The following is a 55815-nucleotide window of genomic DNA, read 5'->3' on the forward strand; positions in this document are numbered from 1 at the left end:
GGCAGAGGCTTTACGCTCATCAAGCTGTTTCATCTGATGGTCGTCGTTGTCATCTGGATCGAAATGCAGCGGCATCCACGATGCGGTCAGGCTGAGTTCATTTTTTGCGTCTTTCCACAGGATCCATCCGCCCGTGGTCTGGCGAACATAAAAGTTGTCGCCTTCGTAGCTAATTAACGGTACTGCGGTCGTATTTTCGTTATAGCCTTTGTAAGGAGACTCATTAAATACAGCCCCCGCTCCTAGTGAAAAGTCACCGGCCATTGCTGAGGATGTTGCAAATAACGTGGCCGCGATGAGTAAATTGTATTTAATAGTCATTACATGTAATCCATTAAAATGCCAAACAAGCGAGGCGCATAATAATGGTTACAAATTTGCCAATGCAACGCTGTGGTTTATATAATATTATATATAAAATCATATAGATGGGTGTGCAGGATGAGTAATTTACAGCTGAAGCCACGCGAATTAAAAATCATATCCGTCATCGCCGCAACTCGCAGCATTGGTGATGCCGCCGCCCTGCTGGGCATGGCGCAGGCCAACGTCAGCAAATATCTGTCTGATTTTGAAACACGGGTTGGACTCAAGGTTTTTGAACGCACCACGCGTCAACTGGCGCTTACTCAGTTCGGTGAAGCGTTACTTCCCTATGTTAACGCCACGCTGGATAAAAATACTCAACTTGTTAATTTCATTGCGGATTACAAGCATGAAAAACGCGGAAAAGTCACGATTTACGCCCCTACGGGTATCGTGACCTATCTGTCGCGGCATGTGATCCACAAAATCAATGATATCGGTGACATCCGCATCTCCCTGAAAACCTACAACCTCGACCGGAATGAATTTTCAGAAGGCGTTTCCTTTCCGGATGACTGCGACATTTTAATTACCTATGCGCAACCGAAAGACGAAAGTCTGGTTGCCAGCGTGTTAACAAAATATTCCGTTACGGCATTTGCAACCGTTGAGTATTTAAATAAGCACCCCTTAAAGGGACCTGAAGATTTAATTAATCATTCCTGTATTCTCATTGACTCCATGCTGGTCGATGATGCAAATATCTGGCGTTTTCGCGTGCACGGCAGTGATAGCGTGCATGACTACCGGGTGACCGGTAATTATATTTGCGACAATACGCAGACGGCCCTGGAGCTGGCAAGAAATAATCTCGGGATTGTTTTTGCGCCAAAAGAGAGTCTGAAAAAAGAATTAACGCAAGGGATGCTGGTCCCCTGCTTCCCGCATCAGGAAGAGTGGTGGCTCGATCTGACGGCCATCTTCCGCAAACGCGAATACCAGCCCTGGCGCGTGCAATACGTTCTGGATGGCGTTCTGAACTGCCTGCGCCAGCAAATAGCTCAGGCCGCCCATGGACGGCCTGAGCTGGGCGATTAGAATAGCCCCAGCGGTTTATCGGAGTAGCTGACCAGCAAACATTTCGTTTGCTGATAATGCTCCAGCATCATCTTATGGGTTTCACGCCCGATACCCGATTGCTTGTAACCGCCAAATGCCGCGTGTGCCGGATAGGCGTGGTAGCAGTTGGTCCAGACGCGCCCGGCCTGAATACCTCTGCCCATTTTATAGGCCAGATTACCGTTGCGGCTCCAGACGCCCGCTCCCAGCCCATACGGCGTGTCGTTGGCAATCTCCAGCGCCTCCTCCATCGTTTTGAAGGTGGTCACGGCCAGTACCGGTCCGAAAATTTCCTCCTGGAAGACGCGCATGTTGTTCTGACCGAACAGGATCGTTGGCTCCAGGTAATACCCTTCCTGCAGATCCCCACCGAGCACCTTACGGCGACCGCCGGTCAGAATATCCGCCCCCTCTTTCTTGCCGATGTCGATGTAGTTGAGGATGGTTTCCAGCTGTCCATGCGAGACCTGCGCCCCCATCTGCGTCACGTTATCGAGCGGGTTACCGCTGCGGATAGACTCGACGCGGCGAATGGCCCGCTCCATAAAGCGCTCATAGATGGACTCCTGCACCAGCGCGCGGCTTGGGCAGGTGCAGACTTCGCCCTGGTTAAACGCAAACAGCGCAAACCCTTCCAGGGCTTTATCGAAGAAGGCATCCTCTTCCTCCATCACGTCCGCGAAGAAGATGTTCGGGGATTTCCCGCCCAGCTCCAGGGTCACCGGAATGATGTTCTGCGTGGCGTACTGCATAATCTGCTGGCCCACTTCCGTCGACCCGGTAAACGCCACTTTGGCGATACGTTTTGAGGTGGCCAGATATTCCCCTATCTCACCGCCCGCACCGTTGACCACGTTAATCACGCCCGGCGGCAGAAGGTCGCCAACGATTTCCATCAGCAGCAGGACCGAGAGCGGGGTCAGACGCGCCGGTTTGAGCACAATACAGTTTCCAGCCGCCAGCGCGGGCGCCATCTTCCAGCTCGCCATCAGCAGCGGGAAGTTCCACGGAATGATTTGCCCGACGACGCCCAGCGGTTCGTGGAAATGATACGCCACGGTGTCGCTGTCTACCTCGCTTATTCCGCCCTCCTGAGCGCGAATGCAGGAGGCAAAATAGCGGAAGTGGTCGATGGCCAGCGGCACGTCTGCCGCCATCGTTTCCCGGATCGGCTTGCCGTTATCCCAGGTTTCCGCCGTCGCCAACAGCTCCAGATTCTGCTCCATCCGGTCAGCGATTTTGAACAAAATAGCTGCGCGGTCCTGAACTGAGGTATGGCCCCATTTATCTTTCGCTTTGTGCGCCGCATCCAGCGCCAGATCGATATCGCGCTTGCCGGAGCTGGCTATTTCGCACAGCGGCTGGCCGGTTACGGGGGTCAGGTTGGAATAGTATTCGCCGTCGACGGGAGCTACCCAGTCGCCGCCAATAAAGTTGTCATAACGGGGCTTCAGCTTGAGGGGAAAACCATACTCGCCGGGCTGGATACGCGATGAGGGAGGATTGATTGTCATGACCGTCTCCTTGCTGTTGGTGTACAACAAGGGTAGTTCCGGCTGGCGATTTTCTCGCCAGCCGGTAACGGTGTTTACGACGGAGGTCACGGAGTTTCAGGAAATAATAACGAATCGCGCAACAGATGATCGTTACCGCGACGGCGGGTAAAGCCGATGCGGTTGAAATACTCCAGGATCTGGATCGCCAGCTTGCGGCCCACGTTCAACCGGTCGCGGAAATCCGCTGCGCAGGTCGAGCCGCGCGCCTGATCCAGCTCGCGGATCAGGTTGGCAAACGCCACAATGCGATCGTTACGGTAGTAACGATCTTTCACGATCGCGACGATTAGCCCCTGCTGCGCCGCATGGCGCAATACCTGGCGCATCACCTGCTCGTCGGTGTTGGTTTCGCGAGCCAGATCCCGAACCCACCACGGCTCATCGCCAAACAGCGGGGCTGCTTTTTGCCATATGGCCTCCTGATCTGCGGTGAACCCGGCCTTGTGATCCGGCAGGTGCAGCCAGCCGTGGTGGCTTTTAATCACCCCGCTTTCGCGCATGTTTTCAATCAGCAGCAGCACCAGCGCATCGTCTTCCATCGGCAGCGCCATGCGTCGCAGACGCTCACGGCCCGGGCCAGGCTCATCCTGATGCTGTTCATGGTACGTTGCGAGCGTGTTCAGTATCTTACGCTGCCATTGCGCGGCAACCGGGGCGTTTAGCAGACTGTTTCCAGCCTGAATAAAGCCCGGCTGCTGGGCCAGCAGGCGTAACCCTTCCTCGCTCAGCTGGCGTGCCCATGCAAAATCACGCAGGCTCACCGCACCGCGCTCAAGATGCACCCGCAGCGCGTCGTTATCATCGCTGGCCTGCGCCAACGCTGCCAGCCACTGCAGATATTCAGGTTTACGCTTGCCGCGTCGCGGTGGATTCAGCGCGACCACCCGTGCCCCGGCAAGCGTTTCCCGCGCGGAAATATCACGCAGAACCAGACGATCGTTGTCTGCCAGCCAGAGCGGCGAATCGAATACCAGCTCGGCAAGGTCGTTTTCCAGCAGCGACACGCGCCCGGTGATATGGCTGGCCGCGTGGTGAATATGCAGCGGCTGCCATTGGGTCAACGGTATGTGTGTCTGCAGGGAGACAATCACGCGTTCAGACGGTTCCGGCGGAGCATCGGCCAGCAGCCAGTCTCCGCGGTTCAGCTGCTCTTTTTCCGCATCCCCGGCAATGTTCAGCGCGATACGTTGTCCGGCGTGGGCACGGTCAACGGGCTGGTTTTGTGCGTGCAGTCCGCGCACGCGCATCGGTTTATTCACGCCCGTCAGCCAGAGGGTATCTCCCACGCTGACTTCACCGCTCAGCGCGGTGCCGGTTACGACCAGCCCCGCACCTTTTACGGTAAAGGCCCGGTCGATCGCCAGACGAAAGCGGTGATGGCTTGCGTGAGCGCGTGATGAAAGGTGCTGTAAATGGTGGCGAAGTTCGTCGATACCACACCCTTCTGTCGCCACGGTGACAAAAAGCGATGCGTCGGCAAAGCCATACTCCCGCAGGGTCGCCTGGACCGTTTCGCGCACCTCGCTGACGCGCGCGTCATCCACGCGATCGGCTTTGGTCAGCGCCACGGTCAGCTGCGGGTTGCCGGTTAGCTGCAGGATCGCCAGGTGCTCGCGGGTTTGCGCCATCACGCCGTCATCGCAGGCCACCACCAGCAGGGCATGATCGATGCCGCCCACGCCCGCCAGCATGTTAGACAGAAACTTTTCATGCCCCGGCACATCAATAAAACCCAGTACGCGACCGTCAGGCTGGGGCCAGTAGGCATAGCCCAGATCGATGGTCATGCCGCGCTTTTTCTCTTCCGGCAGGCGGTCGGCGTTTATGCCGGTAATCGCCTGCAGTAGCGTGGTTTTTCCGTGGTCGACGTGACCGGCGGTGGCAATAATCATTTCAACAACATCTCCAGAAATCGCTCTTCATCTTCAAGGCAGCGCAGATCCAGCCACATTCGGCCATCGTAAATCCGCCCGATAACCGGCGCGGGCAGGCCACGCCAGCGCGACGACAGGGCTTCAAGGTGGCTGCCGCGCCCGTCACGCGGGGTGAACGTGAGCGCTTCGCTCGGCAGCCTGTCCACCGGCAGCGAACCGCTGCCAATCTGCGACTGGCAGGGTTCAATGCGAACGTTAAAATCGGGGTAGTACGGGGCAATGCGCGGCAGCAGTAATTCGGCCTGGGCGCGAATTGAAGCGGCATCGCGGGTTAACAGACGCAGCGTGGGGAGGCGGTCGGCCAGTTTCTCCGGATGGAGATAAAGACGCAGCGTCGCCTCCAGCGCGGCAAGCGTCATTTTATCGGCTCGCAGGGCGCGCTTGAGCGGATGCTGCTGCAGCTGCGCAATCAGCTCGCGCTTGCCGACGATAATCCCGGCCTGCGGCCCGCCCAGCAGTTTGTCGCCGGAAAAGCTGACCAGGCTGACGCCCGCCGCAATCATCTCTTGCGGCATCGGCTCTTTTGGCAGCCCGTACAGGCTCAGATCCACCAGTGAGCCGCTGCCGAGATCGGCAATCACCGGTATATTCAGTTCGCGCCCAATCGCCGCCAGCTCCGCCTCTTCAACCGTTTTGGTGAAGCCTTCAATATGATAATTGCTGGTGTGAACCTTCATCAGCAGGGCGGTATTTTCATTCACCGCCGCGCGATAGTCTTTCGCATGGGTGCGGTTGGTAGTGCCCACCTCATGCAGCGTACAGCCCGCCTGGCGCATCACGTCCGGAATACGAAACGCTCCGCCAATCTCCACCAGCTCGCCGCGGGACACCACCACCTCTTTGCCGCTGGCGGTGGCCGCCAGCATCAGCAGCACCGCTGCGGCGTTGTTATTCACAATGCAGGCATCTTCCGCGCCGGTCAGCTGGCAGAGCAGATCCGCCAGCGCGCGGTCGCGGTGCCCGCGTCCGGCGCCGTCCAGATCGTACTCCAGCGTTACGGGCGCTTGCATGGCCTGCACGACCGCGGCAACGGCCTCTTCCGCCTGCTGCGCGCGTCCCAGGTTGGTATGCAGGACGGTTCCGGTCAGGTTTATCACCGGGCGTAATGCGTTTTGCGCCTTCTCATCCAGCCGCTGTTCAACTTCCTGCTCCCACGCCGCGCACCATTCGGGCAAGGCGTTTTCTGACTGAATAGCGCATCGGGCTTCGTCCTGAAGCAGGCGTAACATCTCCACCGTCGCGGTATGGCCAAAACGCTCAACGGCAGCATGAATGCGGGGCTCGCGAAGGAGACGGTCGGTAGCGGGGATCTGGCTGTACAGCGAATGATGAGTAGTCATGAAGGCGCCTGGCGAGTAAATATCTTCCCCCCTCCCGACGGGAGAGGGAGTTAACATGTGTAGGGATTGTACAACCTCCGACGCCGAAGTGTTATAACCCGCGTCAAGCCTTTGGCGGTTCGGTACGGGCAAAGCTCTCGCGGCTAAACAGCGTGTCTGCAAGTTTCACCAGCAGCGGACGGTCGACGCACCAGCCCGGGGAGACGTGGCGGAAGTTGAGATAACCAATCGCGCAGGCGATGGCGATGGTCCCCAGGTTCAGGCTGTCGGTTTGAATCTTTCCTTCCCGGATAAGCTGTTCGCACCTGTCCAGGCTGCGGCTGATTTTTTCCCGCTGGCGTAACAGTTCCGTTTCCGACTGCTGGGCAGCGGGCCTTGCCTGTTCACGCACGGAGGTTAACGCCGCATCCATAATACCGTCGGCCAGGGCTTCGACCTGCTTCACCGCCAGCGCCGCTTTTGGGTCAGCAGGCAGCATAGCCGGGGCAACGCCCAGCAGCTCAATGTACTCGGCAATTATTGGGGAATCGAACCAGTACTCGCCCTCGTCCGTGACCAGCGCCGGGACTTTTCCCAGCGGGTTGTACTGCGCAACGCCGTTTTCCGCGTTGTAAGGCTGTTCATTCACGAATTCAAATTCAATCCCCTTCTCCAGCAGGAGAATCGAGATTTTTCGCACGAAGGGACTGGTGTAGCTGCCGATGAGTTTCATTGCCTGATCCTTAATGCCGGAAAAAAGTCAGTATGGATCAAGCGATGAAAAAAGGGCAGGTCTGCATGTCGCATTCCTGCCCTGGAAGGATTAGTGATCGAGGTAGAGGTAGTGCATCCAGCTGGTCATACGCAGCAGTACTTTACGCATGACCGAGACGTGGGCGAAGTGGTCCGAGTAGACCGCCACCTGGGCATAGATACCATCCGGCAGGGCATCGACTTCGGCGTTGGGTTCCAGCTCAATAAGTGCCTGAACGCCGTCCGTTCCCGGCACCACCGTCAGCGACTGCAGCGCGCCCTGCGCCTGATAGGTTCCCCCTGGCACCACCGGCAGAATACTGATGAGCTTCCCGGAGAACACCTGGCCCGGCAGCGCGTTAAACACCACTTCCGCTTCATCGCCCGGCTTCAGACGCAGCAGCGAGTTCTGGCGGAACTGGGCCACGATCTGACGCTTCTGTTCAGGAATAAAGACCATCACCGGACGCAGCGGTAGCGCGGCGGCGTACGTCCCCGGACGGATCAGCACCTGGGTGATGTAACCATCGCTCGGCGCACGCACCACGGTCTGGTCCAGGTTATATTTGGCTTCGGCAAGCTGGGCGCGTAACGACGCAATCTGCGACTGTTCACCGTTCACCATGCTGTCTAACTGGCTTTGGATCTGCACCTGTTCAGCCACGGAGCCTTTCACCATCGCATCCTGTGCGAGATAATTTTGGCGCGCGTTGTCGATATCGCTTTCAGAAAACGGATTCACCTTCGCCTGGCTGCCTTTCAGGTAGCGCTGATAATCTTTAAACAGACGATCGCGTTCAGCCGATACGCGGGTGGTATTGGCGACCGCTTCCGACAGCTGCGCTTTCAGGTTATCGATATTGTGCGTCGCGGTCACCAGGTCAGCCTGGAGTCTGTCGACGCGCGCCTGGTAGCGGCCAGGATCCAGTTTAAATAACACTTCGCCTTTTTTAATAAGCTGGTTATTTTTATCCGTGACTTCACTGACCACACCGGTCACCTGCGGCGTGATTGGAATAGAAATAACCGCTTTTTGCGCCGTAAAGGTATACGGATGGTTATAGTTCATTAACAGAATAAGACCGGCAACAATAAATACGCCGCCTAATGTTGCGGTGGCAAGCGTCCACTGGTTGACCGGAATTCGGAATATTTTAAAAATGGCCCAGGCAAATGCCACGTAGGTCAAAATAATCAACAGATCCATGTTTAGCGCTCCAGCGTGTTCTTATCAGCAGTGGGCTGTACTGCAGCCAGCTTTTGTTCGAGTTCCGCCACGCGTTTGGCCAGCGCATCCATGCCCGGAACTTCATCAGGCTTGGTGATGTGGTTTTGCATCCCCCAGCCGCGATCTTCGCGGTACAGCGTGGCCCAAATCCACAGGAATGGCCAGATGGCATGGAGTGTAAACAGGCTAATCCAGCCTGCCGTATGAATGGCATCGGCATGCGGATGGTTACGCTTTTTGGCCATATTATAAGGAATATCATGGATGGCGATGATTCCGTAAAAGAGAACCAGAAATACAAAAATCAATACGCCCAGCGCAAAATAGTTGAGAAACATATTCTCCTCACTTAAACAACGTCAACTCATTAAATTAATAAAACGGTACGCAACCTAATTAATTTTTTTATAAACACGGGGATGTGCTTACTATTTCCGAGCCGGGGAGTATGAGTTTTTATAATATCTCCATGCAAGTTTATAAGCGTGTCAAAATATATCCTGAATAATAATAGACTTAACCTTACAATATGAGCGTAATCCACCTTTTAACTTTTCGCCATACCACACATCAAAAGTGGTTTTTTAGCTTATCGTGTCGTGCCATATTATCCTGGCGCTGAAACGCGAAGCAGAGTTTGCCGCCGATCACAGCCGGAGAAATCTGCATAAAAATATTTTGTGAAATCAGTCACAATCCAGAAACAAACACGCCATAACAAAACGTGACGATAATCACACAAAGGGGTGGATTTTGCTTTTTTTCTCGCCATCGTATTTTTTTTGCCCACTTATTTTGTGATTGAGATCACTTCATTGACATCCCTACCCCCTGTCTTTACGTGACACGCATCACATAAATTTTCCCTGTCTGGACAGTTGAACGATTCAGTGCCAGATTTCACAGCATCAGAACAGGGCCCGGCTACCTCTGCCGCCTCATTAACAATAAACCTCGGGCCGCAAGCCTAAGCGTAAACAGAAGAAGGGGTGTTTTATGTCATCCGATTTCAAGATCAAAGTTCAAAGCTTTGGTCGTTTCCTCAGCAACATGGTGATGCCAAATATCGGCGCGTTTATCGCGTGGGGTATCATCACTGCATTGTTCATTCCGACAGGGTGGTTGCCTAACGAAACGCTGGCGAAACTTGTTGGCCCAATGATTACCTATCTCCTGCCGCTGCTCATCGGTTTCACTGGTGGTCGTCTGGTGGGCGGTGACCGTGGTGGCGTAGTGGGCGCTATCACGACCATGGGTGTTATCGTCGGTGCGGATATGCCGATGTTCCTCGGAGCAATGATTGCCGGTCCTCTGGGCGGCTGGGCGATTAAGAAATTCGACGTCTGGGTTGATGGTAAGATCAAATCCGGCTTCGAAATGCTGGTGAACAACTTCTCTGCGGGCATCATCGGGATGATCCTCGCGATTCTGGCGTTCCTCGGCATTGGCCCTGCGGTTGAAGTGCTGTCCAAAATTCTGGCGGCGGGCGTTAACTTCATGGTTGCGCACGACATGCTGCCGCTGGCGTCTATTTTCGTTGAACCGGCGAAAATCCTGTTCCTGAACAACGCCATCAACCACGGCATCTTCTCGCCGCTGGGTATTCAGCAGTCTCACGATCTCGGCAAATCAATCTTCTTCCTGATTGAAGCGAACCCAGGTCCGGGTATGGGCGTTCTGCTGGCGTACATGTTCTTTGGTCGCGGCAGCGCTAAGCAGTCTGCTGGCGGTGCGGCAATCATCCACTTCCTGGGCGGTATCCACGAAATTTACTTCCCGTACGTGCTGATGAACCCACGTCTGATCCTGGCCGTTATCCTTGGCGGTATGACCGGCGTGTTCACCCTGAGCGTGCTGGGCGGCGGTCTGGTGTCTCCAGCCTCTCCGGGTTCTATCCTGGCGGTGCTGGCGATGACGCCAAAAGGGGCGTACTTCGCGAACATCGCGGCCATCTGTGCGGCAATGGCGGTCTCATTCGTGGTCTCTTCTATCCTGCTGAAAACCAGCAAAGTGAAAGAAGACGACGATATTGAAGCGGCGACCCGTCGTATGCACGACATGAAAGCCGAATCCAAAGGCGCGACCCCGCTGGCGGCTGGCGATGTCTCTAACGACCTGAGCCACGTGCGTAAAATCATTGTTGCCTGTGACGCCGGTATGGGTTCCAGCGCAATGGGTGCAGGCGTGCTGCGTAAGAAAGTGCAGGATGCGGGCCTGACCAACATCTCCGTCACCAACAGCGCCATTAACAGCCTGCCGCCGGACGTTGACCTGGTCATCACGCACCGCGACCTGACCGAGCGCGCCATGCGCCAGGTACCGCAGGCACAGCACATTTCGCTGACTAACTTCCTCGACAGCGGTCTGTACACCAGCCTGACCGAACGTCTGGTTGCGGCGCAGCGTCACGAAGACAACGAAGTGAAAGTGCGCTCAAGCCTGCAGGACAGCTTTGACGAGAGCAACGCCCACCTGTTCAAACTGGGTGCGGAAAACATCTTCCTCGGTCGCACAGCGGCAACTAAAGAAGAAGCGATTCGCTTCGCTGGCGAGCAGCTGGTGAAAGGCGGCTACGTTCAGCCTGAATATGTTGACGCGATGCTGGAACGCGAAAAACTGACGCCAACCTACCTGGGCGAATCCATCGCGGTGCCGCACGGTACGGTTGAAGCGAAAGATCGCGTCCTGAAAACCGGCGTCGTATTCTGTCAGTATCCGCAGGGCGTGCGCTTCGGTGAAGAAGAAGACGACATCGCCCGTCTGGTGATTGGTATCGCCGCTCGCAACAACGAGCACATTCAGGTGATTACCAGCCTGACCAACGCGCTGGATGATGAATCTGTCATTGCGCGTCTGGCGAGCACCACCAGCGTGGAAGAAGTCCTGGCACTTCTTAACAAATAAGTCCTCTTCCCTCTCCCCTCTGGGGAGAGGGCTAGGGTGAGGGGAAACGTTCCTCACCCCAGCCCTCTCGGGTAAAAACATTGATGAAGGTTAACACTATGAAAGCATTACATTTTGGCGCAGGTAATATCGGTCGTGGTTTTATCGGTAAACTGCTGGCAGACGCGGGCATTACGCTGACATTCGCCGATGTGAATCAGGTTGTCCTGGATGCCCTGAATGCGCGTCATAGCTATCAGGTCCATGTAGTCGGTGAAAACGAGCAGGTTGAGACGGTATCCGGCGTCAACGCGGTCAGCAGCATCGGTGAAGACGTTATCGACCTGATCGCCAGCGTCGATCTGGTCACCACGGCCGTGGGTCCGGTCGTTCTTGAGCGCATCGCCCCTGCGGTTGCGAAAGGCCTGGCAAAACGTAAAGCGCAGGGCATCGACACCCCGCTGAACATCATCGCCTGCGAAAACATGGTGCGCGGCACCACGCAGCTGAAAGGCCACGTGCTTAACGCTGTAGCAGACGAAGACAAAGCCTGGGTTGAAGCGCACGTTGGGTTTGTGGATTCCGCCGTGGATCGCATCGTTCCGCCGTCTGAATCCGCCACCAACGACCCGCTGGAAGTGACTGTGGAAACCTTCAGCGAGTGGATCGTTGATAAAACCCAGTTTAAAGGCGCCCTGCCGACCATTCCGGGAATGGAATTAACCGATAACCTGATGGCATTTGTCGAACGCAAACTCTTCACGCTGAACACCGGGCATGCTATAACCGCGTACCTCGGAAAATTGGCCGGTCATCAGACCATTCGTGATGCGATCCTCGATGAGAAGATCCGCGCGGTGGTAAAAGGGGCAATGGAAGAGAGCGGCGCGGTGCTGATCAAACGCTACGGTTTTGATGCTGATAAACATGCAGCATACATCCAGAAAATCCTCGGTCGCTTTGAAAATCCGTATCTGAAAGATGACGTTGAGCGCGTGGGCCGTCAGCCTCTGCGCAAACTGAGCGCGGGCGATCGCCTGATTAAGCCGCTGCTGGGCACGCTGGAATACGGCCTGCCGCACGCCAACCTGGTGAAAGGGATTGCCGCTGCGATGCACTACCGCAGCGAGCAGGACCCACAGGCGCAGGAACTGGCTCAGCTGATTGATGACAAAGGCGCGCAGGCTGCGCTGGCGCAGATTTCCGGTCTGGACGCCAACAGCGACGTGGTTGTGGAGGCGGTTAACGCATACAACGCAACCAAATGATGCACAGTGCGGCGCAGGTTAACCTGCGCCCAAATAATAGATTGTCAGATATGCAGGCAATAATGGAACAAACCCAGGCCTTTGAAAATCGTGTGCTTGAGCGTCTGAATGCTGGCAAAACCGTACGAAGCTTCCTGATTGCCGCCGTCGAGCTGTTAACCGAGGCGGTGAATATCCTGGTGCTTCAGGTGTTTCGCAAAGACGACTACGCGGTAAAATATGCTGTAGAACCGTTACTGGACGGAGACGGACCGCTGGGCGATCTATCCGTGCGCCTGAAGCTGATTTATGGTCTTGGCGTGCTCAACCGACAAGAGTATGAAGATGCGGAGCTGTTAATGGCGCTGCGCGAAGAGCTCAATCATGACGGTAACGAGTACACCTTTACCGATGATGAGATCCTGGGGCCCTTCGGCGAGCTGCACTGCGTCACCGCGCTGCCCCCTGCTCCCCATTTTGACAACAGCGACCCTGAGCTCTACGCGATGCAAAAGCTGCGTTATCAACAGGTTGTCCGATCCACGATGGTTCTCTCCCTGACTGAGCTGATTTCCCGAATCAGCTTAAAAAAAGCGTTTCAGAAGTAAGCCTGCTCACATTGGTGTATCCTTCCCTGTAAATTCCCCGTTTTCAGAGTTATTTGTCATGAAAGAAGTCGAAAAGAACGAAATTAAACGCCTGAGCGACCGCCTGGATCTCATCCGCCACCAGATGGCTGGCCTGTCACTGGTCGATTCCGCCGAGAAGTACGCCGAGCTGGAAAAAGAAGCCGCCACGCTGGAAACAGAAATCGAGCGCCTGCGCGAAGTGAAAGGCCAGAAGCTGAGCAAAGAAGCGCAGAAGCTGATGAACATGCCGCACCGCCGCGCGATCACCAAAAAAGAACAGGCCGACATGGGCAAGCTGAAGAAAAGCGTCCGTGGTCTGGTGGTGGTACACCCGATGACCGAACTTGGCCGCGAAATGGGCCTGAAAGAGATGACGGGTTTTTGTAAGACCGCGTTCTAATACCTATCCCCCTCACCTTAACCCTAACCCTCTCCCCAAAAGGGCGAGGGAACTGTACGGTCCGTTTTTCTCCTACTCCCCATGGGAGAGGGCCGGGGTGAGGGCTTCAGGCCCCACCTCGCTTCAAATTGGCCCAACCAATCCCCCTTCTCTTTCTTCCCCGGTTCACAATTCCATTATTTCCGCTCACAAACTCATTGCCTGACCATAACATTTGGTTAACCATTCGTTGTCATTAACCCTACAACACAACATTGGCAGGACCACTTTTACACAACCTGTGACGCAGAGTTGAGCGGAGACTCACCCGCAGCGCAGGCTGTCTGGTCCCCAGGAGACCTGCATGAGCCTCTGGCAACAAAACTACGACCCGGCCGGTAATATCTGGCTGTCGAGCCTGATCGCATCGCTTCCGATCCTGTTCTTCTTCTTTGCGCTGATTAAGCTCAAGCTGAAGGGCTACCTCGCCGCGACGTATACCGTTGCTATCGCCCTGATGGTGGCGCTGTTCTTCTATAAAATGCCGGTCGATCGCGCGCTGGCCTCCGTCGTCTACGGTTTCTTCTACGGCCTGTGGCCAATTGCGTGGATCATCATCGCGGCGGTGTTTGTCTATAAAATCTCGGTGAAAACCGGGCAGTTCGACATAATCCGTTCGTCGATTCTTTCCATCACGCCGGACCAGCGCCTGCAGATGCTGATTGTCGGCTTCTCCTTCGGGGCGTTTCTGGAAGGCGCGGCAGGCTTTGGCGCACCGGTGGCGATCACCGCCGCGCTGCTGGTCGGTCTGGGCTTTAACCCGCTCTATGCCGCCGGCCTGTGCCTGATTGTGAACACCGCGCCGGTGGCATTTGGCGCGATGGGTATTCCGATTCTGGTGGCCGGACAGGTTACCGGGCTGGACAGCTTCGAGATCGGCCAGATGGTCGGCCGCCAGCTGCCCTTCCTGACCATTATCGTCCTGTTCTGGATCATGGCGATTATGGACGGCTGGCGCGGCGTGAAGGAGACCTGGCCTGCGGTGATGGTAGCGGGCGGTTCGTTCGCTATCGCTCAATACCTCAGCTCGAACTTCCTCGGCCCGGAGCTGCCGGACATCATCTCTTCGCTGGTGTCGCTGGTCTGTCTGACGCTGTTTCTGAAACGCTGGCAGCCGGTGCGTATTTTCCGCTTCGCCGACATGGGCGCCTCGCAGGTTGATCAAACCCTGGCCCGTACGGGCTATACGGCAGGACAGGTGATCCGCGCCTGGTCGCCGTTCCTGTTCCTGACCGCAACGGTCACCCTGTGGAGCATCCCGCCGTTTAAAGCCCTGTTTGCCCCGGGCGGGGCGCTGTACGACATGGTGATTAACATCTCCGTACCGTTCCTCGACAAGATGGTCGCCCGTATGCCGCCGGTGGTGCACGCCGCTACGCCGTATGCCGCGGTCTATAAATTCGACTGGTTCTCCGCCACCGGTACCGCCATCCTGTTTGCCGCTATTCTTTCCGTGGTGTGGCTGCGCATGAAGCCTGCGGCCGCGGTGCAGACCTTTGCCGCAACCATTAAAGAGCTGATGCTGCCGATTTACTCCATCGGCATGGTGCTGGCGTTCGCGTTTATCTCGAACTACTCCGGCCTGTCATCGACGCTGGCGCTGGCGCTGGCCCATACCAGCCACGCCTTCACCTTCTTCTCGCCGTTCCTCGGCTGGCTGGGGGTGTTCCTGACCGGTTCAGATACCTCGTCTAACGCCCTGTTTGCCGCGCTGCAGGCAACGGCGGCCCAGCAGATTGGCGTGTCGGACGTCCTGCTGGTGGCCGCGAATACCACTGGCGGCGTGACCGGGAAAATGATCTCTCCACAATCCATCGCCATTGCCTGTGCGGCGGTGGGACTGGTCGGTAAAGAGTCGGATCTGTTCCGCTTTACCGTGAAACACAGCCTGATATTCACCTGCATGGTCGGGGTGATCACCACCCTGCAGGCCTATGTCTTAACCTGGATGATCCCATGATAGTGATGCCCAGACGCCTGTCCGACGAGATTGCCTCTCGCGTGCGGGCGCTGATTGATGAACAACAGCTGGAAGCGGGCATGAAGTTGCCCGCCGAACGCCAGCTTGCCGCCCAACTTGGCGTGTCGCGCAATTCACTGCGCGAGGCGCTGGCGACGCTGGTCAGCGAAGGCGTGCTGGTGAGCCGTCGCGGCGGCGGCACCTTTGTGCGCTGGCAGCATGACGACTGGTCCGAGCAAAACATCGTGCAGCCCCTGAAAACGCTGATGGAGAACGACCCGGACTACAGCTTCGACATCCTTGAAGCGCGTCACGCCATCGAAACCAGTACCGCCTGGCACGCGGCCATGCGGGCAACCGACGCCGACAAAGAGAAACTCATCGCCTGCTTTGAGGCCACGCAGAGCAGCGACCCGGATATCGCCTCCCAGGCGGACGTGCGTTTTCACCTGGCGATTGCCGAGGCGTCGCACAATGTGGTGCTGCTCCAGACCATGCGCGGGTTCTTCGACCTGCTGCAATCCTCCGTGAAGCAGAGCCGCCAGCGCATGTATCTGGTTCCGCCAGTGTTTGCCCGGCTAACCGAACAGCACGAGGCGGTGCTCAACGCCATTCTGGCCGGTGATGCCGAGGCCGCGCGCAAAGCGATGATGGCGCATCTCGGTTTCGTGCACACCACCATTAAACGATTCGATGAAGACCAGGCCCGACAGGCGCGTATTACCCGTCTGCCTGGCGACAGTGATATTTCCAGGGAGAACAAAGCATGATTATTTCAGCAGCCAGTGACTATCGCGCCGCGGCGCAGCGCATTTTGCCCCCGTTCCTGTTCCACTATATCGACGGCGGGGCGTATGCCGAATACACCCTGCGCCGCAACGTGGAAGATCTGTCGGAGGTGGCTCTGCGCCAGCGCGTGCTGAAGAATATGTCTGACCTGAGCCTTGAGACAAAACTGTTTAACGAAACGCTTTCCATGCCCGTCGCGCTCGCGCCTGTGGGCCTGTGCGGCATGTATGCCCGCCGTGGCGAAGTGCAGGCGGCCGCGGCGGCGGATGCCAAAGGCATTCCGTTTACCCTTTCCACCGTGTCCGTCTGCCCGATTGAAGAGGTCGCCCCGACCATCAAGCGCCCGATGTGGTTCCAGCTGTACGTCCTGCGCGATCGCGGCTTTATGCGCAACGCGCTCGAGCGCGCCAAAGCGGCGGGCTGCTCGACGCTGGTCTTTACCGTCGATATGCCAACCCCCGGGGCGCGCTATCGTGATGCCCACTCCGGCATGAGCGGCCCGAATGCTGCGTTACGCCGCTACTGGCAGGCCATGACCCATCCGCAGTGGGCGTGGGATGTCGGCCTGAACGGTCGTCCGCACGATCTGGGCAATATCTCGGCATACCTCGGTAAACCGACCGGGCTGGAGGATTACATTGGCTGGCTGGCGAACAACTTCGATCCGTCGATCTCGTGGAAAGACCTGGAGTGGATCCGCGAGTTCTGGGACGGCCCGATGGTGATCAAAGGGATCCTCGATCCGGAAGATGCCCGCGATGCGGTCCGCTTTGGCGCTGACGGGATTGTGGTCTCTAACCACGGCGGACGCCAGCTTGACGGGGTGCTCTCTTCCGCACGCGCCCTGCCGGCCATCGCCGATGCGGTGAAAGGCGATATTGCCATCCTGGCCGACAGCGGCATCCGCAACGGGCTGGACGTGGTGCGCATGATTGCGCTGGGCGCCGACAGCGTGCTGCTGGGACGCGCGTATCTGTATGCGCTGGCGACGGCGGGCCAGGCAGGGGTGGCGAATCTGCTCAACCTGATCGAAAAAGAGATGAAGGTAGCGATGACGCTGACAGGAGCGAAAACGATCGGTGAAATCAGCAGAGATTCTCTGGTGCAGGAGTTAAGCAAATTATCGGCGGCGCTGGCGCCACTTGCTCAGGGAAACGCGGCCTGAGCTTCGCCGGTTAATGCCCCTTCCTCACGCGCCCGATTTCCCCCTCGGGCGCTTTTTTACGCCAAAAATAACATCCAGATAACATATTAGATAAGAAAATTTGACATCCGCCTGCCGTCCGCAATTGTATAGACAAGCAAATACAAGAACACAAAAACAACATCAGATCGGAGTGGAGCGTATGGCGTATTCAGGTAAGGTGGATATTCAGCAGGTGATCGATGAGAGTCCTTTTTCAGGGTTTCACTGGCTGCTCATTGTGCTGGGCTTTCTGGTTCTGGCGATCGATGGTTTTGATACGGCAGCGATGGGTTACATCGCGCCTACGCTGTCGGCAGAATGGGGGATACACAAACAGGATCTGGGGCCGGTGCTGAGTGCGGCGCTGCTGGGGCTGTCGCTGGGCGCGCTGGTTGCCGGTCCGGTATCGGACCGGATGGGGCGCAAGCGCGTGCTGGTCTTTTCGTGCCTGTTCTTCGGCCTTGCGAGCCTGGGGACGGCCTGGGCACAAAGTCTGAATACCCTGACGATGTGGCGCTTTCTGACGGGACTGGGCCTCGGCGCCGCAATGCCTAACGCCATCACGCTGATCTCCGAGTTTGCCCCCCAGCGCTGTCGCGCCATGGCGATCAATACCATGTACTGCGGCTTCCCTCTGGGTGCGGCGGGCGGCGGCGCGATCTCTTCCTGGCTTATCCCCCATCACGGCTGGCGAAGCGTGCTGCTGACCGGGGCGATTGCGCCGCTGATTTTAACGCTGCTGCTGACGCTGTTTTTACCGGAGTCCGTGAAGTTTCTGGTGCAGCGCGGGAAAGACGTCATGCAGGTCCGCCGTATCGCCAGCCGGTTCGCCCGCAGCACGCTGGATAGCGTCACGGGCTTTTTCCTGGCCGAGGAGAAAATCGCGTCTAAAAAAGGGAGCGTGTCGCAGCTCTTTTCCATGCCCTGGCTGCCCGGCACCCTGATGCTGTGGGTGACCTACTTTATGGGGCTGGTCATCTACTACGTTCTGCTAAGCTGGATGCCGACGCTGATGCAGGGGATGGGCTATGCGCTGGCGGAATCCGCCTGGCTCACCTCGCTGTTCACCTTCGGCGGTACCGCAGGCATTCTGCTCGCGGGCTGGATGATGGATCGCTGGGAAGCGCATAAAGTTGTCGCGTGTGGTTTCGTGCTGACGATGGGCCTTATTCTTTTACTGGGTATTGAGCATAACCATATCGCCCTGTTTGGCGGGTTGATTTTCCTGATGGGGATCGCGATGAACGGCGCGCAATCGGGCATGCAAACCCTGGCCGCCACCTTTTACCCTACCGAGTGCCGCGCGACGGGCATCGCCTGGATGCAGGGGATCGGCCGCTTTGGCGGCGTAGCGGGAACCATGACCAGCGCCCAGCTTCTCTCTATGCAGTGGCAGGCAGACAGTATTTTAATGATCCTCAGCGTGCCCGCTCTGGTGGCCGCTGCGGCAACCGTCTACAAAATGCTGTACAGCCGCTCGCAGGAACCCGGCGTCGCGTAGTTCCTCTCTTTTCTGCTATTCTGCCCCCGCAATTAAGGGGGCAGCATGCTTAACATCGTTTTATTCGAACCAGAAATTCCGCCGAACACCGGCAATATCATCCGCCTGTGTGCCAACACCGGTTTTCGTCTGCACATCATTGAGCCGATGGGCTTTACGTGGGACGACAAACGTCTGCGTCGCGCAGGGCTGGATTATCATGAATTTACCGCCGTCGTTCGCCACCACGATTACGCCGCGTTTCTGGAAGCCGAGCAGCCGCAGCGCATGTTCGCCCTGACCACCAAAGGCACGCCAGCACACAGCGCCGTGAGCTATCAGGCAGGTGACTATCTGATGTTTGGCCCGGAAACCCGCGGCCTGCCGGCCACGATCCTGGATGCCCTGCCCGCCGAGCAGAAAATCCGTATTCCGATGATGCCGGACAGCCGCAGCATGAACCTGTCGAACGCGGTGTCGGTCGTGGTGTATGAAGCCTGGCGCCAGCTGGGTTACCCGGGCGCCATTCTCAGAAGTTAAATGCCGTCACCATACTCGAAGGTATGGTGAATGCCGTTGAAGTGCTGATCCATGTCCATGGACGGCTTATCGCTGTCTGGTTTACCGACGATGCGCGCCGGTACGCCAGCGGCAGTGGTATGCGGTGGCACAGGCTGGAGCACCACGGAGCCTGCACCGATCTTAGCACCGCGCCCGACTTCGATATTGCCGAGGATCTTGGCGCCCGCGCCAATCATCACCCCTTCACGAATTTTTGGATGGCGATCGCCGCTGGTTTTACCGGTACCGCCCAGGGTCACCGACTGCAGGATCGAGACGTCATCTTCAATCACCGCCGTTTCCCCGACGACAATCCCGGTGGCGTGGTCGAGCATGATCCCACGGCCAATCTTTGCCGCCGGGTGAATATCGACCTGGAACGTCACGGAAACCTGGTTTTGCAGGAAGATCGCCAGCGCGCGGCGGCCTTCATTCCACAGCCAGTGGCCAATGCGGTAAGCCTGCAGGGCGTGGAAGCCTTTCAGGTACAGCAGCGGCGTAGAATATTTATCGACCGCCGGGTCACGCGTGCGCACGGCCTGGATATCACAGGCGGCAGAGGCGATCATTTCCGGGTCTGCGGCGTAAGCCTCTTCCACCACCTCACGAATGGCGATAGCAGGCATAATCGAGGACGCCAGCTTGTTGGCGAGCATATAGCTGAGCGCGCTGCCGAGGTTTTCGTGCTTGAGTAGCGTCGCGTGGTAGAAACTGGCCAGCATAGGCTCGCAGTCGGCCAGCGCCCGGGCTTCAGCTTTAATATTGTTCCAGACGATATCCAGTTCTTCACACGGCATTGCTTACTCCAGACGATAGTTAATGACCAGCCAGTTCTGCGCTGGCTGGGTCATTCAGGTGACAACGGTTCCGACTAGTTACTGCTGCGCTCGTCCTTGCGCGCACGACCTAATAAGGTCAATGCTGCCTCGCGCGCATTTTTTCCGCAATACAATACCTGATAAATTTCCTCGGTTATTGGCATTTCGACACCGAAACGGTGCGCCAACTCGCGGACTTCTTTGGTATTGCGGTAGCCTTCAACCACCTGACCAATCTTCTCCTGCGCGCCTTTAACATCGCTGCCCTGCCCGAGCATCATGCCAAAGCGGCGGTTACGAGACTGGTTGTCGGTACAGGTCAGCACCAGGTCGCCCAGGCCAGCCATCCCCATAAAGGTGGCCGGATCGGCACCCAGCGCTTCGCCCAGGCGGGACATTTCGGTCAGTCCTCGGGTGATCAGCGCCGTACGCGCATTGGCACCAAAGCCAATGCCGTCTGACATCCCGGCACCAATCGCAATCACGTTCTTCACCGCACCGCCCAGCTGCACGCCGATAAAATCGGGGTTGCTGTAGACGCGGAAGCTCTTGCCGCAGTGCAGTAGCTGTTGAAGATCGTCGGAGAAGGCCTGATCGGTGGAGGCCAGCGAAATCGCCGTCGGCAGGCCAGCGGCCAGCTCTTTGGCAAAGGTCGGGCCGGAGATGACCGCCAGCGGGATCTCATCACCCAGCGCTTCGCGGGCAACGTCCTGCAGCAGGCGTCCGGTTTCGGCTTCCAGTCCTTTAGTCGCCCAGACAATGCGCGCATCCGGGCGCATCAACGGCTTAATCTGACGGAGCACGTCGCCAAATACATGGCTCGGGACCACAATCAGAATGTTGCGGCTGGCCGCCAGCGCGGTCGCAAGGTCGCTTTCAAGGTGCAGGGAGTCGGGGAACGGAACGTCCGGAAGAAACGCCACGTTACAACGGTCGCGTTGCAGCGTTGCGATATGTTTTGGGTCGTGGCCCCAGAGAACCACTTCGTGACCATTTCTTGCCAGCGTGATGGCAAGAGCGGTGCCGTATGAGCCGGCACCGATCACAGTCATTGACGCATTAACAGTGCTCATCAGGCATCCTGATGTTGTTCAGCACCTTCGCCAGCTTGCTGCTGCAGATAGTTCATGAACAGCGCATCAAAGTTAACTGGCGCAAGGTTCAGTTGCGGGAATGTACCGCGAGAAACCAGGCTGGTGATGCATTCACGCGCATACGGGAACAGAATGTTCGGGCAGTACGCACCCAGGCAATGCGCCATCTGGTTGCCTTCGATACCGCCGATAGAGAAGATGCCGCCCTGCTGAACTTCACACAGGAATGCAGTTTCTTCGCCCAGAGACGCGGTAACGGTCACACGCAGCACGACTTCATACACGTCATCTGCCAGTTGGGTAGATGCGGTATCCAGATCAAGTTTAACCTCTGGCTGCCAATCTTTCTGGAAAACATGTGGCGCATTTGGCGCTTCGAAAGAGACGTCCTTGGTGTAGATACGCTGGATCTGGAAAGTCATTTCGGTGTTGTTTTGTTCTGACATGGAAATACCCTTTTTAATTGTCCTAAAGTCTCTTAGCTCAGCAGCGGATCGAGTCCACCACGGGCGTCGAGCGCATACAAGTCATCACAGCCGCCAATGTGCTGCGCATCAATAAAAATCTGCGGAACCGTCGTGCGACCACTACGTTTGATCATCTCTTCGCGTTTAATCGCGTCACCGTCGATTGGCAGTTCCTGGAACGTGACGCCTTTGCTGTTCAGCAGCGCTTTCGCACGATGACAGAACGGGCACGTCGCTTTGGTATAGATCTCAATATTGGCCATGACTGAACTCCTTATTTACCGCGTACCAAAGGAAGATTTTCCCCGCTCCAGCCGGAAATACCTTCTTTCAGCACCGTTACGTTTTCGAAGCCTGCTTTATGAAGCGCGCTGGCAGAATCCTGTGCCTGCATGCCGGTCGCATCGACAACGATAATCGGCTGGGCTTTGTGTTTCTCAAGCTCACCGACGTTGTTCGCTTTGATTTCAGCTGGCAACAGGTTGATTGCGCCCGCAATGTGACCTTTACGGAAATCGTCACGCTGGCGCAGATCGACCACGACGGCATCTTCTTTGTTGATCAGACGCGTCGCTTCACCACGGGTGATAACCTTAATTTTAGACGTCAGGCTCTTAAATGTAGTGAACAGCACAGCAGCCAGCAGGCCAATCCACGCGATGCTCAGAACCGGATGGCGGCTAACGAATTGCATAATTTCTTGCATGGAGGGTAACTACTCCCGACTAAGTGATAAAAAAAACCAGGACAGGAGTATACCTGTGCGTTCTGGCAAATACAGCCAGCGACCATAACCTAATCCATTTTCTGCGGCATGCCACCTAAAAAAATGCCTCAAAATGGTCTGGTGAACATCTTGCCCCTGCGCTTTCTTTGATCTTCTGCGGCTATTTGATCGATTCAGCTGTAGTAAAATTACGCAAATTTTGACTCTTGAGCATGAGGTTGTCGCAATGTCGGTTTCTAAAAAACCTATGGTACTGGTGATTCTGGATGGCTATGGCTACCGTGAAGATAGCCAGGATAACGCTATTTTCAACGCCAAAACCCCGGTCATGGATGCCCTGTGGGCGAAACGTCCGCATACGCTGATTGACGCGTCTGGCCTGGAAGTGGGCCTGCCGGACCGCCAGATGGGCAACTCCGAAGTCGGTCACGTAAACCTGGGCGCCGGGCGTATTGTGTATCAGGATCTGACGCGTCTGGACGTTGAAATCAAAGAACGCACCTTCTTCTCCAACCCAACGCTGTCTGGCGCGGTCGATAAAGCCGTTGCCGCTGGCAAGGCCGTACACATCATGGGCCTGCTCTCTGCTGGCGGCGTTCACAGCCACGAAGATCACATCATGGCGATGGTTGAACTGGCCGCCGAGCGCGGTGCGGAAAAAATCTATCTGCACGCCTTCCTGGACGGACGCGATACGCCACCACGCAGTGCAAAAGGCTCTCTGCAAGCCTTCGAAGAGAAATTCGCCGCGCTGGGTAAAGGCCGCGTAGCGTCCATCATTGGCCGTTACTACGCTATGGACCGCGACAACCGCTGGGATCGCGTTGAACAGGCCTATGACCTGATGACCCTGGCAAAAGGTGAATTCCAGTTCGCGACCGCCGTTGAAGCGCTGGAAGCGGCCTATGCACGTGATGAAAACGACGAATTCGTGAAAGCGTCCGTGATCCGCGCTGAAGGCCAGGCCGACGCCGTCATGGAAGATGGCGACGCGCTGATCTTCATGAACTTCCGCGCTGACCGCGCGCGTGAAATCACCCGCTCCTTCGTCAACAGCGACTTCGACGGTTTTGCCCGTAAGAAAGTGGTAAACCTCGATTTCATCCAGCTGACCGAATACGCCGCAGACATCAAAGCGCCCTGCGCGTATCCGCCAGCATCTCTGGCAAACACCTTTGGCGAGTGGATGGCGAAGAACGACAAAACGCAGCTGCGTATTTCCGAAACTGAAAAATACGCGCACGTGACCTTCTTCTTTAACGGTGGCGTTGAAGAGCCGTTCAAAGGCGAAGACCGCATTCTGATCAACTCTCCGAAAGTTGCTACCTACGATCTGCAGCCAGAAATGAGCTCTGCAGAATTGACGGAAAAACTGGTTGCGGCCATCGAGAGCGGTAAGTACGACACCATCATCTGTAACTACCCGAACGGCGACATGGTTGGGCATACCGGGGTGATGGAAGCGGCAGTGAAAGCGGTTGAAGCGCTGGACCACTGCGTTGAGCAGGTAGCGAAAGCGGTTGAATCCGTTGGCGGCCAGCTGCTGATCACCGCTGACCACGGTAACGCTGAACAGATGCGCGACCCGGCGACCGGCCAGGCGCACACGGCCCATACCAACCTGCCTGTTCCGCTGATTTATGTGGGTGATAAATCACTGAAAGCAGTGGAAGGCGGCAAGCTTTCTGACATCGCGCCAACCATGCTGTCGCTGATGGGTATGCCGATCCCTGAAGAGATGACTGGTAAGCCGCTGTTCATCGTGGAATAATCGCTCCCCATGAGGGGAAAGGCGATTTTTTCAATCACATGGGTCGTGAAGCCGCTTAGGTTATCAGTCAGACCTCTGTTTTACGCCAGCGCACTCAGCGCTGGCGTATTGCTGTGCGCCGCATCCGCCCACGCGGATGACCGCGACCAGCTGAAATCTATTCAGGCCGATATCGCCGCCAAAGAGCGTGCGGTACGCCAGCAGCAGCAGCAGCGCTCCGCCCTGCTCGCCCAGCTTAAGCAGCAGGAAGAGGCGATCTCCGCCGCCACGCGTAAACTCCGTGAAACGCAAAACACCCTCGCCCAGTTGAATAAACAGATCGACGAGATGAACGCGTCGATTGCCAAACTCGAGCGCCAGCGCGATGCGCAGGAGCGCAATCTTGCCGCACAGCTTGATGCCGCATTCCGTCAGGGTGAACATACCGGACTCCAGCTGATCCTCAGCGGCGAAGAGAGCCAGCGCGGCCAGCGCCTGCAGGCCTACTTTGGCTATCTCAACCAGGCGCGTCAGGAGACGATCGCGCAGCTGAAGCAGACGCGCGAAGAGGTCTCCACGCAAAAAGCCGAGCTGGAAGAGAAGCAGAGCCAGCAGCAGACGCTGCTCTACGATCAGCAGGCCCAGCAGGCGAAGCTTGAGCAGGCTCGCAACGAGCGTAAGAAAACCCTTTCCGGCCTTGAATCCTCCATTCAGGAAGGTCAGAGCCAGCTAAGCGAAATGCGCGCCAACGAATCAAAACTGCGTAACAGCATCGCCCGTGCGGAAGCGGCGGCGAAAGCGCGCGCCGAAAAAGAGGCTCGCGAGGCGCAGGCCGTTCGCGACAAGCAGCAGGAAGCGTCCCGCAAAGGGACCACCTACAAGCCAAGCGAGAGCGAACGATCTCTGATGTCGCGTACCGGCGGTTTGGGTTCTCCTCGCGGTCAGGCTTTCTGGCCCGTTCGTGGTTCAATTCTGCATCGCTATGGCGAACAGCTGCAGGGTGAGCTACGTTGGAAAGGGATCGTTATCGGTGCGTCTGAAGGTAGCGAAGTGAAAGCCATCGCCGATGGCCGCGTGATTCTGGCCGACTGGCTGCAGGGTTACGGACTGGTGGTGGTGGTTGAACACGGTAAAGGTGATATGAGTCTTTACGGCTACAACCAGAGCGCGCTGGTCAGCGTCGGCACGCAGGTGCGCGCAGGCCAACCCATCGCCCTTGTGGGCAGCAGTGGCGGTCAGGGCCGCCCGTCACTCTATTTCGAAATTCGTCGCCAGGGTCAGGCGGTCAATCCACAGCCGTGGTTGGGAAGATAAGTTTTGCTTCAATTTCGTCGAATGGTTTTCTCCGTCGTCAGCGCGCTGGCGCTGGCTGCACCGGTATACGCAGGTAAACTCGCTATCGTGATTGATGACTTCGGTTATCGTCCACACTATGAAAATCAGGTGCTGGCGATGCCGTCGGCCATCTCTGTCGCTGTCCTTCCAAATGCGCCCCACGCGCGTGAGATGGCGACCAAAGCCCACAGCAGCGGTCATCAGGTGCTGATCCACCTGCCGATGGCCCCGCTCAGCAAGCAGCCGCTGGAAAAAGATACCCTTCGCCCGGACATGAGCAGCGAGGAGATCGAGCGCATTATCCGCGACGCCTACAACAAAGTGCCGTATGCCGTAGGGCTGAACAACCATATGGGCAGCGCGATGACATCAAGCCTGTTCGGGATGCTCAAAGTGATGCAGGCTCTGGAGCGTTACAACCTCTACTTCCTCGACAGCATGACCATCGGCAACAGCCAGGCAATGCGTGCTGCTCAGGGAACGGGCGTAAAGGTGATTAAGCGCAAGGTGTTCCTGGATGATACCCAGAACGAAGCCGATATCCGCATGCAGTTTAATCGAGCGGTACAGCTGGCCCGCCGCAATGGCTCAGCCATCGCCATCGGTCACCCGCACCCGTCTACCGTTCGCGTTCTACAGCAGATGCTGCCGACCTTGCCTGCCGATATCACGCTGGTGCGTCCGAGCGATCTGCTGAACGAGCCGCAGGTGGATACCTCTACACCAAATTCTGCGCAGCCTGTCCCGACAGCGCCGCGCAATCCGTTCCGCGGCGTGAAGCGCTGTGTATCTAAGCAACCGCTTGAACCGGTCTATGCAACCCGCTTCTTCTCCGTCATCGGAGACAGCATCAGTAACAGTACGCTGGTGAAATACGTCCAGCAGCAGTGGCAGGGATGGGGTAAGAAAGCCTGACGCTTATTTCGCAATCTGAGAGTCCGTCTGCTCGTTAGCAACGGGCTCTTTTTTTTCCTGATGCTGATACCAGGAATTGAAATACTTCAAAAAGCTATAGGCTGTGGCGTACAGTCCCGTCGCCACCCCCACTTTGCCCTTACGCCAGGCGCCGCTAAACAGATACCATTTGAAAAAAGCCCCGATGGCGCTGATTACGCCGCGCCCAATTGAGGGCCGTATTTTTTGATATTGAACCAGGCGGGTTGTATAACAATTTAATTTGTTAAAAAGCTCATGCATCGTGGGAAACGTATCATGTTTTACATAACCCGGAATACGTTCACAACGGAGAAAGCCTTCGACCTGATCGTCTACCGGTCGGTTATTAAACCGAGACTGGTTACGGTTAAAAAGACGCACAGGATAATCAGGGGATGAAACAGGATAAATCGTCCGGACTTCCTCACCCAGAACAAACCAGTGGCGGCATATTTGCCATGCCATTCCCGGGTCTGGCTCATCGCCTGCTTTTAACGTTAAAACGGCATTAACCGTTTCCTGGTCAAGAATTTCGTCGCTGTCGATGCACAGGACCCAGTCATGGCTGGCTAAGGATATGGCATAGTTCATCTGCTCGCCATGCCAGCCAAATTTTTTATAGACGGGTTGCAGGCCAAAGTTTTCACAAATATATCGTGTTTTGTCCGTACTGCCAGAATCGACTACGACAATTTCATCCGCTATTTTCAATAGAGGCGGGATAACATCGTGTAATAATCTTTCAGAATTAAACGTTAATAAGCAGACCGTTATTTTAAACATTTCCCCACTCTCAATAGCAGCCTAAATTAATATTATTAATACTATATAAATGAGTAGAGACGATTAAAGTCCTGAATCACACTTTTCAAATAAGCACGCTTGAAATGTTGTCTAATCCTGAAGCGCAATAAAATAGAAAAATCTATTTTATTTCAACAGATTCTTTATAATGCAGTCAGTTGAAGGGTAGCACACGGATTCAGACATGCCGCACAAAAGTAAAATTCTCCTCCTGGATACGGGTAAAGAATGGGGGGGAGGCACCAACAGTATGCTTGAGCTCCTGAAGCGAATTAATCGCGATAAATTCGATATTACCTGTTGTTTTTACAGTGATTATAGTCGTGCTGAAGGTGAGACGATTGGCCAGGTGCTCAACGGCATCGGCATCCCACTCATCGTGATCCCTCAACGCCAGCAGCCGGTCTGGGCCAAATTGCTGAAGGAAGCGGGACGTAGCCTGCTGTTTTTCTCACGCGGCGCCCGTAAGGCATTTACACGTTATGTGGATATCATGTGGCGCATCAGGCCTAATGTCAGCAAAATCGAAACCCTTTTAACGCAGGGCAGTTTCGATACGCTCTATATGAATAACCAGCCGGGCTCAAACGAGGAAGGCTATCTGGCGGCAGCGAACCTGCAGACGCGGTTGATCCAGCACTGCCGCATTGAACCTGTTTTGACCCCACCGCTGGTGAAACTGGTGAATGCCCATGCCACAAAAATCATCGCGGTCTCGCACGGCGTTGAACGCGTGTTGCTTGAGCATGGCGTCCGGCCCGAACTGTGTACGACGGTCAATAATGCCATCGACATCCACCAGCCTTTACCTGACCGACGCGCGATGCGCCAGCGCCTGAACATTGATGACGACACGTTTGTGTTCGGCAGTATCGGGTCGTTAATCCCTCGCAAAGCCAACCACCACACGCTGGAGGCGCTGGCACAGTTCAGCCAGAAGCATCCCCAGGCGAAATGGAAAATGGTGCTGGTCGGCGAAGGTGCCGAACGCCGCGCTTTAGCGGAACAGGCCCGAGCGCTGGGAATTGAATCCCGCGTCATCTTCACCGGTTTTCAGAATACCCCCTTTGATTACCTCGCTACGTTTGACGCCTTTATTCTCGCCTCAAAAAGCGAAGGGCTGCCGCGCGTAGTGCTGGAAGCGATGCTTCTCAATATCCCCGTGATTGGCTCTCAGGTGACCGGCACGGCGGAATTGATTGATCATGATTCGACAGGGCTGCTATTCCCCTGGAGCGATGTTTCACTGCTTGCACAGCATCTGGACAATATCTGGGCAGATGCGGAGCTGCGGGCTCGACTGGCTGCGGCTGCATACCAAAACGTCTGTCATACCTATGCCATCGAAAACTATGTCAGCGGTGTCGAAGCCGTGCTTGGCGCGCACTAACCAAACGAGATAACTATGTTTAAATTTCTTAATGCTCGCTATCGTCATATCACCGGGCGACACAACATTCCTTACAGCTCTCTGCCCGTGACGGGCGCGCTTGCTGCGGTGGATTCTATTGTGATTCCGTGTACCGGCGCAGATTTCGTCGAAGAAGCATTACTCTCTGCCACCTTCGCGGAACGCTATGCCACCGGGGTGAGCGAAATCGTCATCGTCAGCGATCAGCCTGAATCCGCCTTTGGGGTACTGCCGCCGAAAACACGCGTAGTGACGCTTAACCTTCCGGTTCGTGAGGAAGGTTACCGCTATAAGCAGATCTACCTCAGCCGTCTGGTGAAGCTTAACGCCCCGCTGCAGGCGCGCGGTGAAGGCGTATTGATGATCGATTCCGATCTCAACCTGCTGAAAATGCCTGAGATCAACATGGCAGATATGCATATCTACTCCAGCTTCCGTCAGGGCAAAATGATTGCCAAGCTGGACGGTGCGCCAGCGGAGAAAGTACCGGCATATTACAAGGAGACGGTGCGCCCGTATCTGGTCGATCACGTTAACGGCGCGTTTCTTGCGGCAACAAAAAAAACCTGGCGCCGTATCTGCCCGCTGTGGCTGACGCTGTTCCAGGATACCTGGGAGCTGATGGACGACACGCAGCCGCCGACCGATCAATTACCCCTCGCCGCGCTGCTGGACATGCTGGATCTAAAAACGGTTAACCTGGGCGACTGGATGAACTGGCCGGTCTCCAAGAAGATCGGTGGTCAGGAAGCCGTTGTACCGAAAGAGGTGATTGGCGCGCACGGCGGCTTCCCTCTCTCCGAATGGCAGAAGTATCTTGAATCGCCGGATAACAAACTGCTGTTCAAAGGCCAGGACTACACCCGCAAGGTGCGTTACCTGACGGACGAAGAGAAAAAGAAACAATAAAATAAGGGGCCTGAGGCCCCTTTTTGATTACTTATCCCAGCTCAGGATCACTTTCCCTGACTGGCCGGAACGCATCGCGTCGAAGCCCTGCTGGAACTCATCGATGGAGAAGCGGTGAGTAATAATCGGGGACAGATCCAGACCGGACTGGATCAGCGCCGCCATCTTGTACCAGGTCTCGAACATCTCGCGGCCATAGATGCCCTTGATGAACAGCCCCTTGAAGATGACTTTGTTCCAGTCGATAGACATATCTGACGGCGGAATACCCAGCATCGCGATACGTCCACCGTGGTTCATGGTGTCGAGCATGGTGCGGAACGCCGGCGGCGCGCCGGACATCTCCAGACCCACGTCAAAGCCTTCGGTCATGCCCAGCTCTTCCATCACGTCGGTCAGGCTCTCTTTCGAGACATCTACCGCACGGGTGACGCCCATTTTGCGTGCCAGCGACAGACGGTATTCGTTCACGTCGGTGATCACAACGTTGCGCGCACCCACGTGCTTCGCCACCGCAGCCGCCATAATGCCGATTGGGCCCGCGCCGGAGACCAGCACGTCTTCACCGACCAGGTCGAAGGAGAGCGCCGTGTGCACCGCGTTGCCGAACGGGTCGAAGATGGAGGCCAGATCGTCAGAGATATTGTCCGGGATTTTGAACGCGTTAAACGCCGGGATCACCAGGTATTCCGCGAAGCAGCCCGGGCGGTTTACGCCCACGCCAATGGTATTACGGCACAGGTGCGTACGCCCGCCGCGGCAGTTACGGCAGTGGCCGCAGGTAATATGGCCTTCACCGGAGACGCGATCGCCAATTTGGAAGCCTTTCACTTCCTGGCCGATACCCACCACTTCACCGACATATTCGTGACCGACAACCATCGGTACCGGAATGGTTTTCTGCGACCACTGGTCCCAGTTGTAGATGTGAACGTCAGTACCGCAGATGGCGGTTTTACGAATTTTGATCAGCAGATCGTTATGACCGACTTCCGGCTCCGGCACGTCGGTCATCCAAATCCCTTCTTCCGCTTTCAGTTTGGATAACGCTTTCATCACACGTCCTCAGGCAATTACGCCCAGCTGTTTGCCGATGCGGGTAAAAGCTTCCACCGCACGTTCAATTTGTTCAGGCGTATGCGCCGCAGACATCTGGGTGCGGATACGCGCCTGACCTTTTGGCACCACCGGGAAGAAGAACCCGGTGACGTAAATCCCTTCTTTCTGCAGCTCGCGGGCAAATTGCTGCGCGACGACCGCATCGCCCAGCATCACCGGAATGATCGCGTGGTCAGCACCGGCCAGGGTAAACCCTGCGGCGCTCATTTTTTCGCGGAACAGACGCGCGTTGGACCACAGGCGGTCGCGCAGCTCAGCGCCGGACTCCACCATCTCCAGCACTTTGATGGAGGCAGCAACAATGGCCGGCGCCAGGGAGTTGGAGAACAGATACGGGCGGGAGCGCTGGCGCAGCCACTCGACCACCTCTTTACGCGCGGCGGTATAGCCGCCGGACGCGCCGCCGAGCGCTTTGCCCAGCGTACCGGTGATGATGTCCACGCGGCCCATCACGTCACAGTATTCGTGGGAACCGCGGCCGTTTTCGCCGACAAAACCGACCGCGTGAGAGTCATCGACCATCACCAGCGCGTCGTATTTATCCGCCAGGTCGCAAACGCCCTTCAGGTTGGCGATCACGCCGTCCATGGAGAACACGCCGTCGGTGGCGATCAGCACGTGGCGAGCCCCCGCTTCACGCGCCTCTTTCAGGCGTGCTTCCAGCTCGACCATGTCGTTGTTGGCATAGCGGAAACGCTTCGCTTTACACAGGCGTACGCCGTCGATGATGGAGGCGTGGTTCAGGGCGTCGGAGATAATCGCATCTTCTGCACCAAGCAGGGTCTCAAACAGACCGCCGTTGGCGTCAAAACAGGAGGAGTACAGAATCGCGTCTTCCATTCCGAGGAAGCTCGCCAGCTTTTGCTCAAGCTGCTTGTGGCTGTCCTGCGTACCGCAGATAAAGCGTACGGAGGCCATGCCGAAACCGTGGGTGTCCATGCCGTTTTTTGCAGCGGCAATCAGCTCAGGGTGATTCGCAAGACCTAAATAGTTGTTCGCGCAAAAGTTAATCACATGGCTGCCGTCGGCAACGGTGATGTCCGCCTGCTGGGCAGACGTGATAATACGCTCTTCCTTGAACAACCCTTCCGCACGTGCGGTGTCGAGGTCGCTGTTTAACTGTTTGTAAAAATCACCACGCATTGCAATTCTCCAGACTCGGCAAATTTCGGGACATATTACCCAAACCTATAGTTCATGACGAGATGACACGTCATCTCTTGTCGTTTTTGCAGCATAAATCACGCGTACCCCTGCGCTGTGAAGGTGAATGGCTGAAGGGCAGCCATACTAATGATATGATAGAGACATTAGCGTCCGGGATTGTCCCCGGGCTCCACACTTCAAAGGTTACAGTTATGATCATCGTTACCGGCGGCGCGGGCTTTATCGGCAGCAATATTGTTAAGGCTCTCAATGACAAAGGCATCACCGACATCCTGGTGGTTGACAACCTGAAAGACGGCACCAAGTTCGTCAACCTGGTGGATCTGAACATCGCTGACTACATGGATAAAGAAGACTTCCTTATCCAGATTATGGCAGGCGAAGAGTTCGGCGAGATCGAAGCCATCTTCCACGAAGGTGCGTGCTCTTCCACCACCGAGTGGGACGGTAAGTACATGATGGACAACAACTATCAGTACTCCAAAGAGATCCTGCACTACTGCCTGGAGCGTGAAATTCCGTTCCTGTATGCCTCTTCCGCGGCAACCTACGGCGGTCGCACCTCTGACTTCATCGAGTCCCGCGAGTACGAGCAGCCGCTGAACGTCTACGGTTACTCCAAATTCCTGTTCGACGAGTACGTGCGTCAGGTGCTGCCAGAAGCGAACTCGCAGATCGTCGGCTTCCGTTACTTCAACGTCTACGGACCGCGCGAAGGTCACAAAGGCAGCATGGCGAGCGTGGCATTCCACCTGAACACCCAGTTGAATAACGGCGAAAGCCCGAAACTGTTCGAAGGCAGCGACGGCTTTAAGCGCGACTTCGTTTACGTAGGCGACGTTGCCGCAGTGAACCTGTGGTTCTGGGAAAACGGCGTATCCGGCATCTTCAACCTGGGTACCGGCCGCGCGGAGTCCTTCCAGGCCGTGGCTGACGCAACGCTGGCTTATCACAAAAAAGGCAGCATCGAGTACATTCCGTTCCCTGACAAGCTGAAAGGCCGTTATCAGGCGTTCACCCAGGCCGATCTGACCAACCTGCGCGCCGCAGGCTACGACAAGCCGTTCAAGACCGTTGCCGAAGGCGTAACGGAATATATGGCCTGGCTGAACCGCGACGCATAAGTATGAAGATTCTGGTGATCGGCCCGTCATGGGTGGGCGACATGATGATGTCGCAAAGTCTCTATCGCACGCTCAAGGCGCGTTATCCCCAGGCGATAATCGACGTGATGGCACCCGCGTGGTGCCGTCCGCTGTTGTCGCGTATGCCGGAAGTGAACGAGGCAATCCCGATGCCGCTTGGCCACGGGGCGCTGGAAATTGGCGAACGCCGTAAACTCGGCCATAGCCTGCGCGAGAAGCGCTACGATCGGGCGTATGTCCTGCCAAACTCCTTTAAATCCGCCCTGGTGCCCTTTTTTGCGGGTATTCCACATCGCACCGGCTGGCGCGGTGAAATGCGCTACGGCCTGCTGAACGATGCGCGGGTGCTGGATAAAGAGGCCTGGCCGCTGATGGTGGAGCGCTATGTGGCGCTGGCCTACGACAAAGGCGTGATGCGCAGCGCGAAAGACCTGCCGCAGCCGCTGCTCTGGCCACAGCTTCAGGTTAACGACGGTGAAAAATCCCAGACCTGTAACGCGTTTGGCCTTTCGTCTGAACGCCCGATGATTGGCTTCTGCCCTGGCGCCGAGTTCGGCCCGGCAAAACGCTGGCCGCACTACCACTATGCGGAGCTGGCGAAACAGCTGATTGACGAAGGCTACCAGATTGTCCTGTTCGGTTCGGCAAAGGACCACGAGGCAGGCAACGAAATTCTCGCGACGCTCAGTAATGAACAGCAGGCCTGGTGCCGCAACCTGGCGGGAGAAACGCAGCTTGAACAGGCGGTTATTCTGATTGCCGCCTGTAAGGCTGTGGTCAGCAACGATTCGGGCCTGATGCACGTCGCTGCCGCGCTCAACCGCCCGCTGGTGGCGCTGTATGGCCCAAGTAGCCCGGATTTCACGCCCCCGCTTTCTCATAAAGCGCGCGTCATCCGCCTGATCACGGGCTACCATAAAATTCGCAAGGGCAATGCCGCAGAAGGCTACCATCAGAGCCTGATCGACATTACGCCAGAGCGCGTTCTCGAAGAGCTTAACGAACTGCTGTTGAGTGAAGAAGGATAACGAATGCGGGTACTGATCGTTAAAACTTCTTCGATGGGCGATGTTCTGCATACGCTCCCGTCACTGACGGACGCCATGCGGGCCATTCCCGGCATTCGTTTTGACTGGGTGGTGGAAGAAGGCTTCGCGCAGATCCCCACCTGGCATGAAGCGGTTGACCGCGTGATACCGGTGGCGATTCGCCGCTGGCGCAAAGCGTGGTTCTCCGCGCCGATTAAAGCCGAACGCAGAGCCTTCCATGAGGCGGTGCAGGCGCAGCGTTACGACGCCATCATCGACGCCCAGGGGCTGGTGAAAAGCGCCGCGCTGGTGACGCGTCTGGCACACGGCGTAAAGCACGGCATGGACTGGCACACCGCCCGCGAACCGCTGGCGAGCCTGTTCTATAATCGTCGCCACCACATCGCAAAGCAACAGCACGCCGTCGAACGTACCCGCGAGCTGTTTGCCAAAAGCCTGGGCTACGCGAAACCGGAAACCCAGGGCGACTACGCCATTGCGCAGCACTTTTTGCGCAATACAGATCCCTGTGCTCAGCCTTATCTTGTCTTCCTGCATGCCACAACGCGCGACGATAAACACTGGCCGGAATCGCACTGGCGAAGCCTGATTGAACTAATGCAACCCACCGGCATCCATATTAAACTCCCGTGGGGTGCCGAACATGAGCGGCAGCGTGCAGAGCGTCTGGCAGCAGGTTTTCCACACGTCGAGGTATTGCCGAAACTCACGCTGGCGCAGGTTGCCGCGCAGCTGGCGGGAGCGAATGCTGTTGTTTCCGTTGATACAGGTTTAAGCCATTTAACCGCGGCGCTGGATCGTCCGAATATTACGATTTTTGGTCCGACCGATCCTGGATTGATCGGGGGTTACGGCAAAAACCAGCATCAGATGGTCAGCCCGACCCAGCAAACGAAGGATATCAGCGCAGATGCTATTTTTTCATTTTTACAGGGCAGCCGTTGGCTTTCCAACAGGGATATCTAACGCATGAGTTACGTATTTCTGCTGATTTTACTCTTTCCGGTGAAGCTTATCCGGAAGCTGTTCCGCAAAGAGACAGGTAAAAACCTGGTCATTCAGACAGCAAAAATCGGCGATTTTGTTAATGCAACGCCCCTTCTGGCATACCTGCAAAAAAGCGACGTGCTCATCAGTCGTAGCGTGGGTGCGCTGGCAAAACATGATGAGACGATCGATAAGATTTTTTTTATCGAGCAGCATAAGCGTAACCTGTTGCGAAAGCTGGTCTTTGCCTGCCGGATCATGAACCGCTATGATAATGTCTATCTCCTGCAACCCAACAGCGTGAACCTCTTTTTCGCCTCCGTATGTAACGCTAAAAACAAACAGTTTTTAAGCACTTACACGCGCAGATGGTATCACGGTATTTTCTATGCAACGGCAGACGGCACTGTTGAACACGGCAGAAAGACGCTGTCGGTCACGAACTATCTTAAACTGGCCGATCGCACCTTAACCTGGAAAGACTCGCCAAAGCACGCCACAAAGCCGCTTTTCAAACCGGCGACCTATCCGGCAATCCTCGATAAACCCGGCGTGATCCGCATTGGCATCAGCGTAGCCGCGGGAAATAAAGCGAAAACCGTTCCGCCGGTCATCTGGAAGCAAATTGCCGATCGTCTCGTCGACCTGCCCTGCGAGTTTTATGTGTTTGGCGCCCCGAATGAACAATCGTGGATGGATGACATCACCCGCGCTTACGGTGAACTGCCCAACTTTATTAACCTGATTGGCAAAATCTCGCTTGAAGAGCTGCCGTGGGCCATTTCTAAAATGGATTGCTATATCGCGTCTGACTCGGGGAATGTCTACATTGCCGATGCGGTTGACGTGCCGGTAATTTTACTGTTCGGGCCTTGTTGCCACTATGAACAGCGTCCTCTGGGCAACGTATTGCTGATTGGTAATGATGACAACATTTGCTCATATGTTTTTGAAACACGATATTACTTCTCACAGAGCCGGGAAGAACTCTTCGCTGTAACAGACGAAGCGCTACGTGACCTCAAAAATTTTATTTGCGAGTTACCAACAATTAACGCAACTGCATACTCCTTTGATGCTCAGGAAAACTGATTATTATGGCTTTTCTTAGCATCATTATTGCCGCGCATAACGCCAAAGATACGCTTCACACTACGTTAGAAAGCCTGCAAAACGCGATTGAAGGTGCGGGCGATGATGTAGAGATCATTATCTTTAACGACAGTTCCAATGACTCAACGCAGGATATTATTGAAGCGTGGCTGCCAATGCTTCCGAATGCGCAATCCCGATACGTCGAGTACCGTAACGTAGGTCATGTTCGAAACAGTGCCCTCTCGCTGGCCACAGGTGAATACATTACCATGCTGGATAGCGATGACCGGTTGAAACCGGGCAGCATCAGGGACGCTGTGGCGTTTCTCAAATCAGAGCGCCCTGATATGCTACTGACGCGCCTGCTGGAAATTCGCGACACCAAAAAAATTACAGCTGACTGGCAGGGGTTCTCTCCGGTTGCTTTGTCGCAATATGAGGCAATAAAGCGATTCCTGCAGCACAAAGATTTTCAGGCACATCTCATCGGGCAATTTATTCATCGGAAATTGTATGTAAATAACCCGATTCCTTCGATGGTTTGCTATGAAGATTTCGCCGTATTTCCCGGCATGCTGATGCAAGCGAGTAAAATAGTCTATCAGCGTCAGGGACACTATTATTACATCAAACGTAACGATAGTTTGTCGAGCCGTCTCGACGCCAGTAAAATCGCTACGCTGGTTGATTGCACATTGCACATGGAAAAAACATTCCCTCGTTCTTTTACGCATCTTGTTAATTGTCACTGGTTTGATATCTACAGTAACCATCGGCAGCATCTGACTGATCTGCAACTCAAACTGGTTAAACAGCGGGTCAATGCACTTTATTCTCTCTCTTTCTTTTTCTCCAGAGATGTACGTTTCAGCTACAAAAAAAGGGTCATTGAGGCATTATGGAAAAAGTAAAACTGCGGCTTTATCAGCTGACGCTGATTTTGAGCCTTATTTCGCTTGCGCTGGCGCTGCTGAGTTCAGGTAAGCAGCGAGAGTTTTTCTATATTGCTATTTATGCCAGCATTATCGGCTTAGCATGCGAATATAAAAAAATCACAGTGCGTCCTTTTTCTATCGCATTGCCGATCTTGTTAATTGGACTGCTCAATCTTGGCTGGTATCTGGTGTATGAATATCATAGCGAAGGTCTGAACGTTTATAGCGATTATCTCGGTGCAAGTAAAAAATTAATTCTGGCAAGTATTCTCATTTTTTACCTTGACCGGTTTAAGTCTTATATTGATAAAGCTTCCTTCCAGAAATATTTTTTATACGCCTCTGGTGCAGGGTTTATACTTGCCACTGGCTATGGCTTATGGCAGGCATCACAGGGTATGGGACGTATTGAGATGGCCATAAACCGTGCGACCGTGTCGGCCTATGTTTACTCTGTACTGTCGCTGGCGTTTGTATACAGCCTTTATCTACAGAAAAATATAAAACTGTATGTAGCCGCAGGACTCATCATCTTAATATCTTATTTTGTTATTCTTCTAACGGGCACGCGTGCCGCAATGGGATTATATTTAATCCTGGCGATTGTACTCACGCTTTATCAATTCAAAAGAATACACCTTAAATCAACGCTGATTTTCTTATGTATTGTGGCGGGTATTGTTATCGTTAGCTACAAGCCATTAATTTTACCCAAGTTACAACAAACACAAGCTGAAGTTGAAAGTTATCAAAAAGGTAATGATGCAACCTCGCTCGGCGCACGTTTTTCTATGTGGAATGTGGGTATTCAAAACGGTCTTGCCCATCCTTTAGGGCAGTCAGTTGAAGACCGTGAAGTATGGACACAACAATATGTGAAAAATGGGCACCCACACCTCGCGGCTGCGCTCGAGTTTATCAGGGTGCATCTGCACAATGAGTTTATTGAAAAATATTCTCTGCAGGGGATCCCCGGGCTGGCGATATTATGCTTTTTCTATATATCAATGATCGTTTACGCACTTAAAAACAGAAATGGCCTGCTGCTGACGACCATGCTTCTTTTATTACTCTATGGCCTGACGGACGTCATACTGTTGAGTTCAGAAGCCTTAATCTTCTTTGTCACCGTGTTTGCGCTGAGTACACCTTTTTCGCAAACCAGGCAACGCTAATGATAATGCCCGCGTCGCGGGCATTATTTTTTCTTGTATTGATAAAACTCCGCCAGCGTCATCCCGACCGTCTTGTCGGATAACCAGCTAAAGAGCGTTTCTAAATCCTGATACAACCCTTCGATCGCCGCCTCATCTTTGAACGTGGGGCTTCCGCCAGGCATAAATTCCGACGAATGAAGCATAAACTCCACGTAATCACTTCCCTGAGACAGGCATTGCTGTGCAACCTGAATCATCTGCGCCGCATTCCCACCGGAAGGTCTTAGCCAGTTGACCGAGGGTGAGCGGTATTTACCGCGAAGCCTGTCGTAACCCTGTTTGATCGTGTTCAACCACGCCGGGTGTTTATACTGAATGCTCATCGGCACTTCGAGTAATGGGCTATTGCCCGCCCGGGAAATATTATCTAAATCCATGAAATAGGCGTGGTCGGGGAAATGCTGATAATCCGTTCCTCCATTACCCTGCGGAGCGCCCTTCGCGTTGCGCCAGTTCACGCGTGGCGTCACGGAGCAATCAACCTGGTACCCTAGTTCAACGAGCAATTTTGCATAGCGACTGTCAAATGCCCAACGTCCGGCACGGTGGCTTAACATTTTGGTCTGAAATGTCTCTTCCAGCAGGCGGGTCATAAACAGCACTTTCTCGCGCATCACCTCATCCGAAAATTCAATCAGATAAGGCTGCCAGCGCCAGTCATCTCCCGTGAGATCGTGTTCCGGCGGGCTATTCCATGCGTGAAGGTGCATTCCCACCTCGCCCTGACCGCGGGCGATCGCGTCCCTGGCGAATTCGATGAAAACGGGCTCGATCGCCATCTCGTAATTGGTCAGCCACACGGGCTTAAAGCCGAAACGCTCACAAAGCGCCTGGAACCGCGCCAGATAGCGCGCGTTTTCCGTTTTAATGACGCGGTGATTTTGCCAGAGATTATCGCCCTCAGTATCAATTGTGATGATAAACGCTGGTTTGTTCATAATGAGTCCGCAAGACAGGAAAGTTAGCGCTATGTTACGCACTCTCCAAAGCGTGAGTAAACCCTTCCTGGGAAATTACTGAGATTATGGAGAAAGAGTGCAAGTCGCTATCAGGTCTATTAGAATTGCCATCAGTACAACGCCGATAAGATGATGATGAATAACTTACCTGACACACCTGATTTGCGCATTTTACTTATCAAACTCCGCCATCATGGCGACATGTTGCTGACCACTCCCGTCATTGATTCATTACGTCAAAAATGGCCGCAGGCGCAAATTGATGTCCTGCTGTATGAAGAAACGCGCGATATGCTCGCCGCGCATCCGGCGATCGGTACAATTTATGGAATCGATCGTAAATGGAAGCAGCTGGGCACGCTGAAGCATCTTCAAAAAGAGTGGCAGTTGCTGTGTGCGTTAAGAAATCAGCATTATCATCTGGTCATTAACCTGGCCGATCAATGGCGTAGCGCAATTGTCACCCGCTTCACCGGCGCACCCGTTCGCCTCGGATTCGCGTTTAACAAACGCAACAGTGCATTCTGGCGTTTTTGTCATACCGATCTGGTCTCTGTCGACGGCCACAAATCCCTGCATACGGTCGAACAGAATCTCTCCATTTTGGCGCCATTACCTGTCGCGCGGCAGCCTGCCGTCACCATGGCCTACGCCGCAGAGGACTGGGATTATGCCCGTCAAAGACTGACGCAGACGGGTGTGGGCGAGCGCTATATCGTGATCCAGCCGACGTCCCGCTGGTTCTTTAAATGCTGGAGCGAAGACAAAATGGCGCAAACCATTTCTACACTGCAGCAGGAGGGCCATACGGTTGTGCTCACCGCGGGGCCGGATAAAAAAGAGCTGGCGATGATCGATCGCATTCTCGCCGCCTCGCCGAAGACGGGGGTCGTCTCTCTGGCGGGCCAGCTAACGTTGCGCCAGCTGGCCTCACTCATCCATCATGCGCGTCTTTTTATTGGCGTTGACTCCGTTCCAATGCATATGGCCGCCGCGCTTCAAACGCCCTGCGTGGCATTGTTTGGTCCATCAAAACTGACGTTCTGGTCACCGTGGCAGGTTAAAGGGGAAGTGATCTGGGCCGGCGATTACGGCCCGCTACCCGATCCGGATGCCATTGATACCAAAACGAAAGAACGTTATCTCGACGCCATTCCCGTTGATGCTGTCGTCTCCGCCGCAAGGAGATATCTGTCATGAAACACCATCGTCTGGCCATTGTTCGCCAAAAGTATCGCCCTGATGGCGGAGCGGAGCGCTTCGTTTCGCGCGCTCTCACCGCGCTGAGCAATCAGAACCTTGAGCTCAACGTCATTACGCGTGAGTGGCAGGGAGAGAAGCAAGACGACTGGCATATCCACATTTGCAACCCTCAAAAATGGGGCCGTATCAGTCGAGAACGCGGATTTGCACAGGCCGCGCGCGCGCTGTGGCAGCAACAGCAGTTTGATATTGTTCAAAGCCATGAGCGCATCCCGGGGTGTGATATCTATCGCGCGGGTGATGGGGTGCATCGTCGCTGGCTGCTGCAGCGCGCGCGCATTTTACCTGCCTGGCGTGCGCAAATGCTGATGTATGACCGTTATCACCGCTATGTGATGCGTGCGGAACGGGAAATGTATCAGGCGCCTGAGTTAAAAGCCGTAATCTGTAATGCGGAGATGATCAAACGCGAAATCGTTGAAGACTTTGATATTGACGCAAAGAAAATTCATGTGATTTATAATTCTATTGATTCCAGCCGCTTCGTTCCGGCCCTGGAGGCACAGCGTGCGATTTTGCGCCAACAATTTGGTTTACCAGCCGATGCCGTTGTGTTCTGTTTTGTAGGCTCAGGGTTTGAACGAAAAGGATTAGCCAGCGCCATACGCGCTATTGCTGGAACATCTGCCTGGCTGATTGTGGTTGGGCAAGATAAAGCAGAACGTCGTTACCGCGACCTCGCCCGTTCGTTAGGCTGCGAGGGGCAAATCCGTTTCCTGGGGATGCAAAAAGAAACTCTGCCTTTTTATCAGCTATCCGATGGTTTACTGTTGCCAACGCTGTATGATCCCTTTCCTAACGTCATTCTTGAAGCGATGGCCTGCGGCTTGCCCGTCATTACTTCAGAGAGTTGCGGTGGTGCAGAATTTATTCAACAAGGCCAGAACGGATTTTATTGTGACGCACTTGATATCAGTACATTGAAGGAAGCGGTAGCCGCTATCCCTTCACTGGAAAAAAATAACAATATGGGACGAGCGGCACGTGAACGTGTAAAAGACGCCACTCCCGAAAAACTATCAAGTCAGCTTATTACGCTTTATCAAAAATTACTGGATTAAAAATGCGCATCCTAATGATTATTGATGGTTTACCCGGTGGAGGAGCCGAAAAAACGGTTCTTACACTCTCCCGCGGGTTAATAGAAATGGGGCATCAGGTCTCTCTATTCTCTCTGCGGAAAGTGTGCGACTACGCCATCCCGGAAGGCATCGATTATCAGGTTGTTCAGGACACATGTAAAAAACCGTGGCGAAAGCTGACGGAGATCCCACGCCGCGCCCAACTGCTCGATCAGGCGATTGAGCGAGCTGAGCGCAGCGGCAAATTTGATGTGGTGTTCTCTCACCTGCACAAGACAGACCGCATTGTGGCGCACTGCCGCGCGCTGGAACGTGACAAAGTCTGGTTCTGCGTGCATGGCATGTTCTCGTTTTCCTATCTTCGCCATCGCAGCGGACTTTCGCGCTGGTTTAAACATCTTAAAATTCGTCATACCTACGAAAACCGCAACGTTGTCGCCGTCTCAGGCGCCGTGTTGAAAGATCTTTCCGAGACGCTGGCGCTCAATCTTCGACGCAAAGCGGTTATCCATAATCCTTTCGATATTCCTGAAATTCAGCGTCTGGCGGATGCGCCCTTCGAAATGCAGGGAAAGGATTATATTATTCATGTTGGCCGCTTCCATGAGCACAAACGCCACGACCGACTCTTACGTGCGTTCGCCCTGAGTAAAATTGACACTACGCTGGTCATGATGGGCAATGGATCTGACGCTCAAATTCGCAAACTCAAGCAGCTTGCAGCCGAGCTGGGTATTGAAAACAAAACGGTTTTCCGCCCGTTCGATTCCAATCCCTATCCCTGGATTAAAGGGGCACGCCTTTTAGTGTTAAGTTCTGACTGCGAAGGTTTTGGTAATGTGCTGGTCGAAGCCATTATCTGTCAGACGCCACCGGTCAGTACAAATTGCCCCGGAGGCCCTGCTGAAATCCTCACCGGAGCCTTAGCGCGCGGGCTGGCAGAGTTAAATGACGCGTCACTGGCAAAAACGCTGGCGGATATTTATACCGCCCCGCCGGTCGTTGGCGATGCAACCATCGCGTCGTTCGGTATCAGTGCCATTTGCCAGCAATATATTGCTCTGGTCGACAATCAAAAATAATCAGGTTTCTTATGCAAAATTCTGCCCCATTGCTAAGCGTGGTGGTTGCCGTTTATAACGGTGAAGCTTTCCTGGATCAGTTCTTTACCTGCCTTGTCAATCAACGCATCGACAGCATGGAAGTCATCATTGTCAATGACGGCTCTACTGACCGCTCGATGGAGATCGTCGAAAACTGGCGAGAAAAACTGCCGCAGATGCAGGTTATAGAACAGCAAAACCAGGGCGTATCCATAGCGCGTAACACCGGTCTGGCCGTTGCGACGGGTCAATATCTCTCTTTCCCGGATATTGATGATGTCTTTAAACCCGGCATGTACCAGCGCCTGCTGGATATGGCCGTCACGCAGAATCTGGATGTCGCCACCTGTAACGGGAACTACGTCTGGGAGAACAACAAGAAACCCTCACGCCCGATCTTCCCTGAAGACAAACTAGCTTCCACAGGGGTCATGGCTGGCCCTGCGTGGTTAAAAATGGCGCTGGATTCACGTAAATTCCTTCACGTCACCTGGTTGAACATCTATCGCCACGACTTTATCCGTCAACACAGTTTCCATTTCGAACCCGGCCTGCGCCATCAGGATATTCCGTGGACCACCGAAGTGCTGCTTGCGGCAGAGCGGGTTCAGTACACCAGTGAACGTTATTACGACTACTACATTCACTCTGCATCGGTGTCCCATATGCCGGACAATGACGACACGCTAATTCGCTCCGCGCGTCACTACATGAAAATCCTGCAGATGCTCGACGCCATCAATCAGCGTTACCCGGACAAAGTAAAAGGGATCCCTGCCTGCCACTGGCAAATTGCCAAAGAGGGGCTGGGCATTATTCACACCTTCGACAACATGAAGGATGAGAAGAAGAAATCAATGATTATTAAAGAGTTCTTCGAAACAGGCATCTGGAAACTCATCTGGAAAAGTGCAAAAAGTCCGCGACTGCGCTGGCGGCTGGGTCGACGTTATTTCCGTTTGAAACGGTATCTGGCATAAGAGATAGCTTTACCTGGCCTAAATGCTTAGAATTTGCCCGCCGAAACTAAAAAAACGGATAATCGCTTGGAATTGTTGTATACCGCTCTGCTCTACATCATTCAGCCACTGGTGTGGCTGAGACTGTTGCTTCGTAGCCGGAAAGCGCCTGCGTATCGTAAACGCTGGGCTGAACGCTATGGCTTCTGCCGCAATAAAGTCGTACCGGACGGTATTTTGCTGCATTCCGTTTCTGTCGGTGAAACGCTGGCGGCGATCCCGCTGGTTCGCGCCCTGCGTCACCGCTACCCTTCGCTGCCAATCACCGTCACGACGATGACGCCAACCGGCTCGGAGCGCGCGTTATCCGCTTTCGGCAAAGACGTGCAGCACGTCTATCTGCCTTACGATCTGCCCTGCGCCATGAATCGTTTCCTCAACACCGTTCGCCCGAAGCTGGTGATCGTGATGGAAACCGAACTGTGGCCGAACATGATTTCCGCCCTGCATGCCCGTAAAATTCCGCTGGTCATTGCCAACGCGCGCCTGTCAGAGCGCTCGGCGAAAGGTTACGGCAAGCTGGGTAAATTTATGCGTCGCCTGCTGAGCAAAATCACGCTGATTGCCGCGCAGAATGAAGAAGATGCAGCACGCTTTATCTCTCTGGGCCTGAAACGCAACCAGCTTGCGGTAACGGGCAGCCTGAAATTCGATATTTCCGTTACCCCTGAACTCGCCGCTCGTGCGATCACGCTGCGTCGCCAGTGGGCCCCGCGTCGTCAGGTCTGGATTGCGACCAGTACCCATGATGGCGAAGAAGAGATCATCCTGCAGGCTCACCGCAAGCTGCTGGAAAAATTCCCTGATTTACTGCTGATCCTGGTGCCTCGCCATCCGGAGCGTTTTAAGGATGCCCGTGAAATGGTCCAGAAAGGCGGCTTTAGCTTCACGCTGCGCAGCAGCGGTGAAATCCCTTCCGGCAGCACCCAGGTGGTGATTGGCGATACAATGGGCGAACTGATGTTGCTGTACGGAATCGCTGACCTCGCGTTTGTCGGTGGCAGCCTGGTCGAGCGCGGCGGTCATAACCCGCTGGAGCCAGCAGCCCACGCCATTCCGGTACTGATGGGGCCGCACACGTTTAACTTCAAAGATATCTGCGCGAAATTACAGCAGGCCGATGGTTTAATTACCGTGACCGATGCGGATTCGGTGGTTAAAGAGGTATCGACCCTTCTGACTGACGAAGATTATCGCCTGTGGTACGGGCGTCATGCCGTCGAAGTACTGCACCAGAACCAGGGCGCACTGACCCGACTGCTGCAGCTTCTGCAACCTTATCTGCCCCAGCGGAGCCACTGATGTCAACGCGTCTGTCGGTCGTGATGATCGCCAAAAACGCCGCCGACCTGCTTCCGGACTGCCTGGCGTCGGTTGCCTGGGCTGACGAGATAGTCATTCTTGACTCCGGAAGTACGGACAACACGGTGGACGTTGCCCGGGCAGCGGGCGCAAACGTCTTTGTCGACGCTGACTGGCAAGGCTACGGCATCCAGCGCCAGCGTGCGCAGGGGTATGCCACAGGTGATTATGTCCTGATGCTCGACACCGACGAACGCATCACGCCGGAGCTTCAGCAGGCCATTCAGGCTGTGCTTTCCTCGCCCCAGGCTGGCGCCGTATACAGCATTGCCCGCCGCAACTACTTTCTTGGCCGTTTTATGCGCCACAGCGGCTGGTACCCTGACCGCGTGATGCGCCTCTACGAACGCGAGCGGTATCAGTACAACGACAATCTGGTACATGAATCCCTGAGCTGCGATAGCGCTCAGGTGATCCCCCTGAAGGGCGATTTGCTGCACTTGACCTGCCGTGATTTCGCGAGCTTCCAGCGTAAACAGCTCAACTATGCCACCGCATGGGCGCAGGAGCGTCACCAGCGCGGCAAGAAGGCCTCGCTGACGGGTATTTTCACCCACACGCTGGGCGCGTTTCTGAAAACGCTGCTGCTGCGTGGTGGCGTGCTGGACGGTAAGCAGGGCTGGTTACTCGCGGTAGTGAATGCCCAGTATACTTTCAACAAATACACCGAGCTGTGGGCGCTCTGCCGCGGCTACTCAGAGAAAACGTGAGCCATGAGCACAAAAGCGATTTATCCGGGTACCTTCGATCCGATCACCAACGGTCATCTTGATATCATCACCCGTGCGGCGTGCATGTTCGACAAGGTGATCCTGGCCATTGCCGCCAGCCCCAGCAAAAAGCCGATGTTTGACCTCAACGAGCGCGTACAGCTCGCCACCGATGCCATTTCGCACCTGCCGAATGTTGAGGTGGTCGGGTTTAGCGACCTGATGGCTAACTTTGCCCGCGCTCAGCAGGCAAACATTCTTATCCGTGGTTTACGCGCGGTGGCAGACTTCGAGTATGAGATGCAGCTGGCGCACATGAACCGCCACCTGATGCCGGAGCTGGAGAGCGTGTTCCTGATGCCCTCCAAAGAGTGGTCGTTTATCTCTTCTACGCTGGTAAAAGAGGTGGCGCGTCATCACGGCGATGTCTCCCATTTCCTGCCGACGAACGTCCACCAGGCATTGATGGAAAAGCTAAAGTAACCCTATTTCTGGCACTGACGGCAGTAGAACGTGGCGCGCTGGGCGTGCTTCGTAGCAATAACGGGCGTGCCGCAGACTCTGCACGGTTCACCTTTACGGCCATACACCTGAAGTTCCTGGGCAAAATAGCCCGGCTTGCCGTCACTCTGCAGGAAGTCCTTCAACGTTGTCCCGCCCTGTTCAATCGAGCGCAGTAGTACCGCCTTAATCACCCGGACCAGCAGCTCACACTCCTGCGCGGACAGCGAAGAGGCCAGCCGATCGGGATGGATCCCGGCCGCAAACAGCGATTCGCTGGCGTAGATATTCCCCACGCCGACCACCAGCTTGTTATCCATCAGCCAGGGCTTAATCGGGCTTTTCTTCTTCGCACACTTCGCCTTGAGGTATTCCGCGTTAAACGCGTCTGAAAGCGGTTCCGGGCCCAGGTGCGCGAGCACGTTATGTCCTTCCAGCTCCTTCGTCCACAGCCACGCGCCAAAGCGCCGCGGGTCGGTGTAACGGAGCACTTTGCCGTTGCTCATCACCAGATCGACGTGGTCGTGCTTTTCCGCTGGCAGTTCTTCGGTAAGAATGCGCAGGCTCCCGGACATCCCCAGGTGGATAATAATCCAGCCGTCGGGCAGCTCCAGCAGCAGGTACTTAGCGCGACGCTGTACGCTAAGGACGGGTTTATCGCTCAGGGCATGGATCTCATCGGACACCGGCCAGCGCAGACGTCCATTGCGGACCACCGCGTGAAGAATCGTTGCCCCGACCAAATGGGGCTCAATGCCGCGACGGCTGGTTTCTACCTCAGGTAATTCAGGCATGGTTCCTCCGTTGAGATACAGAATGCAAAAAACCCCGCAGTTGCGGGGTTTTTCGATACAAGGAGACTAAAATTATTTGATTTTAGCTTCTTTGTACAGTACGTGCTGGCGTACAACTGGATCGAATTTTTTCAGTTCCAGTTTTTCCGGCTTAGTACGTTTGTTCTTCGTGGTGGTGTAGAAGTGACCTGTACCAGCAGAAGAAACCAGCTTGATTTTCTCGCGAATACCTTTAGCCATGATTTATTTCCTCTTTAAGTACTTAGTACTTTTCGCCACGGGCACGCAGTTCGGACAGAACTGTATCGATGCCTTTCTTATCGATTACACGCATACCTTTAGCAGATACGCGCAGGGTGACAAAACGCTTCTCGCTCTCAACCCAGAAACGGTGAGAGTGCAGGTTCGGCAGGAAACGGCGTTTAGTCGCGTTCAGTGCGTGGGAACGGTTGTTACCGGTCACCGGACGCTTGCCAGTAACTTGGCAGACTCGGGACATGTCTATTCTCCAAAAATCAAATTAGCTCGAGCTTCGTATGGGGTATCGGCGCCTCGTCAGGCTTTACAGCCCGGTCATCGCATAGTTCTAAGTGAACTCTCGATTGCCAGGCCCAAATGCCAAACCCGAGATTCTCAAAGGTGGCGTAGTATACGCTGACTCGGCGGTGTGCTCAAGTCCCGAACAGACAAAGATCCCGACGGATCGCGAGAAATAGCCTAAATCCAGCCATGTTCTGCGAAAGAAATGTACTCACCGCGGCCAATTATCAGATGGTCCAGCACACGAATGTCCATGAATTGACAGCATTTGATAATGCGTTCGGTGATTTCTTTGTCCGCTCTGCTCGGTTCTGCACAGCCAGAGGGGTGATTATGCGCGAGGATCACGCCCGCTGCATTCACTTTTATCGCTTCCCGCACAATTTCACGCGGATGCACCTCAACGTGGCTCAACGTGCCCGCAAAGAGACAGCTATGTTTCAGCACCCGATTTCTGTTATCGACAAAGATCACCATAAAGATCTCGCGTTCAATATCGGTTAACTGGCTTTGCAGGAATTCGCGCGTCATTTCTGGCGTCAGGATCGGATCTTCCTTCTCCATGCGGACATTGTAAAAACGGCGGGCAAGTTCAGCAATGCCCCTCAGCTGGGCATATTTCGCCACGCCAATTCCCTCAACGTGCTTAAACTGCGCCAGGTCGGCGGTCAATAAACCGTACAGCGAACCGAAATGTGCTATCAGCTCTTTTGCCAGCGTAAATACCGTTTTTCCGGGCGTTCCGGTACGTAAAAAGAGCGCCAATAGTTCATCGTCTTTTAACAGGGTGACGCCATAGCGCAGCAGTTTTTCGCGCGGCAGCAGCTCCTCATCCTCTTCTTCCATGCTCTTCTCCTTTTTAACCTCATGCTGCCACAGGCCAATCCGTCGCTCGACGGCCACGTTGCGTTCTTGCGTAGCGCCTCGCAAAGTGGACGAAGTACAAAATCACTCCGCTTTGGGGATTGTGATAAAATGCCCGCTCTCTGGTGAAACCCAACAGGAAAGAATCATGATGAGCCTGGCCGGTAAAAAAATCGTTCTTGGCGTGAGCGGCGGCATTGCTGCTTATAAAGCGCCGGAGCTGGTGCGTCGTCTGCGCGAGCGCGGAGCTGACGTGCGGGTCGCGATAACCGAAGGCGGTAAAGCCTTTATCACTCCCCTGAGCCTGCAGGCCGTTTCAGGATACCCGGTATCTGACAGCCTGCTCGATCCGGCCGCCGAAGCCGCGATGGGCCATATTGAGCTGGGTAAATGGGCAGACCTGGTTATCCTCGCCCCCGCCACGGCTGATTTAATCGCTCGGGTGGCGGCCGGTATGGCAAACGATCTGGTCTCCACCATTTGTCTGGCCACGCCAGCTCCAGTTGCCGTCGTTCCTGCAATGAACCAGCAGATGTACCGTAACGCGGCCACCCAGCATAATCTGGAGACGCTGGCCTCACGCGGCCTGCTTATCTGGGGTCCGGATAGCGGCAGCCAGGCCTGCGGCGACGTTGGCCCGGGTCGCATGCTTGATCCGCTGACGATTGTTGATATGGCCGCAGCCCATTTTTCGCCTGTCAACGATCTGCAACATCTCAACATCATGATTACCGCGGGTCCCACGCGCGAGCCGTTGGATCCGGTGCGCTACATCACCAACCACAGCTCCGGCAAAATGGGCTTCGCGATTGCCGCCGCCGCCGCAAGGCGTGGCGCGAACGTCACGCTGGTGAGCGGCCCGGTATCGCTACCTACCCCTGCGTTTGTGAAGCGAATTGACGTGACTACCGCGCTGGAGATGGAAGCCGCCGTGCAGGCACATGCGCAAAGCCAGCATATTTTTATCGGCTGTGCGGCCGTCGCAGACTATCGTGCCGAGACGATCGCCGAGGCTAAAATTAAAAAGCAAGGCGATGAATTAACACTAAAAATGGTGAAAAACCCGGACATTGTTGCCGGCGTCGCCGCACTAAAAAGCCATCGTCCATACGTTGTTGGGTTTGCCGCAGAAACGAATAATGTGGAAGAATATGCCCGGCAAAAACGTACCCGCAAAAACCTCGATTTGATTTGCGCGAACGACGTATCGCTGGCCACACAAGGATTTAACAGCGACAGCAACGCACTGCACCTTTTCTGGCAGGATGGAGATAAAGTCTTACCGCTTGAGCGCAAGGAACTCCTGGGCCAACAATTACTGGACGAGATCGTTACCCGTTATGATGAAAAAAATCGACGTTAAGATTCTGGACCCGCGTGTTGGCGAGCAATTCCCGCTGCCAACCTATGCCACCTCCGGTTCTGCCGGTCTTGACCTGCGCGCCTGTCTCGATGACGCCGTAGAACTGGCTCCGGGTGCCACTACCCTGGTTCCAACTGGCCTGGCAATTCACATTGCTGACCCGTCTCTGGCAGCGGTGATCCTGCCGCGTTCTGGTCTGGGCCATAAGCACGGCGTTGTGCTGGGTAACCTGGTGGGCCTGATCGACTCCGACTACCAGGGTCAGCTTATGGTCTCCGTCTGGAACCGCGGTCAGGACAGCTTCACCATTGAACCGGGCGAGCGTATCGCCCAGATGGTCTTTGTACCGGTGGTACAGGCAGAATTTAACCTGGTGGCAGACTTTGACGCCACCGACCGTGGCGAAGGCGGCTTCGGCCATTCCGGGCGCAAATAACGGCCCGAAAGACACGTATCTCACAGCGTTATAATGCAATAACAAACCGCAAACGCCCGTTTGCGGTCGCTGTGTGGATGCCAGCCTGGCAAGTGCTTATTTTCAGGGGTATTTTGTAACATGGCAGAAAAACAAACTGCGAAAAGGAATCGTCGCGAAGAAATACTTCAATCTCTGGCTCTGATGCTTGAATCCAGCGATGGCAGTCAACGCATCACCACCGCTAAACTGGCCGCCTCTGTAGGCGTGTCTGAGGCGGCGCTGTACCGTCATTTCCCGAGCAAGACCCGGATGTTCGACAGCCTGATCGAGTTTATTGAAGACAGCCTGATTACGCGCATCAACCTGATTCTGAAAGACGAAAAAGACACCACCGCGCGTCTGCGTCTGATTGTGCTGTTAATCCTGGGCTTCGGTGAACGCAATCCGGGCTTAACCCGCATTCTCACCGGCCACGCGCTGATGTTTGAACAGGACAGACTGCAGGGCCGCATTAACCAGCTTTTCGAGCGTATTGAAGCGCAGCTGCGCCAGGTACTGCGCGAAAAGAAAATGCGTGAAGGCGAAGGTTACACCATCGATGAGACGCTGCTGGCAAGCCAGATTCTGGCGTTTTGTGAAGGGATGCTCTCCCGCTTTGTGCGTAGCGAATTCAAATACCGTCCAACGGACGATTTTGACGCCCGCTGGCCGTTAGTGGCTGCTCAGCTGCAGTAATCCGTAAGCCCGGTAAGCGTAGCGCCACCGGGCAATTTAATTACACCCCGAACTCTTCCCGGTACGCACGTACCGCCGCCAGATGGTCCGCCATTTCAGGCTTCTCTTCCAGATACGCAATCAGTTCTTTCAGGGTAATAATCGACGTCACTTTGCAGTTATAGTCACGCTCCACTTCCTGAATAGCGGAAATCTCGCCACGGCCACGCTCCTGACGATCCAGAGAAATCAGCACGCCAGCAAGCGTCGCACCGTTGGCCTGAATAATCTCCATCGATTCGCGGATCGCCGTGCCCGCAGTGATTACGTCATCGACCAGCATGACGCGGCCCTGCAGCGGGCTGCCGACCAGATTCCCGCCTTCGCCGTGGGTTTTAGCCTCTTTGCGGTTAAAGCAGTACGGCACGTCGCGGTCATGGTGTTCCGCCAGCGCCACCGCGGTGGTTGTCGCAATTGGAATGCCTTTATAGGCCGGGCCAAACAGCAGGTCAAAATCAATCCCGGAATCCACCAGCGCTTCGGCATAGAAACGGCCTAACAGTGCCAGATCGCGCCCGGTATTAAACAGCCCGGCGTTGAAGAAGTAGGGACTCTTACGCCCGGATTTCAGCGTAAATTCGCCAAACTTAAGTACCTGCTTGTTAAGCGCAAACTCAATAAACTGGCGCTGATACGATTTCATGGATTTGCTCCTTTGGTTTTTCTGTCTTACAGGCAAAAAAAAGGCGACTCATTGGTCGCCTTTAAAATCAATTTTCTAACGCCGCTTTCTGCGTCGTTACAATGGATTCGATTCCTCCTCGGGCCAACGCCAGCAGGGAGAGAAGCTCTTCGTGGGTGAACGGCTCGCCTTCCGCCGTGCCCTGCACCTCAATGATGCGACCGTCTTCGGTCATCACCACGTTCATGTCGGTTTCGGCTGCGGAATCTTCAACGTATTCCAGATCGCAAAGCGCTTCGCCGTTAACAATACCAACTGAAACCGCCGCAACCATGCCTTTCATTGGGTTGGTTTTCAGCTTACCGGCCGCAACCAGCTTGTTCAGGGCATCGGCCAGCGCCACGCAGGCACCGGTAATCGACGCCGTACGCGTACCGCCGTCTGCCTGAATGACGTCGCAATCGAGAGTGATGGTGAATTCGCCGAGGATTTTCAGGTCAACGGCGGCGCGCAGCGCACGCGCGATCAGACGTTGAATCTCCATGGTACGACCGCCCTGCTTACCCTTTGCCGCTTCACGGGCATTACGGGTATGGGTCGCACGCGGCAGCATGCCGTATTCTGCGGTTATCCAGCCCTGGCCCTGACCTTTCAGGAAGCGCGGAACGCCTTCTTCGATGGAGGCGGTGCACAGCACTTTAGTGTCACCAAACTCAACCAGCACGGAGCCTTCAGCGTGTTTTGTATAGTTACGGGTCAGGGTGACGGGACGCACCTGGTTGGCGCTACGACCTGATGGACGCATGATGGATTCTCCGGCTTGAAACGAATGTGGCTGCGCATTATACGGATAAAGGTCGCTTATTCCTATCCTGAGAAGCCCCCGAAAGCTATAATCCCCCCATCTCTCCTTTAAAAACGGGAATGTCTATGATCCGCAGTATGACCGCCTACGCCCGGCGTGAAATCAAGGGTAGCTGGGGTAGCGCCACATGGGAAATGCGCTCGGTAAACCAGCGTTACCTGGAAACGTATTTCCGTATGCCGGAGCAGTTCCGCAGCCTTGAGCCTGTCGTACGTGAACGTATCCGTACGCGTCTGACGCGCGGAAAAGTGGAATGTAACCTGCGCTTTGAGCCCGATGCCAGCGCACAGGGCGAGCTCATCCTCAACGAAAAACTGGCGAAACAGCTCGTGAATGCAGCGAACTGGGTCAAAATGCAGAGCGATGAAGGCGAAATCAACCCGGTTGATATTCTGCGCTGGCCTGGCGTCATGGCGGCCGGTGAGCAGGATCTGGATGCTATTGCCGCTGAAATCCTGGCAGCCCTCGACGGCACGCTGGACGACTTTATCGTTGCCCGCGAAACCGAAGGCCAGGCGCTGAAAGCGATGATTGAGCAGCGCCTTGAAGGCGTGAGCACCGAAGTAGCGAAAGTCCGCACCCATATGCCAGAAGTGCTGCAATGGCAGCGCGAGCGCCTTGTCGCCAAACTGGAAGAAGCGGAAGTTCAGCTGGAAAACACCCGTCTGGAACAAGAGCTGGTGCTGATGGCGCAGCGTATCGATGTCGCTGAAGAGCTGGACCGTCTGGAAGCGCACGTTAAAGAAACCTATAACATTCTGAAGAAGAAAGAAGCTGTGGGCCGCCGTCTGGACTTTATGATGCAGGAGTTCAACCGCGAGTCGAACACTCTGGCGTCTAAGTCGATCAATGCAGAAGTGACGAATTCAGCGATTGAGCTGAAAGTGCTGATTGAACAGATGCGCGAGCAGATCCAGAATATCGAGTAACGTTTCACGCGATCTCGCGTTGTCTCACTAAGTCTCGTCAGGATAAAAAGACCATTGTAAATCATGGTCTTTTTTGTTTTATATAGTCTCATGATGTATCACTAGAGCGCGTGTTTCGTATGTACATAGACGTGTACATACTGGCATTTATGACACGTAGTTTATGTACACAGCAATGAGACAAGATAAGCATGGCAAAACTGACAGACTTACAAATCAGAGCATGGATAAAATCGGGTGAGCATTTTGCTGGTCGCTCTGATGGGGGTGGGCTGTATTTGTGCTTCCCAGAAAATTACTCAGTACCCTTTTGGCGTTTGCGTTATCGTTTTGCGGGCAAACAGCGATCGCTGGTCATAGGCACGTACACCGAGTTGTCACTCGCTAAAGCACGAGCAAAAGCTAAAGAACAGTCAGCACGGGTTGCATTGGGCTATGACGTTGCGGGGGAAAAGCAAGAACGTAAAGCTGAAGCGCTGAGGAAGATGGAGGATGAAAAGCACGCACTACGTGTTTCAGAACTTGCAGCTGAATACTTTGAACGCCAGATTCTCAATCGGTGGAAGCATCCAGACATCCTGCGTCGTCGTATTGATAAGGACATTAATCCGGCAATCGGTCGCCTCAGAATTGAAGAGGTTAAACCCAGAGATATTGATGACATGCTACAAAAAATAGTTCAGCGTGGTGCACCTACAGTCGCTAATGATGTGCTCCGATGGACTCGCCGTATCTTCGATTACGGTATAAGACGCCATATGCTGGACACAAACCCTACCGGCGCGTTTGAAATTGATGATGCAGGTGGGCAGGAAAAAAGCAGGGAACGCTGGCTAAGCCGAGAAGAGCTTGCGCGATTCTTACAGGCAATGCCAATGACAAAAGGTTTCTCACGTCAGAACGAACTGACAATGAAACTTCTGCTGGTGTTCTGCTGCCGCAAGATGGAGCTTTGCGGTGCACGTTGGGAAGAGTTCGATTTTAATGAAGCAGTTTGGCGTTTACCCGCAGAGCGGGTTAAGAATGGCGATGCGATTGATATACCTATCCCGGCAGTAGCTCTTGAATGGCTGAAGGAACTGCATCAAATGTCCTGCAATAGCCAGTGGGTGCTTCCAGCAAGAAAGATGCAGCACCGGATGATTCCTCACATTCAGGAAAGTACACTCCCTGTAGCATTGAGCAAGGTGAAGGGTAATCTCCCCGATATACCGAATTTTACTATTCATGATTTTCGACGTACCGCGCGATCGCATCTGGCGGCGTTAGGGATTGATCCGGTAGTTGCAGAGCGTTGTCTGAATCACAGAATCAAAGGCGTTGAAGGGATATACAACCGTTATCAGTATTTCGATGAGAGGAAGCAGGCGTTGGAGTTGTGGGCTGACTTGCTGGTTTCTTTAGAAAGAGATGAGGGGTATAACGTGACGCCGTTGAGAAAGAGCATAGCGTAAATGCCATGGCACATAAATGAACTGATTGTCGATCATGTGCCAAATGTTGCTAACATCACTTAATAGTGGTCAAAACGGAGTAGGTCTGGGATAAGTCAGAAGACCAAACAGGCTCCAAACCTAAAAATCTTCCGCATAAGATTGCTTGAAAATTGCTTCACCCATCCCAATAACATAACCCCGTTTTATTGCCAAAAGGAGGCCACTATGGGAGAGCAGTACCGAATGTCTCGTCAGCAGCGTGTATCTTTCACTGCTGAAGAATCAAAATTGATTGATGAAGCACGTAACCTTATGACTGCTGCTACGGGAAAACCCGTCACCACTAACCGGTTCATCAAAGTATCAACCATCCAAAGAGCTGAAAAAATCAACAACGGTGGCACTGATGGCAACGCCTAAAAATGTACCAACAAAACCAAATCATGTGTACAAAGTAGGATTTGGTGTCAATCAAACAGATAAAATTAACAAAGCAGCTAATACTGTTGATGAAACACCAGAACAATTCATAAAAAAAAGTACATTAAATGCAGCGGAGGTCATTAACAGCGCTGCCGGAGTTGCTGGAAAAAATTGACAGGATAATCAATGGCATCGCCGAAAACCTCGATGCCATTTCCCCCTGAAAGTTAGTGAGTCTACCAGGTCTGTTTGCAATCACATTGATCTGCTTCTTGAAAGCCGCACTATTCACGTCTGTAGATTTTCCGGTCTACTGATGTCCACAACGATGCGGTGCTTTATATCTGCACACTGCTTTGATAGTTTAAGCATTCTACACACAGTAAGGATGCCTATTCGTGAAAAGAGATATCCGATCAATAAAATTTAATCTC

At 54.7% G+C, this 55815-nt stretch carries 58 protein-coding genes (1 of these 58 only partly in view); 36 read left to right on the forward strand and 22 right to left on the reverse strand.

Features of this window, described 5'->3' with window-relative positions; genetic code table 11:
- On the reverse strand, positions 1-321 hold a 321-nt coding region (locus DEO48_RS17785), incomplete at its 3' end, for a MipA/OmpV family protein (RefSeq protein ID WP_146198299.1).
- Positions 322-441: 120 nt separating this feature from the next.
- Between DEO48_RS17785 and DEO48_RS17790 the strand changes: the two genes are divergently transcribed.
- Positions 442-1404 carry a LysR family transcriptional regulator gene (locus tag DEO48_RS17790; RefSeq protein ID WP_109845865.1) on the forward strand — a complete coding sequence of 321 codons (963 nt, stop codon included), beginning with the start codon at positions 442-444 and terminating at the stop codon, positions 1402-1404.
- Here DEO48_RS17790 and aldB read toward each other — a convergent pair.
- The 6 genes from aldB to DEO48_RS17820 all read right to left on the reverse strand — a co-directional run bounded on the left by aldB (position 1401) and on the right by DEO48_RS17820 (position 8553).
- On the reverse strand, positions 1401-2939 hold the full coding sequence (gene aldB, locus DEO48_RS17795; protein WP_109845866.1) for an aldehyde dehydrogenase AldB: 1539 nt from the start codon (positions 2937-2939) through the stop codon (positions 1401-1403). The genes DEO48_RS17790 and aldB overlap by 4 nt on opposite strands.
- Before the next feature lie 86 nt (positions 2940-3025).
- Positions 3026-4873: a selenocysteine-specific translation elongation factor gene (gene selB / locus DEO48_RS17800; RefSeq protein ID WP_109845867.1), complete on the reverse strand. Its 1848-nt coding sequence runs from the start codon at positions 4871-4873 to the stop codon at positions 3026-3028.
- A complete protein-coding gene (gene selA / locus DEO48_RS17805) occupies positions 4870-6255 on the reverse strand; it encodes an L-seryl-tRNA(Sec) selenium transferase (RefSeq protein WP_109845868.1) in 1386 nt (461 codons plus the stop codon). Before selA ends, selB begins: the two co-directional genes overlap by 4 nt.
- A 103-nt stretch (positions 6256-6358) precedes the next feature.
- A complete protein-coding gene (locus DEO48_RS17810; protein WP_109845869.1) occupies positions 6359-6967 on the reverse strand; it encodes a glutathione S-transferase in 609 nt (202 codons plus the stop codon).
- 90 nt (positions 6968-7057) lie between these two features.
- Positions 7058-8194: an HlyD family secretion protein gene (locus DEO48_RS17815; RefSeq protein ID WP_109845870.1), complete on the reverse strand. Its 1137-nt coding sequence runs from the start codon at positions 8192-8194 to the stop codon at positions 7058-7060.
- A gap of 2 nt (positions 8195-8196) precedes the next feature.
- Entirely contained in the window at positions 8197-8553 is a 357-nt protein-coding gene (locus DEO48_RS17820) for a DUF3302 domain-containing protein (RefSeq protein ID WP_008502729.1), read from the reverse strand.
- 658 nt (positions 8554-9211) lie between these two features.
- On the opposite strand from DEO48_RS17820, the gene DEO48_RS17825 reads away from it, so the two are divergent.
- The 9 genes from DEO48_RS17825 (at position 9212) to trmL (ending at position 19368) form a co-directional block, all read left to right on the forward strand.
- Positions 9212-11119 carry a PTS mannitol transporter subunit IICBA gene (locus tag DEO48_RS17825; protein ID WP_023309922.1) on the forward strand — a complete coding sequence of 636 codons (1908 nt, stop codon included), beginning with the start codon at positions 9212-9214 and terminating at the stop codon, positions 11117-11119.
- 98 nt (positions 11120-11217) lie between these two features.
- The gene (gene mtlD, locus DEO48_RS17830; protein WP_023309921.1) at positions 11218-12366 is read left to right on the forward strand and encodes a mannitol-1-phosphate 5-dehydrogenase; all 1149 of its coding nucleotides are present in this window, start codon (positions 11218-11220) and stop codon (positions 12364-12366) included.
- The gene (mtlR, locus tag DEO48_RS17835; RefSeq protein ID WP_023309920.1) at positions 12363-12953 is read left to right on the forward strand and encodes a mannitol operon repressor MtlR; all 591 of its coding nucleotides are present in this window, start codon (positions 12363-12365) and stop codon (positions 12951-12953) included. The genes mtlD and mtlR overlap by 4 nt, the downstream gene beginning before the upstream one ends.
- A 58-nt stretch (positions 12954-13011) precedes the next feature.
- Positions 13012-13374 (forward strand): YibL family ribosome-associated protein, encoded by a 363-nt coding sequence (locus tag DEO48_RS17840; protein WP_010436679.1) that lies wholly within the window; start codon positions 13012-13014, stop codon positions 13372-13374.
- Positions 13375-13717: 343 nt separating this feature from the next.
- The gene (gene lldP / locus DEO48_RS17845) at positions 13718-15373 is read left to right on the forward strand and encodes an L-lactate permease (RefSeq protein ID WP_032650757.1); all 1656 of its coding nucleotides are present in this window, start codon (positions 13718-13720) and stop codon (positions 15371-15373) included.
- Positions 15370-16143, forward strand: coding sequence for a transcriptional regulator LldR (gene lldR / locus DEO48_RS17850; RefSeq protein WP_109845871.1), 774 nt, complete (start codon positions 15370-15372; stop codon positions 16141-16143). Before lldP ends, lldR begins: the two co-directional genes overlap by 4 nt.
- On the forward strand, positions 16140-17327 hold the full coding sequence (gene lldD / locus DEO48_RS17855; protein ID WP_109845872.1) for an FMN-dependent L-lactate dehydrogenase LldD: 1188 nt from the start codon (positions 16140-16142) through the stop codon (positions 17325-17327). Before lldR ends, lldD begins: the two co-directional genes overlap by 4 nt.
- 181 nt (positions 17328-17508) lie before the next feature.
- Positions 17509-18849, forward strand: coding sequence for an aromatic acid/H+ symport family MFS transporter (locus tag DEO48_RS17860; protein WP_109845873.1), 1341 nt, complete (start codon positions 17509-17511; stop codon positions 18847-18849).
- Between the two features lie 45 nt (positions 18850-18894).
- Complete coding sequence (trmL, locus tag DEO48_RS17865) at positions 18895-19368, forward strand: tRNA (uridine(34)/cytosine(34)/5-carboxymethylaminomethyluridine(34)-2'-O)-methyltransferase TrmL (RefSeq protein ID WP_109845874.1); 474 nt, start codon at positions 18895-18897, stop codon at positions 19366-19368.
- Here trmL and cysE read toward each other — a convergent pair.
- The 5 genes from cysE to DEO48_RS17890 all read right to left on the reverse strand — a co-directional run bounded on the left by cysE (position 19365) and on the right by DEO48_RS17890 (position 22474).
- On the reverse strand, positions 19365-20186 hold the full coding sequence (gene cysE, locus DEO48_RS17870; protein ID WP_008502718.1) for a serine O-acetyltransferase: 822 nt from the start codon (positions 20184-20186) through the stop codon (positions 19365-19367). The two genes, trmL and cysE, sit on opposite strands and share 4 nt — an antisense overlap.
- A 74-nt stretch (positions 20187-20260) precedes the next feature.
- The gene (gene gpsA / locus DEO48_RS17875) at positions 20261-21280 is read right to left on the reverse strand and encodes an NAD(P)H-dependent glycerol-3-phosphate dehydrogenase (RefSeq protein ID WP_023309915.1); all 1020 of its coding nucleotides are present in this window, start codon (positions 21278-21280) and stop codon (positions 20261-20263) included.
- Positions 21280-21747 carry a protein-export chaperone SecB gene (gene secB, locus DEO48_RS17880; RefSeq protein ID WP_003860835.1) on the reverse strand — a complete coding sequence of 156 codons (468 nt, stop codon included), beginning with the start codon at positions 21745-21747 and terminating at the stop codon, positions 21280-21282. Before secB ends, gpsA begins: the two co-directional genes overlap by 1 nt.
- Positions 21748-21779: 32 nt before the next feature.
- The gene (grxC, locus tag DEO48_RS17885) at positions 21780-22031 is read right to left on the reverse strand and encodes a glutaredoxin 3 (RefSeq protein ID WP_023309914.1); all 252 of its coding nucleotides are present in this window, start codon (positions 22029-22031) and stop codon (positions 21780-21782) included.
- Between the two features lie 11 nt (positions 22032-22042).
- Positions 22043-22474 carry a rhodanese-like domain-containing protein gene (locus tag DEO48_RS17890; RefSeq protein WP_109845875.1) on the reverse strand — a complete coding sequence of 144 codons (432 nt, stop codon included), beginning with the start codon at positions 22472-22474 and terminating at the stop codon, positions 22043-22045.
- Between the two features lie 247 nt (positions 22475-22721).
- Here DEO48_RS17890 and gpmM point away from each other — a divergent pair, with 247 nt between their 5' ends.
- Genes gpmM through DEO48_RS17905 form a run of 3 tightly spaced genes read left to right on the forward strand, consistent with a single transcriptional unit; the run spans position 22722 to position 26495 of the window.
- The gene (gene gpmM, locus DEO48_RS17895; RefSeq protein WP_109845876.1) at positions 22722-24266 is read left to right on the forward strand and encodes a 2,3-bisphosphoglycerate-independent phosphoglycerate mutase; all 1545 of its coding nucleotides are present in this window, start codon (positions 22722-22724) and stop codon (positions 24264-24266) included.
- A gap of 33 nt (positions 24267-24299) precedes the next feature.
- Positions 24300-25559 carry a murein hydrolase activator EnvC gene (gene envC, locus DEO48_RS17900; protein ID WP_229231479.1) on the forward strand — a complete coding sequence of 420 codons (1260 nt, stop codon included), beginning with the start codon at positions 24300-24302 and terminating at the stop codon, positions 25557-25559.
- Between the two features lie 3 nt (positions 25560-25562).
- On the forward strand, positions 25563-26495 hold the full coding sequence (locus DEO48_RS17905) for a divergent polysaccharide deacetylase family protein (RefSeq protein WP_109845877.1): 933 nt from the start codon (positions 25563-25565) through the stop codon (positions 26493-26495).
- A gap of 3 nt (positions 26496-26498) precedes the next feature.
- Here DEO48_RS17905 and DEO48_RS17910 read toward each other — a convergent pair whose 3' ends face one another.
- A complete protein-coding gene (locus tag DEO48_RS17910) occupies positions 26499-27299 on the reverse strand; it encodes a glycosyltransferase family 2 protein (RefSeq protein WP_109845878.1) in 801 nt (266 codons plus the stop codon).
- Between the two features lie 205 nt (positions 27300-27504).
- Between DEO48_RS17910 and DEO48_RS17915 the strand changes: the two genes are divergently transcribed.
- Positions 27505-28710: a glycosyltransferase gene (locus DEO48_RS17915; RefSeq protein WP_109845879.1), complete on the forward strand. Its 1206-nt coding sequence runs from the start codon at positions 27505-27507 to the stop codon at positions 28708-28710.
- A gap of 15 nt (positions 28711-28725) precedes the next feature.
- On the forward strand, positions 28726-29640 hold the full coding sequence (locus tag DEO48_RS17920) for a hypothetical protein (RefSeq protein ID WP_047651781.1): 915 nt from the start codon (positions 28726-28728) through the stop codon (positions 29638-29640).
- A 27-nt stretch (positions 29641-29667) separates the two neighbouring features.
- Here DEO48_RS17920 and tdh read toward each other — a convergent pair whose 3' ends face one another.
- Complete coding sequence (tdh, locus tag DEO48_RS17925) at positions 29668-30696, reverse strand: L-threonine 3-dehydrogenase (protein ID WP_023309906.1); 1029 nt, start codon at positions 30694-30696, stop codon at positions 29668-29670.
- A 9-nt stretch (positions 30697-30705) separates the two neighbouring features.
- Positions 30706-31902, reverse strand: a complete 1197-nt coding sequence (gene kbl / locus DEO48_RS17930; RefSeq protein ID WP_024906617.1) for a glycine C-acetyltransferase — start codon at positions 31900-31902, stop codon at positions 30706-30708.
- 215 nt (positions 31903-32117) lie between these two features.
- Here kbl and rfaD point away from each other — a divergent pair, with 215 nt between their 5' ends.
- From rfaD to DEO48_RS17960, 6 genes are read left to right on the forward strand one after another with little or no spacing between them, the layout of a single operon-like run.
- On the forward strand, positions 32118-33050 hold the full coding sequence (gene rfaD, locus DEO48_RS17935; RefSeq protein WP_008502707.1) for an ADP-glyceromanno-heptose 6-epimerase: 933 nt from the start codon (positions 32118-32120) through the stop codon (positions 33048-33050).
- Between the two features lie 2 nt (positions 33051-33052).
- Positions 33053-34099, forward strand: a complete 1047-nt coding sequence (gene rfaF, locus DEO48_RS17940) for an ADP-heptose--LPS heptosyltransferase RfaF (RefSeq protein WP_109845880.1) — start codon at positions 33053-33055, stop codon at positions 34097-34099.
- A gap of 3 nt (positions 34100-34102) precedes the next feature.
- On the forward strand, positions 34103-35086 hold the full coding sequence (gene rfaC, locus DEO48_RS17945) for a lipopolysaccharide heptosyltransferase RfaC (protein WP_109845881.1): 984 nt from the start codon (positions 34103-34105) through the stop codon (positions 35084-35086).
- A 3-nt stretch (positions 35087-35089) separates the two neighbouring features.
- Positions 35090-36199 (forward strand): glycosyltransferase family 9 protein, encoded by a 1110-nt coding sequence (locus tag DEO48_RS17950; RefSeq protein WP_109845882.1) that lies wholly within the window; start codon positions 35090-35092, stop codon positions 36197-36199.
- 5 nt (positions 36200-36204) lie between these two features.
- A complete protein-coding gene (locus tag DEO48_RS17955; RefSeq protein WP_109845883.1) occupies positions 36205-37113 on the forward strand; it encodes a glycosyltransferase family 2 protein in 909 nt (302 codons plus the stop codon).
- Positions 37101-38312 carry an O-antigen ligase gene (locus DEO48_RS17960; protein ID WP_109845884.1) on the forward strand — a complete coding sequence of 404 codons (1212 nt, stop codon included), beginning with the start codon at positions 37101-37103 and terminating at the stop codon, positions 38310-38312. Before DEO48_RS17955 ends, DEO48_RS17960 begins: the two co-directional genes overlap by 13 nt.
- Before the next feature lie 23 nt (positions 38313-38335).
- On the opposite strand, the gene DEO48_RS17965 is transcribed toward DEO48_RS17960, so the two are convergent.
- Entirely contained in the window at positions 38336-39292 is a 957-nt protein-coding gene (locus DEO48_RS17965) for a polysaccharide deacetylase family protein (protein ID WP_109845885.1), read from the reverse strand.
- Positions 39293-39442: 150 nt separating this feature from the next.
- Between DEO48_RS17965 and rfaQ the strand changes: the two genes are divergently transcribed.
- The 7 genes from rfaQ to coaD all read left to right on the forward strand — a co-directional run bounded on the left by rfaQ (position 39443) and on the right by coaD (position 46335).
- Positions 39443-40513, forward strand: coding sequence for a putative lipopolysaccharide heptosyltransferase III (gene rfaQ, locus DEO48_RS17970; protein WP_109845886.1), 1071 nt, complete (start codon positions 39443-39445; stop codon positions 40511-40513).
- Positions 40510-41637, forward strand: a complete 1128-nt coding sequence (locus tag DEO48_RS17975) for a glycosyltransferase family 4 protein (RefSeq protein WP_109845887.1) — start codon at positions 40510-40512, stop codon at positions 41635-41637. The genes rfaQ and DEO48_RS17975 overlap by 4 nt, the downstream gene beginning before the upstream one ends.
- Before the next feature lie 2 nt (positions 41638-41639).
- The gene (locus DEO48_RS17980; RefSeq protein WP_045400325.1) at positions 41640-42740 is read left to right on the forward strand and encodes a glycosyltransferase; all 1101 of its coding nucleotides are present in this window, start codon (positions 41640-41642) and stop codon (positions 42738-42740) included.
- Positions 42741-42751: 11 nt separating this feature from the next.
- A complete protein-coding gene (locus tag DEO48_RS17985) occupies positions 42752-43741 on the forward strand; it encodes a glycosyltransferase (RefSeq protein WP_109845888.1) in 990 nt (329 codons plus the stop codon).
- Between the two features lie 66 nt (positions 43742-43807).
- Positions 43808-45082: a lipid IV(A) 3-deoxy-D-manno-octulosonic acid transferase gene (waaA, locus tag DEO48_RS17990; protein WP_029740803.1), complete on the forward strand. Its 1275-nt coding sequence runs from the start codon at positions 43808-43810 to the stop codon at positions 45080-45082.
- Positions 45082-45852 (forward strand): glycosyltransferase family 2 protein, encoded by a 771-nt coding sequence (locus DEO48_RS17995; RefSeq protein ID WP_109845889.1) that lies wholly within the window; start codon positions 45082-45084, stop codon positions 45850-45852. The genes waaA and DEO48_RS17995 overlap by 1 nt, the downstream gene beginning before the upstream one ends.
- A gap of 3 nt (positions 45853-45855) precedes the next feature.
- Positions 45856-46335 (forward strand): pantetheine-phosphate adenylyltransferase, encoded by a 480-nt coding sequence (coaD, locus tag DEO48_RS18000; protein WP_109845890.1) that lies wholly within the window; start codon positions 45856-45858, stop codon positions 46333-46335.
- A gap of 2 nt (positions 46336-46337) precedes the next feature.
- Here the strand turns inward: coaD and mutM are convergent, their stop codons facing one another.
- The 4 genes from mutM to radC form a co-directional block, all read right to left on the reverse strand.
- Positions 46338-47147, reverse strand: a complete 810-nt coding sequence (gene mutM / locus DEO48_RS18005; RefSeq protein WP_023309890.1) for a bifunctional DNA-formamidopyrimidine glycosylase/DNA-(apurinic or apyrimidinic site) lyase — start codon at positions 47145-47147, stop codon at positions 46338-46340.
- A 72-nt stretch (positions 47148-47219) separates the two neighbouring features.
- On the reverse strand, positions 47220-47387 hold the full coding sequence (gene rpmG, locus DEO48_RS18010) for a 50S ribosomal protein L33 (protein ID WP_003024094.1): 168 nt from the start codon (positions 47385-47387) through the stop codon (positions 47220-47222).
- 22 nt (positions 47388-47409) lie between these two features.
- Complete coding sequence (gene rpmB, locus DEO48_RS18015) at positions 47410-47646, reverse strand: 50S ribosomal protein L28 (RefSeq protein ID WP_002436699.1); 237 nt, start codon at positions 47644-47646, stop codon at positions 47410-47412.
- A 218-nt stretch (positions 47647-47864) separates the two neighbouring features.
- Positions 47865-48533 carry a DNA repair protein RadC gene (gene radC / locus DEO48_RS18020; protein ID WP_023309889.1) on the reverse strand — a complete coding sequence of 223 codons (669 nt, stop codon included), beginning with the start codon at positions 48531-48533 and terminating at the stop codon, positions 47865-47867.
- Positions 48534-48702: 169 nt separating this feature from the next.
- On the opposite strand from radC, the gene coaBC reads away from it, so the two are divergent.
- From coaBC to slmA, 3 genes are all read left to right on the forward strand, one after another.
- The gene (gene coaBC, locus DEO48_RS18025) at positions 48703-49914 is read left to right on the forward strand and encodes a bifunctional phosphopantothenoylcysteine decarboxylase/phosphopantothenate--cysteine ligase CoaBC (protein WP_109845898.1); all 1212 of its coding nucleotides are present in this window, start codon (positions 48703-48705) and stop codon (positions 49912-49914) included.
- Positions 49892-50350, forward strand: a complete 459-nt coding sequence (gene dut / locus DEO48_RS18030) for a dUTP diphosphatase (RefSeq protein WP_008502691.1) — start codon at positions 49892-49894, stop codon at positions 50348-50350. The genes coaBC and dut overlap by 23 nt, the downstream gene beginning before the upstream one ends.
- Before the next feature lie 120 nt (positions 50351-50470).
- On the forward strand, positions 50471-51067 hold the full coding sequence (gene slmA, locus DEO48_RS18035; RefSeq protein ID WP_010426428.1) for a nucleoid occlusion factor SlmA: 597 nt from the start codon (positions 50471-50473) through the stop codon (positions 51065-51067).
- Positions 51068-51107: 40 nt separating this feature from the next.
- On the opposite strand, the gene pyrE is transcribed toward slmA, so the two are convergent.
- Positions 51108-51749 (reverse strand): orotate phosphoribosyltransferase, encoded by a 642-nt coding sequence (gene pyrE / locus DEO48_RS18040; RefSeq protein ID WP_109845891.1) that lies wholly within the window; start codon positions 51747-51749, stop codon positions 51108-51110.
- Between the two features lie 67 nt (positions 51750-51816).
- Positions 51817-52533: a ribonuclease PH gene (rph, locus tag DEO48_RS18045; protein ID WP_010426431.1), complete on the reverse strand. Its 717-nt coding sequence runs from the start codon at positions 52531-52533 to the stop codon at positions 51817-51819.
- Positions 52534-52658: 125 nt separating this feature from the next.
- Between rph and DEO48_RS18050 the strand changes: the two genes are divergently transcribed.
- The 5 genes from DEO48_RS18050 to DEO48_RS18070 all read left to right on the forward strand — a co-directional run.
- Complete coding sequence (locus DEO48_RS18050; protein WP_023309886.1) at positions 52659-53522, forward strand: YicC/YloC family endoribonuclease; 864 nt, start codon at positions 52659-52661, stop codon at positions 53520-53522.
- 191 nt (positions 53523-53713) lie between these two features.
- Positions 53714-54976, forward strand: coding sequence for a site-specific integrase (locus tag DEO48_RS18055; protein WP_109845892.1), 1263 nt, complete (start codon positions 53714-53716; stop codon positions 54974-54976).
- Between the two features lie 207 nt (positions 54977-55183).
- Positions 55184-55378: a hypothetical protein gene (locus DEO48_RS18060; RefSeq protein WP_109845893.1), complete on the forward strand. Its 195-nt coding sequence runs from the start codon at positions 55184-55186 to the stop codon at positions 55376-55378.
- Positions 55365-55556 (forward strand): hypothetical protein, encoded by a 192-nt coding sequence (locus DEO48_RS18065; protein WP_109845894.1) that lies wholly within the window; start codon positions 55365-55367, stop codon positions 55554-55556. Before DEO48_RS18060 ends, DEO48_RS18065 begins: the two co-directional genes overlap by 14 nt.
- 223 nt (positions 55557-55779) lie before the next feature.
- Positions 55780-55815 carry the beginning of a hypothetical protein gene (locus tag DEO48_RS18070; protein ID WP_109845895.1) on the forward strand. 189 nt of this gene lie beyond the right edge of the window, so the window shows 36 of its 225 coding nt (coding positions 1-36); the start codon lies at positions 55780-55782; its stop codon lies beyond the right edge, outside the window.

The sequence above is a fragment of the Enterobacter sp. CGMCC 5087 genome (assembly GCF_003144775.1).
Lineage (GTDB): Bacteria > Pseudomonadota > Gammaproteobacteria > Enterobacterales > Enterobacteriaceae > Enterobacter > Enterobacter cloacae_M.

Excerpts from the sequence above, each read along its gene's own strand:
- DEO48_RS17790 (WP_109845865.1), top strand. The coding sequence starts at position 442 with ATGAGTAATTTACAGCTGAAGCCACGCGAATTAAAAATCATATCCGTC.
- aldB (WP_109845866.1), bottom strand. The coding sequence starts at position 2,939 with ATGACAATCAATCCTCCCTCATCGCGTATCCAGCCCGGCGAGTATGGT.
- selB (WP_109845867.1), bottom strand. The coding sequence starts at position 4,873 with ATGATTATTGCCACCGCCGGTCACGTCGACCACGGAAAAACCACGCTA.
- selA (WP_109845868.1), bottom strand. The coding sequence starts at position 6,255 with ATGACTACTCATCATTCGCTGTACAGCCAGATCCCCGCTACCGACCGT.
- DEO48_RS17810 (WP_109845869.1), bottom strand. The coding sequence starts at position 6,967 with ATGAAACTCATCGGCAGCTACACCAGTCCCTTCGTGCGAAAAATCTCG.
- DEO48_RS17815 (WP_109845870.1), bottom strand. The coding sequence starts at position 8,194 with ATGGATCTGTTGATTATTTTGACCTACGTGGCATTTGCCTGGGCCATT.
- DEO48_RS17820 (WP_008502729.1), bottom strand. The coding sequence starts at position 8,553 with ATGTTTCTCAACTATTTTGCGCTGGGCGTATTGATTTTTGTATTTCTG.
- DEO48_RS17825 (WP_023309922.1), top strand. The coding sequence starts at position 9,212 with ATGTCATCCGATTTCAAGATCAAAGTTCAAAGCTTTGGTCGTTTCCTC.
- mtlD (WP_023309921.1), top strand. The coding sequence starts at position 11,218 with ATGAAAGCATTACATTTTGGCGCAGGTAATATCGGTCGTGGTTTTATC.
- mtlR (WP_023309920.1), top strand. The coding sequence starts at position 12,363 with ATGATGCACAGTGCGGCGCAGGTTAACCTGCGCCCAAATAATAGATTG.
- DEO48_RS17840 (WP_010436679.1), top strand. The coding sequence starts at position 13,012 with ATGAAAGAAGTCGAAAAGAACGAAATTAAACGCCTGAGCGACCGCCTG.
- lldP (WP_032650757.1), top strand. The coding sequence starts at position 13,718 with ATGAGCCTCTGGCAACAAAACTACGACCCGGCCGGTAATATCTGGCTG.
- lldR (WP_109845871.1), top strand. The coding sequence starts at position 15,370 with ATGATAGTGATGCCCAGACGCCTGTCCGACGAGATTGCCTCTCGCGTG.
- lldD (WP_109845872.1), top strand. The coding sequence starts at position 16,140 with ATGATTATTTCAGCAGCCAGTGACTATCGCGCCGCGGCGCAGCGCATT.
- DEO48_RS17860 (WP_109845873.1), top strand. The coding sequence starts at position 17,509 with ATGGCGTATTCAGGTAAGGTGGATATTCAGCAGGTGATCGATGAGAGT.
- trmL (WP_109845874.1), top strand. The coding sequence starts at position 18,895 with ATGCTTAACATCGTTTTATTCGAACCAGAAATTCCGCCGAACACCGGC.
- cysE (WP_008502718.1), bottom strand. The coding sequence starts at position 20,186 with ATGCCGTGTGAAGAACTGGATATCGTCTGGAACAATATTAAAGCTGAA.
- gpsA (WP_023309915.1), bottom strand. The coding sequence starts at position 21,280 with ATGAGCACTGTTAATGCGTCAATGACTGTGATCGGTGCCGGCTCATAC.
- secB (WP_003860835.1), bottom strand. The coding sequence starts at position 21,747 with ATGTCAGAACAAAACAACACCGAAATGACTTTCCAGATCCAGCGTATC.
- grxC (WP_023309914.1), bottom strand. The coding sequence starts at position 22,031 with ATGGCCAATATTGAGATCTATACCAAAGCGACGTGCCCGTTCTGTCAT.
- DEO48_RS17890 (WP_109845875.1), bottom strand. The coding sequence starts at position 22,474 with ATGCAAGAAATTATGCAATTCGTTAGCCGCCATCCGGTTCTGAGCATC.
- gpmM (WP_109845876.1), top strand. The coding sequence starts at position 22,722 with ATGTCGGTTTCTAAAAAACCTATGGTACTGGTGATTCTGGATGGCTAT.
- DEO48_RS17910 (WP_109845878.1), bottom strand. The coding sequence starts at position 27,299 with ATGTTTAAAATAACGGTCTGCTTATTAACGTTTAATTCTGAAAGATTA.
- DEO48_RS17915 (WP_109845879.1), top strand. The coding sequence starts at position 27,505 with ATGCCGCACAAAAGTAAAATTCTCCTCCTGGATACGGGTAAAGAATGG.
- DEO48_RS17920 (WP_047651781.1), top strand. The coding sequence starts at position 28,726 with ATGTTTAAATTTCTTAATGCTCGCTATCGTCATATCACCGGGCGACAC.
- tdh (WP_023309906.1), bottom strand. The coding sequence starts at position 30,696 with ATGAAAGCGTTATCCAAACTGAAAGCGGAAGAAGGGATTTGGATGACC.
- kbl (WP_024906617.1), bottom strand. The coding sequence starts at position 31,902 with ATGCGTGGTGATTTTTACAAACAGTTAAACAGCGACCTCGACACCGCA.
- rfaD (WP_008502707.1), top strand. The coding sequence starts at position 32,118 with ATGATCATCGTTACCGGCGGCGCGGGCTTTATCGGCAGCAATATTGTT.
- rfaF (WP_109845880.1), top strand. The coding sequence starts at position 33,053 with ATGAAGATTCTGGTGATCGGCCCGTCATGGGTGGGCGACATGATGATG.
- rfaC (WP_109845881.1), top strand. The coding sequence starts at position 34,103 with ATGCGGGTACTGATCGTTAAAACTTCTTCGATGGGCGATGTTCTGCAT.
- DEO48_RS17950 (WP_109845882.1), top strand. The coding sequence starts at position 35,090 with ATGAGTTACGTATTTCTGCTGATTTTACTCTTTCCGGTGAAGCTTATC.
- DEO48_RS17955 (WP_109845883.1), top strand. The coding sequence starts at position 36,205 with ATGGCTTTTCTTAGCATCATTATTGCCGCGCATAACGCCAAAGATACG.
- DEO48_RS17960 (WP_109845884.1), top strand. The coding sequence starts at position 37,101 with ATGGAAAAAGTAAAACTGCGGCTTTATCAGCTGACGCTGATTTTGAGC.
- DEO48_RS17965 (WP_109845885.1), bottom strand. The coding sequence starts at position 39,292 with ATGAACAAACCAGCGTTTATCATCACAATTGATACTGAGGGCGATAAT.
- rfaQ (WP_109845886.1), top strand. The coding sequence starts at position 39,443 with ATGATGATGAATAACTTACCTGACACACCTGATTTGCGCATTTTACTT.
- DEO48_RS17975 (WP_109845887.1), top strand. The coding sequence starts at position 40,510 with ATGAAACACCATCGTCTGGCCATTGTTCGCCAAAAGTATCGCCCTGAT.
- DEO48_RS17980 (WP_045400325.1), top strand. The coding sequence starts at position 41,640 with ATGCGCATCCTAATGATTATTGATGGTTTACCCGGTGGAGGAGCCGAA.
- DEO48_RS17985 (WP_109845888.1), top strand. The coding sequence starts at position 42,752 with ATGCAAAATTCTGCCCCATTGCTAAGCGTGGTGGTTGCCGTTTATAAC.
- DEO48_RS17995 (WP_109845889.1), top strand. The coding sequence starts at position 45,082 with ATGTCAACGCGTCTGTCGGTCGTGATGATCGCCAAAAACGCCGCCGAC.
- coaD (WP_109845890.1), top strand. The coding sequence starts at position 45,856 with ATGAGCACAAAAGCGATTTATCCGGGTACCTTCGATCCGATCACCAAC.
- mutM (WP_023309890.1), bottom strand. The coding sequence starts at position 47,147 with ATGCCTGAATTACCTGAGGTAGAAACCAGCCGTCGCGGCATTGAGCCC.
- rpmG (WP_003024094.1), bottom strand. The coding sequence starts at position 47,387 with ATGGCTAAAGGTATTCGCGAGAAAATCAAGCTGGTTTCTTCTGCTGGT.
- rpmB (WP_002436699.1), bottom strand. The coding sequence starts at position 47,646 with ATGTCCCGAGTCTGCCAAGTTACTGGCAAGCGTCCGGTGACCGGTAAC.
- radC (WP_023309889.1), bottom strand. The coding sequence starts at position 48,533 with ATGGAAGAAGAGGATGAGGAGCTGCTGCCGCGCGAAAAACTGCTGCGC.
- coaBC (WP_109845898.1), top strand. The coding sequence starts at position 48,703 with ATGAGCCTGGCCGGTAAAAAAATCGTTCTTGGCGTGAGCGGCGGCATT.
- dut (WP_008502691.1), top strand. The coding sequence starts at position 49,892 with ATGATGAAAAAAATCGACGTTAAGATTCTGGACCCGCGTGTTGGCGAG.
- slmA (WP_010426428.1), top strand. The coding sequence starts at position 50,471 with ATGGCAGAAAAACAAACTGCGAAAAGGAATCGTCGCGAAGAAATACTT.
- pyrE (WP_109845891.1), bottom strand. The coding sequence starts at position 51,749 with ATGAAATCGTATCAGCGCCAGTTTATTGAGTTTGCGCTTAACAAGCAG.
- rph (WP_010426431.1), bottom strand. The coding sequence starts at position 52,533 with ATGCGTCCATCAGGTCGTAGCGCCAACCAGGTGCGTCCCGTCACCCTG.
- DEO48_RS18050 (WP_023309886.1), top strand. The coding sequence starts at position 52,659 with ATGATCCGCAGTATGACCGCCTACGCCCGGCGTGAAATCAAGGGTAGC.
- DEO48_RS18055 (WP_109845892.1), top strand. The coding sequence starts at position 53,714 with ATGGCAAAACTGACAGACTTACAAATCAGAGCATGGATAAAATCGGGT.
- DEO48_RS18060 (WP_109845893.1), top strand. The coding sequence starts at position 55,184 with ATGGGAGAGCAGTACCGAATGTCTCGTCAGCAGCGTGTATCTTTCACT.
- DEO48_RS18065 (WP_109845894.1), top strand. The coding sequence starts at position 55,365 with ATGGCAACGCCTAAAAATGTACCAACAAAACCAAATCATGTGTACAAA.